Raw genomic sequence first — 57,671 nt, 5'->3', positions numbered from 1 at the left:
CCTGTGGTCGCTCTTCACGCTGCTGCAAAGCTCGATCGGCCTGCTCGGCAGCGCGGGCGCCGCGATTGCGGGCCTCTTCGCGCTGCGCTTTGCGATGGGCGCGGCCGAAGCGCCCGCCTTCCCCGCCAACGCGAAAGTGGTGGCGAGCTGGTTCCCGGCGAAGGAACGCGGCACGGCCTCGGCCATCTTCAATTCGGCGCAGTATTTCGCGGCCGTGGTGTTCACGCCGCTCATGGCGTGGCTCACGCACGCGTATGGCTGGCATCACGTGTATATCGTGATGGGTGTGGGCGGCCTCGTGCTCGCCTTCGCATGGATCCGGTTCATGAAGAATCCGGCCGACCATCCGGGCGTGAATCAGCAGGAACTCGAATACATCGAGGCGGGCGGCGGTATCGTGAACGGGCCTCAACGCTCGGCGCGCGCCGAACGCAAAGCGCGCAAGGGCGCGAACTGGGCCGTGATCCGCCAGCTGCTCAGCAATCGCATGCTGCTGGGCGTCTACCTCGCGCAGTACTGCATCAACGTGCTCACGTACTTCTTCCTCACGTGGTTCCCGATCTACCTCGTGCAGGCGCGCCACATGACCATCCTGAAGGCCGGGCTCATCGCTTCGCTGCCCGCCATCTGCGGTTTTCTGGGCGGCGTGCTGGGCGGCGTGGCTTCGGACGCCTTGATCCGATCGGGCCGCTCGCTCACCATGGCGCGCAAGGTGCCGATCGTCGGCGGCATGGTGCTGTCGTCGTGCATCGTCGGCTGCAACTACGTGAACAGCGACTGGCTCGTGGTCGCGCTCATGTCGCTCGCGTTCTTCGGCAAGGGTCTGGGCGCGCTCGGCTGGGCCGTGATCGCCGATACCGCACCGCGCGAAGCCATCGGCCTCTCGGGCTCGATCTTCAACATGTTCGGCAATGTCGCTGGCATCGTCACGCCGATCGTGATCGGCTATGTCGTGGCGGAAACCGGCTCGTTCAACGGCGCGCTTGCCTTCGTCGGCGTCAACGCGCTCGTTACGGTGATCAGCTATCTCGTGATCGTGAAGGACATCAAGCGCGTGGAGCTGAAGGCCGCCTGACTATGCGCGACAGCGGCGGCGCGTCATGACTTTTCGTGGGCGCGCCGCGCAAGCGTGCGGGCCGCGACAATGGCTGCCGCGAAGCCGGAAGCCGCACCCACCAGCAAGGCCCAGCGCGGTCCCCAGTGGTCGGCGATCCACCCCACGATCGGCGCGCCAATGGGCGTGCCGCCCAGCGCCACGGCGAGACGAATCGCCAGTACACGGCCACGCATGCCAGGCTCGGTGGAAAGCTGCATGAGGCTGTTGGTTTCGGTGGTGAACGTGAGCGCCGCAATGCCGATCATCACGAGCGCGCCGCCGAACCACCAGTAGCCGGGCGCAACCGACGCCAGCACACACCCCACCCCGAACGCCGCCGCCGCGAACAACAGCGAGATGAAACGCGGATGGCTGCGCCCCGCGCCGAAGAAGGCGCCGCTCATGGTCCCCACCGCCATCAGGGAAGAAAGGAGTCCGTAGCGTCCCGCATCGGCGTGAAAAACGTTCACGGCCATCGTCGAGATGAAGATCGGAAAGTTCAGCCCGAAGGTGCCGATCAGAAACAGCATGACGAGGATGGCCCGCAGGTCCGGGCGCGCCCACACGTACTGGAACCCTGCTGCGATGCCGCCCTTCGCGGGCTGCGTGCGCCTCGCGGAACGCAGCTCGTCCACGCGCAGACGCGTGAGCGAGATCAGCACCGCGACGAACGAAAGCCCGTTGAGCAGGAAGGCCCAGCCCACGCCCACCGATGCAATGACGAGCCCCGCCACTGCCGGCCCAATCATGCGCGCGGCGTTGAACGAGGTGGAATTGAGCGCGACGGCGTTGGAGAGATCGGCGTCGCCCACCAGCTCCGAGACGAAGGTTTGCCGCACCGGCGAGTCGAATGCCGTCGTGCAGCCGAACAGGAACGCGAACACATACACGTGCCAGAGCTGCACGAGCCCTGTTGCCGTGAGCACGCCCAGTGCGATGGCCAGCGCGCCGAGCAGCGCCTGCGTGACCATCAGCAGCTTGCGCTGGTCGAAGTGGTCGGCAGCGAAGCCCGACCAGGGCATGAAGAGCATTTGCGGACCGAACTGCAAGCCCATGACGATGCCCACCGCCGCCGCGCTGTGGTGTGTGAGGCCGGTGAGCACGAGCCAGTCTTGCGCCGTGCGCTGCATCCACGTGCCGACGTTCGAGACGAGCGCGCCCGCCGACCACACGCGATAGTTATAACTCCTGAGCGAACGAAAGAAGCCCGAAGCTGGAGCGCCCATGTGAGAGTCTCGCCTTGGTTGTATTAGTCGGCCACGAGCCGTTTGAGCAGTTCGACCGCGGCGGCGAGTTGCTCCTGCTCCACGCCGGAAAGGCGCGTCTCTATCCTGCGCGAGAGCCAGTCCTGGCGCGCCGCGCGCCCTTCCTTGAGCCACTCGCGAAAGGCGTGGGTGAGCGACCAGAGGGTCTGGCGCCCGTCATTGGGGTCTGGTTCTCCGCTGATATGGCCCGCCGCCTCGAGTGGCGCGATGAGCGTGCCCATGGACTGCGGGCGCATGCCCTCGGCACGCGCGAGGCTCGACACCGTGGACGGCCCCTCGCGTTCGAGCCGCTGCAGCACTGCCATTTGGGACGGCGTGAAGTCGCCGAGGATGGCCTGCTCGCGAAAACGGCGGCGCAGTTGCCCGACCAGGGCGCGCAGGTCGCCGGCTAGCGCGGCGGCGAGATCGGGAGGGGGAGTTTTGTCGCGATCGGTCATCCCCGCATTCTAGGAGATATGAAGGTAAACTGCAAAGATAACCTTCACATCTCCCGGCGGTGTGACAGCTACAGCTTTGCGCTCTATGGAAGCTACCGGCCGCGCCGTGGTGACGCCGCGAGGGACGCACGTTGGGCGCCGCCTGCGCGGCGCCCAACTGGATCAAGGCGCTGCAGCGATACCGAACACGTGCAACTTGCCTTCACTGGACTGCCTCGGCAATGTCACGCTCGCCACCAGCTTGCCGGGTGTCAGCGGCACCGACTCCGCGAACAGATAGGTCTTCACGCCGTCGGTCGAGCCGTTGCCGGCGTTGCGGTACGAGGTGGTCAACGCGATCGGGTCCACCGGCGCCGCGCTGCCGCCATTGAGGGTCCAGTCGTCGAAGGCAAGCGTGAATGGCGTGGTCGTGCCATCGGTATAGGTCACGAGCGCGGCGCCCGAGCCGGGGCCGTTGTTGGCCGAACCCAGCAGAACCAGCGAATGACCGCTGGTGCCTGGCGGCATCGCAATCGTCTGCCCTACCGCCACGGCGTTATCGAGTGGTCCATTGGCCAGAACGAAGCTTGCGCCGCCCGCTACGAACGGCTTGCCCGGCGCCGCGCCTGCCGCCGCCAATGCAGCCGACGAATAGCTGAACAAGGAGCCGTCGAAATCCGAACCGAGGCCGTCGGTGTCGGTACTGCCGTCGGCGCTGATACCGTGGTTGTTGAAGGCATCCGCCACGTTACGCGCGACCGGCACCCCATAGGACGGCGGCGCGTCGGCCGGTTTCGAGCCCCACTGCGAAGGTGACGAACCCATCGCGAAGTTCAGGGTCGCGCCATTGGCGAGTGCGTCGACGTCCAGCCAGGAACGATTGTGATCCCGGCCATTGACGGTGAGCCCCTGCACATAATTCGCGCTGGGCGCGCCGGGTGCATTGATGCGCAACGTTTTGCCGTTCCCCAGATGAACGACGATCGAAGAGAATTGCGGGCTGCCGATCGCAAAGCCCCCGACACCCGGGATCTCCGGATAGAGGCCCAGCGCACCCCACACATACCAGCCCGACACGGCGCCCAGGTCGTCGTTGCCAGGCAAACCGTTCGGCCCCGTGCCAAAGGCGCTCGCCATGATCTGCTGCACGACATTCTGCGTGCCCGACGGCGAGCCCGCCCAGTTATACAACCAGGGCACCTCGAAGGTCGGCTCGTTGCCCATATAGAAGTTGGGCAGCGTCATCCCCGCGTTGAGCACGGTAAAGAACGTGTTCAGCCGCGACACCGCCGCCGTATTTCCGCCAAGTTGTGCGAACAGTCCGGTCGGGTTGAACGGCACCATCCACGTGTACTGCTCCGCGTTGCCTTCCACGTAGTTGTCGGTGCTGCTCTGGTTCTCCGGAATCCACGTGCCGTCGGCGTTGCGTCCGGCGATCAGCGGCGGTGTGAGCGAAGTGTTGAGCAGGTTCTGCCAGTAGGCCGAGCGGCTACGCAGCATTTTCTGGATCGCCGTGTTGCCCAGTGCGCCGGCAAACTGGGAAATTGCGAAATCGCTGCTGCCGTACTCGAGCGTGGACGAAGCCTGCCCCCATTCACCGTTCGTGATATAGCCGAACTGTAGATAGCTGGCGCGGCCGCCATTGGTCGTCACGCCATTGCAGGCCGTACCGGGAACGTTCGCCATCTGGATCATATGGCTCAATGCGCCCGCAGTATCGAACTTGCGCGCACCGAAGGCGTACGCACCCGCCACGATAATCGAACCGGCGTCGCCCGGCATCACGCCGTCTTCGACGTTGTCATTGACCCAATGCGGAATGGCCCCGCACTGATCCGCATCGTTGACGAGCGACTGCGCCATGTCGCTGGTTTCCTCAGGAAATAGCGTGGCCTTGAGCGGTATCAGCGAACGATAGATGTCCCAACCCGAAAAGCTCGTGTACTGCGCAGCATGGCCAGCACTGACCTGATGGACCTTCTGGTCGAAGCCGATATATTGGCCGTTTACATCGCTGAATACACTCGGCGCCCATGATGCGTGATAGAAGGCCGTGTAGAACTTCGTCAACGCGGTGGTATCGCTACTGCTTACCTGAATGGTGTTGAGGCGCTGATTCCATATCGCATCGGCAACTTTCTTCACGCCGTCGAAATCCCACGATGGATTTTCTTTCTGGAGATTATTTTTGGCGTTCGCGACGCTCACATACGAAATACCGACTTTCATCATGACAGTGGCGCCTTTGCCGAAATTCATCACGGCGACGCCATTGTTAAAGGAAGACGTCGTTGCAATGGGTTGACTGAATTCGGCATAAAAGTACACCGGGACATTGGTTGAATTCCCGCAAAAATGGCCACCCGTGGTACTGCCCGAAATCGTTCTCGCGTCGACCTGGGTGACCGAGCCCGCCACGCCCGACTGTGTGTTTGTATACGTCGTATTGAGCACGAGCGTCGAAGGCTGATTGTCAGGATACGTAAAGCGTCCGAAGCCGGTACGCAGGGTTGCAGTCAGTTCGACCTTGACCTGGTTGTCTAGCACTACGGAATAAGCGCCCGCTACGGACTTTTCGTTGGAATGGCTAAACGTTTGCGCGAGCGGCTTGCTAGCATCGAGCGTCGGCATGACGGGGAATTCGCCGTCATTTCCGGAACAACCGGCGCCACTCATATGCGTGAGACTGAAGCTCTGGATTGAGCCGATATCGTAGTAGTAGCCGGCCGGCGAGCCGGGCTCCGCACTGTTCGAGGGAGCCGAGGTGGTATTCGTATCGGGTGCCCACTGCACCATGCCGTTCGGCAGGCCCGCTGCGGGCACCGCACTGCCAGCCTGGCCTGCCGGCACCGGGTTGGGAGAGTTGCTGGCCAACGTGCCGATCAGTGGATTGACATAACGGGTCAATTGCATGGCGCCCTGATCTGAGGCGGGAATTTGCGCCGCGTCGGCGACTGCCGCGTTTGCATTGCCGGAACTGGCACTGGAACTACTCTGTGTCGCTCCTTGAAGCTGGTTAGCCGCGACGGCGGCAGATCCAGACTGGCCTGGACTATCTCCTCCACAACCCGCCAAAGAACCAATGATGATCATGGCGGCCGCAAGACGGCGTAAATCTATCATGGCTGTCTCCTGAGTCTCACTACGTTTATCTGGGTTTTGTTTAGTTATCCTGTTTATTCAAGTAGCATGAGGTGTCCGGCTGAAAGTCATGCTATACGAGACGTTTGAATGGCGTCAATTGATTATCTATTGCCACTTTCTGTTTATCAGGAATTACTAAACAAACCGAATCTTGACGCAACTCCGCGTGTTAAGCGCTTTGCATAATCGGTTCAGCATGCATGCGCATTTTCACGGCGAAAACGACTCAGTTCAGGCAGTCAAACAGGGAATCAGCGTAATGACTGTGAGCCAGGCGATGTATCTGCGCAGGCGTTTGACCAGCGTGTCCAAGAGGGGATTGCTACGAATCCCACGCAGGGTCGTGGGGTTCATGCGATTGTTTGCGTCCGTTGAAGGTGTCCGGCATGCCCTGTCACGCCACGGCCGTGCTCACTCAGCAAAGTCCTCGATCGGGAACGATCCCGCCGAATCCATCCAGTCATACGATTCGCCGTGCTGAGCCCAGGCCCAGTTGCGCGACGGTGTGGCCTGCCGCGTTTGCTGGCCCGCTGCCGCACCGACCGCGCTGCCATCACTTTCAATCATACGAAAATCCCGTGCATCATCTTTCACGATATGGCTCCAACGAAAAGGGTTTTGAAGCGGATCAGGTTCGCTTCGCGGCGTCGGCTTTTCTCGCCGCCTCGATCAGCGCTGCGAACCGCTCCAGCGCCGCCACGCTGCTGTGAACGGACTGGTATTCCTGTTGGCCAATACGTGCGTCGAGCACCACCGTCATGCCAGATTGCCGGGCGAGATTGAGGATATCCATCTCACACTCCTTGCCTCAAAACTGGGTGAATCGCGCCGCGTTGAATGCAGCGCTTCCTGATACTCAGGATACGCGCGACACCGCAAAGATCAACGCGCTGCGGACGAAATCACCGTTATGAAACGCCGAACAATCTCCGTGCACATGCATGCTCAGAACCCCTGCGCGGTACCCGTCGAGTGCGCGACCAGCAGCACGACGCCGAGAATGCAGGCACCAATCATCGCGGCCAGCACAACCGCCACGAAAGGCAGCCATTTGAAGTTCACGCTGGCGAGATCGGCTTCGTGCGAAGCGCTTTTGCGCACGCCGAAGAAGCTCCACAGGACCATGCGCATCATATGAATAAGTTCCATGATTGACTCCAGTTACGTCGATAAGGTTGAACGGATACTTCCATGTTCAAACTTCCGCGCTGACAAAAAAAGCAGCAGTTACGCGCGATTCGAGGGATGCAGCCGATGGACGCGCTAGCAAACCGTCTTGCGCGCCTGCAATCAATCCTGGGGGCCCAACAAAGAAACGCCCCGGTACTCGCGCACCGGGGCGAAAGGCTTGCCACGCTACAGGCAAAAAGAGCCGCAAGCTCTGCGGGTTTAGGTGATGATCCAGGCACTCGCGCAGTAATCCCGGCGCATCCCGGGAGAACAGACCCGGACTGCGATACGCACTGGCCGTTATGATCCGCCCCGCAAAGCAGGTCGTATAGAAGCAGTCGACGCATAATTGACCGTAGCAGATCGGATTCCCTGTCCGGCGCGCCATGAGAAAATCGATCGAAGCACGAGTCCACCCATGACATCTTTCGAAGAACCAGGACGCATGACACGCTATGAACGCCTCGCGCAGAGCATGGCCGCGGAGATTCGCTCCGGCAACCTGAAGCCGGGCTCGCGCATGCCGTCGCTGCGGCAGATCATCGCGCAGCACGGCGTGAGCCAGTCCACGGCCGCGCGTGCTTACTACGTGCTGGAACAGTGGGGCCTCGTGCGCGCCGAAGAACGTTCGGGCTACTACGTCGCGCCGGTCTCGAAGCCCAGGACGGCCGATTCGCGTGCAACGACAGGCGAGACTGCTACAGTCGATATCAGCGAACTCGTTTTTTCCGTGCTCGATGCGGCCAAGCGCCCCGGTATCGTGCCGCTCGGCTCCGCCTTCCCTTCGCCCCTGCTCTTTCCGCTGTCGCGGCTGGCGAAATCGCTCGGCCAGGCGGCGCGCAGCGTGAGCCCGTGGAGCACGGTAGTCGATCTGCCGCCGGGCAACGAGAGCCTGCGGCGGCAAATTGCACTGCGCTATATGCGCGTTGGTATCTCGCAGCCGGCCGAGGACATCATCATCACCAACGGCGCGCTGGAAGCGCTCAATCTTTGCCTGATGGCCGTCACGCAGCCCGGCGATATCGTCGCGGTGGAGTCACCGGGCTTTTATGCCGCGCTTCAGGCGATCGAGCGTCTTGGCCTGCGCGCGGTCGAAATTCCCGTCGATACCGACACGGGACTCGACCTCGGCGCGCTGGCGCATGCGCTGGAGAAGCACCCCATCCGCGCCTGCTGGTTCATGACGAATTTTCAGAACCCCACCGGCGTCACGTTGTCGCCGGAGAAGAAAGAAGCGCTGGTCGCGTTGCTTGCAAAACACGAGGTCCCGCTCATCGAGGACGATGTGTACGGCGAGCTGCACTACGCGCCGAACTATCCGCCGCCGGCCATCGCATTCGATAAACGCGGCCTTGTCATGCACTGCGGCTCGTTTTCGAAGAACCTCGCGCCGGGTTACCGCGTGGGCTGGGCGAGCGCCGGGCGCTTCGCCGAGCGCGTGCAGCGCCTCAAGCTCATGACGACGATCTCGGCGAGTATTCCCGCGCAGGCCGGCATTGCCGACTATCTGGAGCACGGCGGCTACGAGCGACATTTGAAAAAGATCCGGCAAGCGATGCAAACGCAGCGCGATGCGATGATCGAGGCAATCCGCCGATGGCTGCCCGAAGGCACGGAGTACACGCGGCCCGAGGGCGGTTATTTTCTGTGGCTCACTTTCCGCGAGCGCATCGACGCCATGGCGCTCCATCGTCTGGCCATCGAACGCGGGATCAGCGTCGCGCCCGGCCCGCTCTTTTCCGCGTCACATGCATTCGAAAATTGCATCCGGCTCAATTATGGCCATCCGTGGTCGCCGCGCATCGATGAGGCAATCCGCACACTGGGCGAACTGCTCGTTCATCCCGATGTGTGTGCGCAATCGTGATGCATCGATGCGCGCGGCGCCAACCCATCACAACCTTAACTGCCGAAGAACAGGTTGCAGAAACTCGCCGGGCCCACACACGCATTGGCGTTCGTGATCGGCGTCCTGGCGGGACGCTGCGGCGCCCGGTACGTATTGGCTTGCGACGTATTCGCCTGGGCCGTTTGTTGAACGTCCGCATGCGCGGGCGCGAGGGGTTCTGCGTAAACAGCGAAGCTAGCCGACAGCGAACAGGCAAAAAGAACAGCAGTAAGCAATTTCATTTCAATCTCTCTTTCTAGCAAGGGGATGGAGGCGACGCCTCCGGGAAACAGCCTGGCCAGATTAATCACTTGCAGCAGATAAGAGAATCCAGCAGTCTCGGGAATGAACCTTCCATTTAACGGGAGTATCGGTCTGCGCGGAGCGCTTCGGACTCTCACAGCAGACAAACACGACTGAGCTCTACCGTGCGGCGGTAGACGTTCCTGTTGAGCCACGGAACGAAGGTGTATTCGTCATAGGCAGTACTGCCAACGAATATCCAGTTGTGCAATACGTGAGACATAACGACCTCTCAGGCGCTGGATGGCTGCGCATGCATCTCGCAGGAAGTCATCACGACATCATCGCGAGACCTTCGTTTCGCTTCATCGGTTGCGGTACGCGTATCACGTCGGCGGCGGCCGCCTTAGCAGGCGCCCGGAAGAACTCCGTGCAGAAGTCGACGAACATTCTGAGCCGTGCCGGGATCAGTTCCCGGTGGGAATAGAAGAGGCATATTTCAACGCCGCTGTCCGAAGCCGTGCATTCCGGCAGGATGTGGACGAGATGCCCCATGTCGATATCTTCGCGAACCGTGATCTCAGGCAGCGTCGCGATCCCCGTTCCGGTGAGCGCCGCCGCGCGCAGCACGACCTCGGTGCCTTCCATCGACGATACGGGCGAAACGCTCACCTTGCGTCCGCCCTCATGCAGATCGATGAAGTCCGCATGCTTCTTTCTCGTTTCAGGATCGATCAGCAAAAAATGACTCGCGAGCTTCGCCGCCGATTCCGGTGCGCCGTATTGTTCGAGATAGGCGGGCGAAGCCACGAGAATGCGAGGCGACCGGGCTAGCGTGCGGCGAATCACGGTGGATTGCTCGACGAGTTGCGGCGGCACAATGGCGATATCGAAACGGCCGTCGAACAGATTCGTCGCATGGTCCTCGACGGACACCACCAGACTCACATGCGGCGCGATGGCGCGATAGCGGCGCACCAGGCGCGAAAACGTTCCGCTCATCAGCATGGGGTGCACGACCAGGCGCAGCTTTCCGCCATTGGCATCATGCTCGAGCGCAATCCGCCGGTTCGCTTCGTCGAGTTCTTCGAGCAAGCGGCAACAGATCAGGTAGTACGACTGCGCGGCTTCGGTCAACGAGACGGATCGCGTTGTCCTGAGCAACACGCGCGTCTGGACGCATTCCTCGAGCCTGGCGATCGCTTTCGATACCGACCCCGTCGTCACATTCAACGATTCCGCGGCCTTGCTGAAGCTCTGATACCGCGCAGCGGCGACGAATGCACGCAACATGTAAAGCTGATCCATCTCGCACCTCACAAGTGTTTTGCTGGCCGACGATTCAAGCGTAAGCGCGTGCGCCGCGCGATGGTATCGTCCGATAAGGTGTGTGTCTTATGCAGGCGCGTGCGCGTCTAATACATTCGGATGGATTGAGCGAGGGGCCCGTATAGCGGCGCTGTTCGACCGGGTCAATTCTTCAGCAATTCGCTAACCAGTGCGAGTAGTCGCGCGTCATCCACAGGCTTCGAAAGGAAACCCGCCGCGCCATGCGTTTTCGCGCGTTCGAGCATCGCATCAGTCGCGTACGCGGTAATGAAAATGACGGGGATTGGGCGCTTCCACAGCTTGATCGATTCAAGCAGCGCAAAGCCGTCCATGCCCGGCATCTGGATATCGGCAACGACGAGCTTCAGTTTGGACCGGCGCGTATCGTCCAGAAGATGATTGGCGGATGCGTAGGCAATGACATTCCAGCTCGCCGAACGCAGCGAACTGGACAGCGCCATCCGGACGGATTCATCGTCGTCCACCATTGCGATCGTTGCCGTCGAGCGCGCTGGTTTTATCTGGGGTCCGGTGGCCATCGAAATGATGCAGAAAGGTAGAATCTTTCTGCAAAATACAGGCCCGCCGAAGGGGCATCAATCACACCTTCGGATGATTCTTGTGACAGTTCGTATTAACGGGGATGCGCCTGGCCGGCGTTCTGCGGGCTCGCCTGCACCTGCTGCAACTTCTTGATGAGTTCGGCCACGGACCGGGCATTGAGCTTGTGCATCGCCTGCGCCCGATGGATCTTGACCGTGACTTCGCTAAGGCACAAAAGTCCGGCAATCTGTTTGTTCAGCAGCCCTTCCGCCACGAGGCCGATCACTTCGCGCTCGCGCGCCGTCAACGCATCGTACGCTTCGCGAACGCCCGCAACGAGCCTCGCCTGGCGCCTCAGTTCGCCATCCCGTTTCAGCGCTGCTGCGATCGTATCGAGCAGGTCCTGATCCTTGAAGGGCTTTGTCATGAAATCGAAAGCGCCTGCTTTCATCGCTTTCACAGTCATGCCGATATCGCCGTGTCCCGTGAGAAAGACGATGGGAAATCGAATGCTCTCCTTAAAGGCTTCCTGCTGAAGCGTAAGACCGCTTTCGCCTCGTAATCGAATGTCGAGAATGAGGCAGCTCGGCACGTCCGGCATTTTCTCGGCGAGAAATTCGTCAGCCGATTCGAACGCCCGCACCTCGATGCCGACCGACATGAGCAGGCTGGTGAGCGCGCCCCGAACCGACTCGTCGTCGTCGATCACGTACACGAGCGAGTCCGGTATTGGTTCACTTCGCGTTCCAACGCTATCGTGTTTCATCGCTCGATCTTCGAAAAGTTCGTGATGGCGAAAAAGTGCTGATGCTCGCCATATGGTAAGCAATAGCAAGACTTATCGCCACCGAATGCGCACGGTGAGCGCGGCTTTCGTTTGAAGCAGGCGCCCACATAATTCGTCCGCTTTCGCGCGACTCCTTCGGCGCACACGCCTGAGAACTACACGAGTCATACCGACGTATGAGGGACCACATGCCGCCAAGCTGCAGCTTCAGCCATTCGGAGAATGGTCAGCCTGTTGCTGCACGCATAACCTGTTTGCAGCTGGGATCATTGCTCAGGTTGGGTGCGCAAAATGAAAGTCGCTATCGTCGTGCTTGATGGTGTGCGGGCCCTGGATATTGCAGGCCTCCTCGACGTCTTCTCCGAAGCCAACCATTTGCTCGGCGAGACGCGCCGGTATCAGGTGCCCCTCATCGGCGAGCACGCAGGCGGGGTTTCCTGTGCAAACGCAATGCAACTTTGCGTGCCGTGGGTCTATGCGAACTTCCGCGCAAACGTCGATGTTCTGCTCGTGACGAGCGGCTCTCTCGCCGCGAACGTTCGCCCGAAACAAGACTATCTGGACTGGTTGCGGCGGCGCGCACTCGAGTCGAAACACTACGGCTGCGTTTGCAACGGCGCGTGGCCGCTCGGGCGCGCAGGACTGCTCGATGGGAAAGAGGTCGCCGCGCGCCGGACCGATGCGAGCCAGATGGCAAACGAATTTCCGCGTGCCCGCATACGCCCCGACAAACCCCTGGTACGCGATGGACGTCTGATTTCATCTGCCGGCGCGACCGCCGGGCTCGACCTGGGCCTCGCTCTCGTCGCCGAAGACTGGGGCCAGAAGCTCGCCGAACACGTGGCAAGACGTCTTGGCGTCAACTTGCCGAGCGAGACATGCCAACGTGCGCCTTACGTCGCTACGCTTGCCGGTGAGAGTTCGATCGTCGGCAAAGTCCAGCGTTATATCGACGACCACCTTTCCGATGTGCTTTCAATCGAGCAGCTCGCCGACGCTGTCTACGTGAGCCGGCGCACCTTATCGAGGATCTTCGCGAAGTATCTCCACACGACACCTTCCGCCTTCGTGGACCAGGTCCGTGTCGGCGCCGCAAAAAGGCTGCTGGAGGAACGCAACATGCCGATGAAAACCGTTGCGTTCAACTGCGGCTTTCACAATGCTGCGCACATGCGCATGGTGTTTCAAAGACGTCTGAACGTGACTCCTCGGCAATACCGCCAGCAGTCAGAAGACACGGCGCATATGAAGGCCACCGCCTGAGAAGTCGCCGCGCACGCCGCCTCGCCGTCCCACCGCGATTTGTTCTTGCGGCGCAAGACTCTTTGTCCATGGTGGGTGTTCGAAATCGCAATGGATGCGCCTAGAGTGCACCTTCATCGGATCCGTCGATTCGAACGGCCGACTGGCCGGCTTACCCAAACTGCGAGACACACAATGAGCACTTCCAAGGTCGTCATCGTCACCGGAGCATCGCAAGGCATTGGCGCTGAAACCGTTAAGGCCTTCCGCGCGCAAGGTCATCGCGTGGTCGCTACGGCCCGCTCCATCACGCCGGCCGCCGAGGCCGATTATGTTGCCGTGGCCGGCGATATCGGCGATGCCGCTACGGCTCGCCGTGTGGTGAACGCCGCCATCGAGCACTTCGGCCGTGTCGACACGCTCGTCAACAACGCCGGCATTTTCATTGCGAAGCCTTTCACGCAGTACACCGCCGAGGACTACGCAGCGATCCTGAACGTCAACCTGAACGGCTTCTTCCACATCACGCAATATGCCATCGAAGCGATGCAGAAGCACGGCAGCGGCCACGTGGTCAGCGTCACCACCACGCTTGCCGACAAGGCGAACAGCAAGGTGCCGTCCGTTCTCGCTTCGCTGACCAAAGGCGGCCTGAACGCCGCGACGCGATCGCTCGCCATCGAGTATGCGCGCGCGGGAATCCGTGCCAACGCCGTTTCGCCTGGCGTAATCAAGTCGCCGATGCACGCTCCCGAAACACACGCCACGCTCGGCGCGATGCATCCGGTCGGTCGCATGGGCGAAATGAGCGACATCGTCAATGCGATTCTCTATCTCGACTCGGCGCCGTTCGTGACGGGCGAGATCCTGCACGTGGATGGCGGCCAGAGCGCGGGCCAGTAAGCGATTGAACGTCGCGCCCCCCCGGTCTCGATGACTCGTCGGGGGCGCAGAGCGCGGCGGATGGTCATTGCACGTTCGTCAGCGTCTTCGTGATGACGAGCCATTTGTCGTGCTGGCGCATGATCGAAAAATAATTGTAGTAATTGAAACCGAGCATGCGCACGTGCAGTTTCGCCGTGGCGATGTTTTCCAGTACATCGAGCATCAACAGCTCCGTGTCGACCGGCTCGCCCAGTTCGGCCGGCGACTTCCTCTTGGCCACCCCTGCCAGATACTCGTCGATCGTCTTGTAGTAGGGCTGGCCATCCACCTCCCCCGCTACCACGGCGCGCGGGTCGAACACCGTTCTCAACTGCTCCGCGTCGCCTCGCCAGGTGGCGTCGAAATAGCGCTGGACGAGTTCAATGATTTCGTTGCTATCACTCATTGATTCAGATTCCTTATTAATTTAACCTTGTGTCGTGCAATCGCGGCGGGCTGCGCACTGATTCGCGCAGCCCGCTCTCGACCAACCACGACCAACCACGCTCAAGCGAGCGGTCCCTCGATCTCGTTGAGTCTTTCTTCGAGGTCGTTGACGCTCGCATAGCCCGAATGCAAAGCGTACGTCCGGCCTTGCTCTTCAAGCAGCAAGGTGGGGAACGAAGCCACACCGAGCGCGCGAGCGCGTGCGAAATCGCGCTGCGTCTCTTCTTTCGTTTCTGCCGCTGCCCATGCCTGATAGAACGCGTCCACGCTCACCTCAACGCCCGTCGCATGCAGCGCCGTTGCCGCGATATCGCTCAACACGTGACCATCGGTCGTATCGCGCCCTTGCGCATAGAACCCGTTCTGAAGCGCGCGGAACACCGAGAGCAAGGCCTCTCCACTCGCGAACCGGCGAGCCGCCACAACGGCGCGGCATACCGGCTCGGTATCGTAGACGAACCCCTCGCGCGCCACGAACGCCTCGCGGTTGAACGGCAACCCGCTCAGTGCTTCAACGCGCTGCCAATGCTGCAGCCGGAAACGCTTTCCGGTCGCATCGAGGACATCGGTTGCCCCAGCGCGAATACCGCCGACCACGATTTCCAGTTTCAGATCGGGCACACGCGCAACGAGCGCCGAAAGCTCCTTGCCAAAGCCATAACACCACGAACACATCGGATCGCCAACATAGATCAATTTCATTCTTGCTCGCTCAAATGATGAGACGACGCGGGACCCGCAGGACCCCATGTCCCGCATCGCTCCCAGCCATCAAGGCGACTATATGATTGCGCGTGAAGCCGATAAACGCAGCAGCCAGAACTTCTTTTGTTACATGGCGGAAAGAAGAAGCCTGGCGCTGCGCTAGCGGCCTAGAACATGTCCGAAGCGCTTTGGTGCGCCGCACGCGTGCCGCCCGACTCCTCTCCATCCCTAGACGGAATGAATGGCCCGGTGATCATGTCCGAATAGCTCATGCCCGGCCCGACCATCGGAAACACATCGGCATCCTGATCGATCATGACTTCGAGGAAGGCCGGACCGTCGAACGCAATGAATGCCCTGAGTTTTTCCTCGAGTTCGCCCAAGGCCTCGACGCGCTGCGCGAACTCGAACCCGTCGGCGCGCGCGGCCATGACAAAGTCCTTTCGATGCAGCGACTTGTCGCTCACGCACAGGCGCCCGTCGTAGAAGAGGCGCTGCCACTGCCGGATCATTCCGTCACCGACATTGTTGAGCAGCAGCACTTTGACGGGCACGCCATACGTGGTCGCGGTCTCCAGGTCGCCGATGTTCATACGCATGCTGCCATCGCCGTCGATGTCGATCACGAGGGCATCCGGTCGCCCCATCTGCGCGCCAATCGCAGCGGGCAAACCGAAGCCCATCGTTCCCATGCTGCCCGACGTGAGAAAGCTGCGCGGCGCGACGAAGTCGAAGAACTGCGCGGCCCACATCTGATGCTGGCCCACACCTGTCGTCACGATGGCCCGCCCGCCGGTAATCTCGCTCAACTTTTCCACCACGAACTGCGGCTGAATGAGCGGGCTATTGCGGTCGTAGTTCATGCCGTAGCGCTGTTTCAGTGCCTTGATGTGGTCGAACCACGCCGAAGGCGCTTGCACGGGCGATTCGTGTTTCATCAACGACAGCAAGGCGTCCTTCGCGTCGCCCACGTGGGTCCAGTGCGCGCGCTTCACCTTGTTGATTTCGGCCTCGTCGATATCGATGTGCGCGACATGGCGCGCTCGCGGCGCAAAGGTGTGCGGGCGGCCGCCAGCGACACGATCGTCGAATCGCGCACCCACGGCGATGAGGAAATCGCAATCTTCCACCGCGTAGTTCGCGCAAGCCGTGCCGTGCATGCCCAGCATGCCGAGCCCCAGCTCGTGCTTCACGGATATCGTGCCGAGACCCATCAACGTGTTTACCACGGGAATCCGGTAGCGCTCGGCGAATTCACGCAATTGCGCGGCCGCGCCCGCGGTGATGACGCCCCCGCCCACATACAGCAGCGGGCGCTTGCTTTGCGCGAGCAGCTCGAAGAATTCGTCGCGTTTGCTTGCTTCGAGACGCGCGCCCTTTGCCACTTTGCGAAGTCGATCGGAATAGCCGCGAAACGCGAGCGTGCCATGCCCCTGCCAGGTGCCGGTCCAGTTCTGGATGTCTTTCGGCACGTCCACGACCACCGGGCCGGGACGACCCGTGCGCGCCACTTCGAACGCCGTGCGCAGCGTTTGTTCGAGCTTGACCGGATCGGTCACCAGAAACACCTGCTTGGCGCACGCCGACATGATGTTGAACACCGGCGCTTCCTGGAAAGCATCGCTGCCGATGGCGGCACGCGGCACCTGTCCGCAGATAAGGACCACGGGGACCGAATCGCCATTGCAGTCCGCAATCGGCGTCACCGCATTGGTCGCGCCGGGACCCGACGTCACCATGAACACGCCCACTTTTCCGCTGGCGCGCGCATAGCCTGCGGCCATGAAACCGGCGGTCTGCTCGTTGGCGGGCACGACGAGGTTGATCTGGCGCTCGGGCTCGTCGGCGTGCAGTTCGTTGAAGCGGAACACCGCGTCGTAGGTCGGCAAGATCGCGCCGCCGCTATAGCCGAACACGGTATCGACACCCTGTTCGCTGAGGACGCGCAGGATGATATCGGCGCCTGACATCGGTTCGCCGGGAAGCGGCGCCTTCTGGGCGCTTTTGGGAGCAATATTTGGGTTCTGGGTCATACCTGACTCGCACGGAAACGGGCGCTGATGCGATCAGCGGCCAACTACAACGGATCATTTCCCTTCCGACTCAAGAACAGCGTATGTCCCCTACCAGCTCGTGGACCGTGGCCTCAGCGGGTTCTCCGCAGGAAGCACAGTCCACCCGGCACTCTTTTGACGTGCGCCTGGAAATACCGTGAGAAAGGGTTCTAAGGATTCTGACAACGTTTGAAGCGAGGCGCGTCAGCAAGAGGGTCGTCTATGGGCCAGGATGCGTCACATCCGGGCCACGTGCCCCCTCCTACCATTCGGCAATGCCCACGTCCAGGTCCTCGTCGTAGAAGGCGACGAGAAACTCTTCCGGCATCAGCCACGAATCGACGCTCACGGTTTGCGCGCCAACATCGACATCGACCTTCGCGTCGGCGTCCACGGATTTCATCGCGTGCACGATCGCTGAGAGATCTTCCGTGTGAATTTCAGTTTTCATCGCGAACTTCATTTTCCACCTCTCTGATTCGATTACCACTGGGATCACTATAGGATCAACGCCCGATGCCACCAACCAGGCTGGCCTCAATTCACTCTTTACATCGCGTAACTCAAACCCTGTCGAAAAAATCCAGCTCTTCGCTGAACGCCAGAACCGCTTTGCGCACGCCCGCCACACCCAGGCCATGCAAGCGCAGCAGTTCGGTCATGACGCTTCAATCCTCGATGCATGGATTTCAACCGGCTTTCAGATCATCCGTGCTCCAGCCGCCGCCGAGCGCGTGAATGAGATCGACGTTCGCATCCAGTTGCCGCGTACGCAGCGCGATGACGCTGCGCTGCGCTTCGAGCTGCGCGGACTGCGCCTCGACCACATCCAGATAGCTCACCGCGCCGCGCTGATAGCGCGCGAGGGCGAGATTGAGCGCGGTTTGCGCTGCACTGGCGGCGTCCTGCTGCTGATCCGTCGCGGTGCCCAGATCGTCGAGCAGCGTGAGGTTGTCCTCCACCTGCCGGAACGACCCGAGCACCACGCTGCGGTAACGCGCGCCCGCCTCGGCCGTAGCCTCCTTCGCGGAATCCAGCTGAGCCCGGCGCTTGCCGCCGTCCAGCAGATACACCGCCAGAGACGGCCCGATCGCCCAGTACGAACTGGAAAGACTGAGCAGATTTCCGAGCACCGAGCTTTGCACGCCACCTTGTGCGCTGAGCGTGAGCGTGGGGAAGTACGCCGCGCGTGCCACGCCGATCTTCGAGTTTGCGGCGGCGATGCGCCGCTCGGCGGCGGCGACGTCCGGCCGCCGTTGCAGCAGCGTCGACGGCACGCCGACCGGAATGACAGGCAGCGCGATGGATTCGGTACTCGGCGCGAGCTGGAACGCCGAAGGCGAAGCGCCGACCAGCACCGCCACCGCGTGTTCCAGCAACGCGCGCTGCGCCCGCATCTGAGTGAGTTCGGACTGGACCGACGACAACTGGTTGCTCGCGCGCGCGACGTCGAGACCCGAAACGATGCCCGCCCCATGCCGGTTGCGGGTCAAGTCGAGCGCCTTCTGGTACGCCTGCTGCGTCCCTTCGACAAGCTGGATTTGCTGATCGAGGCCCCGCAGGTCGATATAGCTTCGGGCCAGCTCGATTTCCAGGCTCAATTGCGTCGACGCGAGATCCGCTTTCGACGCCTGGCCTTCGTCCTTGCTCGCGGCAACGGAATCGCGCACGCGTCCCCACAGATCGACTTCGTAGTCGACTTCGACACCTAGCGTAGCCGAGTTGTAATCGGTCGGCCCGGTTGGGCTGCGCAATGGCCGCGTGTCCGATTCCCGGTCGCGCTGCACATTGCCCACGGCGGAAACCTGTGGATACATCTGCGACTTGACCTGCCGGATATACGCCTGCGACTGCTCATAGTGAAACAGCGCCGCGCTCAGGTCGGGATTGTTCGCGATCAGCCGTTGTTCGAGATCGTCGAGTTCGGGTTCCTTGTACAGCTTCCACCATCCCGCGCGGTCGAGTTGATCGGCGGGGTTCGCCACGGCCCACGGCCCCTGCGTCCGGTACTGCGCCGCGACCGGCGTGTCGGGCACCTCGTATTGCGGCGCGAGCGAGCACGCAGCAAGCGCAACGGCACTCACCAGCGTCGCCAGTTTCAGATACCTGGTCATGCTAATCACCTTTAGCCTTCGGCGCGATCACCTGAACGTGGTCGCCTTCAACGAGTCCATCGGGCGGCGCATCGACCACGCGGTCGCTTTGCGCCAATCCGGAGCCGATGTCCACCGCATTACCCAGATCCTGCACGATCGATACGGGTTTGAAGTGGACGGTGTCGTTGCGATCGACGGTTGCGAGCCGCAGCCCCCGGTTGTCGAACATCAGCGCACTGGCCGGCACCCGGAGCGCGTCTGCGCGAGCGGGCAGCGAAAAGTGCAGATTGACGAAATCGCCCGGCAACAGCAGATGACCCGGGTTATCGACCATCAGCTGGACGAGCGACGTGCCCGATGCGGCGTTGACCGAGTCGGCCAGACCCACGACCGTGGCCGTAAACGTCTTGCCGGGATACTCCGGCACGGTGAAGGTGCCGGTGCCACCCGGCTTGACCGCGGGCACGTATTCCTGCGGCACGCGCACGTACACGCGCAGCTTGTCCACGCTCGATACGGAGAAGAGCTGCGGCCCGGTTCCGCCGCCAGCGTTGATCAACGCGCCCACGTCCGTGTTGCGCGCGGTGATCACGCCGTCGAACGGGGCGACGATGCGCGCGAAGCCCCTGGTCGCGACGAGCCGGTCCAGATTCGCCTGCGCCGCCTCGACGCGGGCCTGCTTCGCCACGGAGTCCTGCGTGCGGTCATCGACCTCCTGGCGCGATACTGAATCGGAGTCCAAAAGACTTTGCCAGCGCGCAGCGGTTGTCTTCGCGAGTGCAGCGTCGGCTTGCGCGCTTGCGAGATCGGCTTTCGCCTGAATCAACTGCTGATCGAGTTCAGGCGTTTCGATCTCGGCGAGCGTTTGGCCTGCCTTCACCGGCGTGCCGATGTCGACGCTCCACGATTTCAGGTAGCCGCTCACCCGTGCGTAGATCGGCGCGCTTTCGAAGGCCTCGAGTCTGCCCGGGAGGTCCAGTGCCCCGCCCGGCGCCTCCAGGGCAGGCACGACGACATTCACGCTCGGAATAGCCTGTGCCTCAGTCCAGTCCTTGAGTTGATGCTCGTGCTTGATGCGAAGCGAGACGCCACCCGCCACGATAAGGACGGCGAGCGCACCGCCGACCAGGCCGGTAAAAGAAAGCTGACGTTGCGCGAGTGCGGCGCGCGTTGTGGGCTCAGAGGACATGGATCGAATCTCCGGTAAGCTGCGCGGCCGTCGATGTGCGACCCCGACGCGAGTGGATCATGCAAAAAATAGCGGGCACGAGAAAAAGCGTTGCGGCTGTGGCGAACAAAAGTCCACCAATCACCGCTCGGCCCAACGGCGCGTTTTGCTCTCCGCCCTCGCCAAGACTCAATGCCATCGGCGCCATGCCGATGATCATCGAAAGCGCCGTCATGAGGACCGGCCGGAAGCGCGTCGTACCGGCTTCCAATGCGGCCTTGAACGCGTCGCCGTGCTCGGCCAGACGTTCGCGGCTGAAACTCACCACCAGAATCGAATTGGCCGTCGCCACGCCCATGCACATGATTGCGCCTGTGAGTGCGGGCACCGAGAGCGTGGTATCCGTCGCAAGCAACATCCAGACGATGCCGGCCAGTGCGCCGGGCAATGCCGCCACGATCACGAGCGGATCGGACCACGACTGGAAATTCACGACGATGAGCAGATAGATCAGCACCACCGCGCCCAGAATCCCGAACGACAAGCCACCGAAAGCGTTGTTCATCGTCTGCGCCTGACCAAGCAGCACGACCTTCGCCCCCTTGGGCGCATCCTTGGCATTGGCCGAAACAATGTGGCGAATGTCGGCGGCAACCGCACCGAGATCGCGGCCCTGCGTCGTCGCGAACACCTCGACCATTGGCTGGACGTTGTAGTTGCTCACCACTTCGTTGCTCGCCGTGCGATGAATACGCGCCACGCCGCCGAGGATTTGCCCGTCGTTGGCCTCAGCCCCGCCACTCACGGGCAGATTCACGAGCGATGAGAGCGAGTCCACGCTGTATTGCGGCGTCTGGAGCACGATCGAATACTCCACGCCATTGGCCGCGTTGAGCCAGTAAGTCGGATCGATCTGGCTCGAACCCGCCATGTGCACCACAAGGCTATTGGTCACATCGCGTTCGGTCAGGCCTTGAAGCGAAGCGCGGTCGCGATCCACGTCGATATTGAATTGCGGATTGGCCTGCGATTGCTCGATGCGCGCATCCACAACGCCCGGCACGTGCCGGATCTGGCGCAGCAGCGAGTTGGCGTACGCAAAATCGGCCGGCAGATTGTTGCCGCGAATCTGCAAGTCGATCGGTGCAGGCGAGCCGAAGTTCAGAATCTGGCTCACGATGTCCGCAGGCGGAAACGAGAACGTCACGCCGGGGAACGTACGCGGCAGCGATTCACGCAACTTGCGCACGTAGGCGGCCGTGGGCCCGTGGCCTTCCTTCAGCGAGATCTGGATGTCGCCATCCTGCGGGCCAATCGTGCCCGTGTTGTTGTAGGCCGTATTGATCGAACTGGTGGAAAGCCCAATGTTGTCCACCACCGTGCCGAGTTCCGAAGGCGGAATCGTCGCGCGAACCTGCGCTTGCACCTCAGCGAAAATCTGCGCGGTTCGCTCCACACGCGTCCCCACCGGCGCGCGCACGTGCAGCAGGATCTGGCCCGCGTCGACGTCCGGGAAGAAGTTGCGCCCAAGCAGCGGCATCAGCGCGAACGACGCCACCACGAAGGCGAAGAAGCCAACCACGAACGCACGGCGACGCGTCAGCGCCCATTCGAGCATGCCAGCGTAGTGCGAGCGCACGCGCTCGAAGCGCTGCTCGAATCCGCGGTGAAAGCGCGCCCACACACTGGCAGACTCGTGATGATCCTTTTCAACCGCATGGGCCTTCAGCAGATACTTCGCCATCGTCGGCACGAGCGTGCGCGAGAGAATGAACGAGGAAATCATCGCGAAGATCACCGACTCGGCCATCGGCACGAACAGGAACCTCGCCACGCCATTCAGGAAAAACATCGGCACGAATACGATGCAAATGCAAAGCAGCGAGACGAACGCCGGTGTCACGATCTGCTCGGCGCCATCGAGAATGGCACTTTCGACATCCTTGCCTTGCTCCAGGTGCCAGTTGATGTTCTCGATGGTCACGGTCGCGTCATCGACGAGAATGCCCACCGCCAGCGCGAGACCGCCGAGCGTCATGATATTGAGCGTTTCTCCCAGTACCGAAAGCACGGAAATCGAGCCGAGAATCGCAAGCGGAATCGAGGTGGCAATAATGATCGTCGAGCGCCAGCTGCCAAGGAACAGCAGAATCATCACGCTCGTGAGCAAGGCGGCGATCAAGCCTTCGCGCGCCACGCCCTTGATTGCAGAGCGCACGAAGATCGACTGGTCGCCAATCGCATCGATCTGAAGCGCGTCAGGCAAGGAAGCCTTCGCATCGGCAACCTTCTGGCGTATACCGCCGATGATCGATAACGTGGAAGCGGAACCGTTCTTGAACACCGTGAGCAGCACCGAACGTTTGCCTTCCACGTGAACGATATTCGGCTGCGGCGGACTGCCGTCAGTCACGTCGGCGACGTCATGCATGTGCACAACGGTGCCGTTCGCAGACTTCACAGGCAGATTCGCAATGGCCGCGATCGTCGCCGGCGCATCGTTCAATTGCAGCGTGTACTCGTAGTCGCCGATCTTTTCCGTGCCGACAGGCGTCACGAGGTTCTGCGCCGTCAACGCATTGAGCACGTCCTCAGCGGACAAGGAGCGCGCTTCGAGTTCCGACGGCTTGAGGTTGATCTGAACCTGCCGGTCCTTGCCGCCAAATGGAAAAGGGATCGCAGCGCCATTCACCGTCGCGAGAATCGGGCGCAACTGATTCTTGCCGAGGTCCGCCAGATTCTGTTCCGAGAGCCCCTTGCCCGAAAGCGCGAGCTGAATGATCGGCACAGTCGAAGCGTTGTAATTGATGATGAACGGCGGCGTCGCCGAAGGCGGCAACTGCTTCAGGATTTCCTGCGAAATGGCCGTCACCTGAGCATTCGCCGTGCCGATATTGGTGCCCGGCTGAAAGAAGATCTTGACGATGCCGTAGCCGGTGAGCGAAGTGCCTTCGATGTGTTGAACGCCGTTCACGGTGGTCGTCAACACCCGCTCGTACGGGGCCATCACGCGACCTTCCATCTGGTCGGGCGAAAGCCCCGTGTACTGCCATACCACGCTAATCACGGGGATATTGATCGGAGGAAAAATATCCGTAGGGGTACGAAACGCCGACAGAACGCCAACGATCAGGATAAACACGGCCAGAACCACAAACGTATAAGGCCGTTTCAGCGCAATGCGCACGATGCCAATCATGATAATTCCAGTATTCGAAGCTGGCATCGACCTGACACGCGGCGGATTCCAGCAAGCAGATTCCGATGCCTTGAATCAATCTGCGTTTGATGGGACCTGGCCCGCGCTAGCGCGAGGCGCACCGATCCAGTGGATGGCGGAAGCGATGATCCCGAGCGCGACGCCAAAGGCCACGATGCCCGACCAGCCATAGCGGCTCATGAGCCAGCCGCTGACCGTCGCACCGAAGGCGCCGCCGAAAAAGGTGGCCGTCATATAGAGGCTGTTGATTCGGCCTTGTGCTTTCGGATCGACGGAGAAAGCGCGCGTCTGGTTGGAAACGAGGCCGGATTGCACGCCGATATCAAGCACGATCACGCCCACGATCAGGAGCGTGAGCGACGTGGCCGCGCCGGAGAGAATCACGTATGCCAGCGTTGCGATGCCGATACTCGCGCCGATCACTTTGCGGAACCCGACGCGGTCCGTGGCATTGCCACCCAGCGATGCAGCGAATGCGCCAGCCGCGCCGATGATGCCGAAGCCACCCGCCCAGGCGCTGCCGAGATGCCACGGTCCGCTCTTGAGCAGCGCGGCGAGATTGACCCAGAAGGCGTTGAAACAGGCCCACAGCAACGCCTGGATAATCATCGATTCACGAATCGGGCGATTGTCGCGAACGAGCGGCCAGAGCGAAGCGAGCAAGCGTCCATACGAAAGATGCGTGGAGGGCGTGCCCTTCGGCAGCAGCGCGGCGGCGGCGATAAAGACCGGCACCATGAACGCGGCTTCCGCACCGTACACCGCACGCCAACCCCACTGGGCGCCGATCACGCCGGCAATCGTGCGGCCAACGAGAATGCCGACCATGATGCCGCTCACCACGGTGCCGACGTTGCGTCCCCGCTCGCTTGGCAACGACATGACAGCGGCGAAGGGCACGAGTTGCTGGGGCACGCAACTCACGATGCCGAGCGCAAACGAAGCCGCAATCAGCGCCCAGATGCCGGGCGCCACCGCCGCCGTCGCCGCAAAAACGAGCGCGAGTGCGATTTGTGTGAGTACGAGCTTGCGCCGGTCGAAGCGGTCGCCCAGCGGCAACAGCAACGCAAGGCCCGTCGAAAAGCCGAGCAGCGCCGCACCGGCGACGAGGTCGACCGCCGTGATGTTGACCCGCAGGCCCGCTGCAATCAGCGGAAGAATCGGCTGCGTGCAATAGATGTTTGTGATCACCGCTCCTGCGATGATCGCCATCATGACGATCTTGCCGCGCGATGCGACAGCGGGTGTAGCTGGACTTGCGGGTGAGTTGGGTGCGCTGCTCACAATGACCTCCTTATTCGTTGAATTTCTCCGGGCTTTGCAGCGAACCTTGTAGCGAACCGCCGCGATCCAGATTGAGGTCGAACGTTACGCGCTTGCATTTCCAAAGAGAATCCCTCACGATCAAGATTCATCCTTCCACTATTTGATAGGGTCCATGAATCGCCTCGAAGCCATGAGCATCCTCGTTTCGGTTGCTGATGCGGGCAGTCTCTCGGCTGCCGCGCGGCGCCTCGACATACCGCTCGCCACGGTCAGCCGCAAGGTTGGGGAACTGGAATCGCACCTGAAGACGCGTCTTTTTCACCGCACGACGCGCAAGCTTTCATTGACGGAAGCGGGCAGCGCATACGTGGCCGCGTGCCGGCGCATTCTCGAAGACATCGGCGAAGCCGAGCGCGCCGCGACAGGCGAATACGCCGCGCCCAAAGGCGAACTCGTGGTTACCGCGCCGGTTGCGTTTGGACGCCTGCACGTGGTGCCGGTCGTGGCGGAGTTTCTCGCGCACTATCCCGAGATCGACATCAATCTCCTGCTTACGGATCGCGTCGTTCATCTGATGGATGAACACGCGGACGTCGCGGTGCGCATTGGCGAGTTGCCCGATAGCACGCTGGTCGCGACGCGCGTCGGCACGGTGCGCCGGGTCATTTGCGCAAGCCCCGCCTATCTTTCGAAGCATGGCGTGCCCGCGAAGCCCGCGGATCTCGCCGGCCACGAGTGCATTACCTTCGAGGCCCTCGCGTCGCTGCGCGCGTGGGCATTCGGTTCCGGCAAGTCGGAGCAGTCCGTACCCGTTCATTCGCGCCTTGCCGTGAATACGGCGGACGCCGCGATCGAAGCCGCGATCCTCGGCGTGGGGCTCATCCGCGTGCTGTCCTACCAGGTTGCGCGCGCCGTGCGCGCCAACGAACTTCGCGTCGTGCTAGACACGTTTGAAGCGGCGCCGCTGCCCGTCAATCTCGTGCATGCGGGGCAAGCGCCCCTGCCGCTGAAGCTGCGCGCGTTTCTCGACTTCGCGTCGCCGCGCCTGCGCGAGCGCACGGCGGGAGAACTCATCAGCGCCGCCACGGCTTGATCGCACGCTTGCTCGCACGGACCGCGCGAGTAACGGCGCGCCCCGCTCGCTCGGCAAGCGAATCCGTTAACATCGGGAATCTCTCTTCCAATAAACGGGAAGACCATGGACCGTCTCGAAGGGATGTCCATCCTGGTCGCCGTCGTCGATGCAGGCAGTTTGTCAGCCGCGGCCCGGCAGCTCGGCCAGCCGCTGGCCACCGTCAGCCGCAAGGTCGGCGATCTCGAAGCACACCTGAAGACCCGCCTGCTTCATCGCACCACGCGGCATCTTTCGCTGACCGAGGCCGGCGAGTCCTATGTCGCTTCGTGCCGGCGCATTCTCGAGGACATCGGCGAAATCGAACGCGCCGTGACGGGCGAATACGCAGCCCCGAAAGGTTCTCTCGTGGTCACGGCGCCCGTGGTCTTCGGCCGGTTGCACGTGGTGCCGGTCATGGCGGCATTTCTCGCCCACTTTCCGGAAATCGACGCCCGCCTCGTGCTGACCGATCGCAACGTGAATTTTCTCGAAGACCACGTGGACGTTGCGGTGCGCATCGGCCAATTGCCGGACAGCAGCCTCGTGGCGATACGGCTGGGCGAAACGCGCCCGGTGGTGTGCGCAAGCCCCGCGTATCTGGCCGAACACGGCACGCCCGATAGCCCGGCTGCGCTTGCCAGTCACGCATGCATTGGCTTCGAGGGAATCAATTCGTCGCGCGCATGGACGTTCTCCGGCGAAAAATCAGAGCAAAGCGTGCCGATTCACGCGCGGCTCGTGACGAACACGGCGGAATCGGCCATCGACGCCGCGACGTTCGGGACCGGTTTGACGCGGGTTTTGTCGTATCAGGTTGCGAGCGCCGTGCAGGAAGGCCGCTTGCAGCTCGTTCTGGAAACCTTCGGCCTGGCTCCCATGCCGATCCACCTCGTTCACGCCGGCCAGACGCCGCTGCCGCTGAAGCTGCGCGTGTTTCTCGACTTCATGTCGCCGCGCCTCAAGGCGCGCATGTCCGGCGTTTGAATTGCCCGCGTTATTGAGCGCGAGTATCAACTGTTGTTCATCGCAGGCGGTTTTTGTCAGCGTCGATCGTGCGTAACCTTGCGTCGTAGCAACGGCAACTCGTGGGCAAACGCAAGGGCAAACGCAAGGCGAAACGCAATGGATATGTCAGCAATCACCGCAATCAAGGCATCCGCACCCGTCGAACATGCGCTTGCGCATCAACCCGCGTGGCGCCGCGTGTTTCGCGAGAATGCGCTCTCGGTCGGACTGATCCTGCCCCTCGAAACGCATCCGGACTCGCCCATCCCGACCATGCACGATCACATCGTCATGGCGCAGCGCGCCGAAGCGATGGGCGTCGCCGCGCTGTGGATGCGCGACATACCGTTCTACGACCCCGCGTATGGCGATGCGGGCCAGATTTTCGAACCGCTGGTGTATATCGCGAGCCTCGCGGCGGTGACGAAAGAGATCGCGCTCGGCACGACAGGCATCGTTTTGCCGATGCGCGAGCCGCTTTTGCTGGCCAAGCAGGTGAATACCCTCGACCAGCTGACGAATGGCAGGCTCCTGTTGGGCATGTCCTCGGGAGATCGACCTTCCGAGTATCCCGTCTTCGGCATCGACTTCGAAACGCGTGGCGAGCGCTTCCGCGACGCATTCCAGACCTACCGGACCGTGAGCGAGCAGCCCTTCCCGGTGTTTTCCTCGCCGCGCTTCGGCAAATCGGGCGGTACGCTCGACATGCTGCCCAAGCCGCCGTATGGACGCACCCCGGCCATTGCCGTGGGCCGCGCGCAGCAAAGCCTCGAATGGATTGCGTCGAACATGGACGGCTACCTCGGCTTCGTGCCCGGCCCCGCTGCGCTCGATGCCTTCGTGGGAAGCTGGAAAGAACAAGTCGCTCAGTCGATGGGCAGCGAAGCCTTCAAGCCGATTGCGTTTGGCGGCTTCCTCTATTTGCATCCGAGGCCCGACTACCCGTTTCGCGCAATCAAGGGCGGATTTGCCATCGGCAGCCGGTCGCTCAGGCATTTCCTCGAGCAGGCACGCGAAGCGGGCGTGAGCCACGTCGCACTGAATCCGAAAGTCACACCGCGCCCGTATGCGGACGTGCTCGACGAATTGCACAGCGAAGTGCTGCCGTATTTTTGAAGTTTCCCGGAGGCTCTCATGCAAGACGCGAACATACGCGAAGCGCTGACTGCGCACTGGCAAGCGTCGGCGAATGGCGATCTCGAAGCCGAACACGACATCTACGCCGACGACGCTATCTGCGACTATCCTCAATCGGGTGAACGCATTCTCGGGCGGCGGAATTTGCAGGCGCTTCGCGGGCATCATCCCGGCAAGCCATCCGGTTTCAAGGTCGGACGAATGCAGGGCGACGGCGATCTGTGGGTGACTGAATACACCATCGATTATCAGGGGCGATCCGCTTTCACCGTCAGCATTATGGAGTTCTGTGACGGCAAGGTCGTTCACGAGACCCAGTATTTTTCGGAGTCCTTCGAAGCGCCGGCCTGGCGCAGCCAATGGGTTCAGAAGATCACCGCCAGTTAGCCCTTGGGCGCCTGCCCACGGAAAAGGGTGTGCTCATTCACGCTTCGCTGAGCCAGTCGTCTACGCAATCCACGCGCAATTCTGAATATATCGTTGGCAAGCTCGTCTCAGATGTCACGACGCCATCGAGCACATCCGATTCAATACATCTTCTCGCGCTGCTAAAACAGAACACCGATGATGGCGCCGCTGCGCAACACGCGCTCTCGGCCATTCGCGCATTGATCTCGCTGAACCCAAACGCAAGCTGAACAGCGAGTAATAGCCGGCGCCCCCTGCGCCGGCTATCTTCAGGCGCGAGGCTTATTTCGCCGCGGGCATCGCGAATTCCGCGCCCTTGTCGATGCTGTCGGGCCAACGCTGCGTCACGGCCTTGTAGCGCGTATAGAAGCGTACGGCTTCCTCGCCATAGGTGTGATGATCGCCAAACAGCGAGCGCTTCCAGCCGCCAAACGAATGCCACGCCGAAGGCACCGGACTCGGCACGTTGATGCCCACCATGCCGATTTGAATCTGCCGGGTGAACGTGCGTGCCGCAGCGCCATCGGCCGTGAACAGCGTGACGCAATTGCCGAGTTCGTGTGCGTTGACGAGTGCAATGGCACTGGCGAGATCCGGCACGCGCACCACCGAAAGCACCGGCCCAAAAATCTCTTCCCGATAGATCTTCATATCCGGCTGCACATCGTCGAAGAGCGAGCCGCCGAGGAAGAACCCGTCTTCGTGGCCGGCCACGGTATGGCCGCGCCCATCGACCACGAGCTTCGCACCGGCTTCGACGCCGGCATCGATATAGCCCAGCACCTTGGTCCGATGCGCCGCGCTGATGAGCGGCCCCATGTCCAGATCGGGCTCCATGCCCGCACCGATGCGCAGTGCGCGCACCCGCGGCGCAAGACGCTCGATCAACTCGTCGCCAACGCTTCCCACCGCCACCGCGACCGAAGTCGCCATGCAGCGCTCGCCTGCCGAGCCATAGGCCGAATTGATCAGCGCATCGACGGCCTGGTCGAGGTTCGCGTCGGGCATGACGACGAGGTGATTCTTCGCGCTGCCCAGCGCCTGCACGCGCTTGCCGCGTTTGGCGCCTTCTGCGTAGATATATTCGGCCACCGGCGTGGAGGCGACGACGGACATAGCGGCCACATCGGGATGCTGGATCAACGCATCGACCGTGCCCTTGTCGCCATTCACCACGTTGAAGATACCTTTGGGAAAGCCCGCTTCGACGAAGAGTTCCGCCAGCCGGATCGACGACGACGGCGTGCGCTCCGAGGGTTTGAGGATGAAGGTGTTGCCGGTCGCGGCCGACATGACGAACATCCAGCACGGCACCACCACCGGGAAGTTGAACGGGGTCACGCCTGCAATCACGCCAAGCGGCTGACGCAGATTCCAGCTATCGACGCCACTGCTGCTTTGATCGGTGAAATCGGTCTTGAGCAGGTTCGGAATGCCGCATGCGAATTCGACGATTTCGATGCCGCGCATCACCTCGCCCCTCGCATCCGAAAAGAGCTTGCCGTGGTCGCGCGTAATGAGTTCGGCGATTTCGTCCAGATGCGACTCGAGCAGTTCCTTGAACTTGAACATCAAGCGCGCGCGCTCGAGCGGCGGCGTTTCGCTCCACGCCGGAAATGCGGCTTTGGCGGCCGCGACGGCGGCGGCAACCTGATCGGCGTTCGCAACCGGTACGCGCGCCGTGATGCGGCCCTGCGCCGGATCGTAGACATCGTTGAATCGCCCGCTCGTGCCAGCGGTACTTTGACCGTCGATGAAATGAGTCAGTTGGCGCACCGCGCCCTGGTTTGCTTCGCTCATACGTCCTTCCTTTAAGGGATCTGCACGCTGCCAGGGACCGAAGAAAGTCCGCATTGCAGCGCGCATCAAGTCGAGTGGCCGGGCATCTCCGTGACTCCCCGCCAGGATCAGCAATCGGTGACCGCCGACGAAAACAGTCTACGTTTTACGGCGCTCGGCTGAAGGGCTAGCAGCGACGGTTTGGGGACATTCCCGGCACGTTTCCGGCCATCGCGACGAGAACTAGTGCCAGGAAGCGCTTTCCTGTGCGGGAAGCGTGAAATGAAAGCTGACGCCAGCGGGAATGTTCGGCGTCACCCATAAGCGCCCGCTGTGGCCTTCCACGATCGTGCGGCAGATGGGCAGCCCCATGCCGAGGCCATTGCGTTTGGTCGTAAAGAATGCCTCGAAAACGCCTTCCGGATTGCCAGCAAGACCCGGCCCGGAATCCTGCACCGTAATGCAAAGTTCGCTTTCATCGAACCTGCCGGTCCGGATCAGAAGCATTCGCTCGCCGCTTTGCATTTCGCTCATGGCTTCGATGGCGTTGATCATCAAATTGAGCATCACCTGCTGCAATTGCACCCGGTCTCCCTGAACGCGTGGCAATCCCTCCGCGAGTTCCACCGTGAGTTCGACCCCGAATTTGCTGGCTTCGCCGCGCATGAGCGCGATCAGTTCCCGAATCATGTCGTTGACATCGAGTCCATCGGTGCGCAGCGGTTCCTTCTTGAAGTAGGCGCGGGTTCTGTCGACGACGCCGTTGGCGCGTTCGCTGTCCGCCACGATCCGCGAGAGCGCAAGGCGCGCTTCGTTGAAATTGGGCGGCCGCGACGCGAGCCAGCGCAAGGCCGCACTTGCGTACGCGGCGATTGCCGTGATCGGCTGCTTCACTTCATGCGCGATCGAAGCCGATAGCTGCCCCATCGTCGCCACGCGGTTCGAATGCGCGAGCACGTTCTGCAGTTCGCGGTAACGCTGTTCGCTGTCGCGCACATCCTGTTGCGCGCGCTTTTGCTCCGTCAAGTCGAGTATGAAAGCGACACCCTGCCCTTCGCGGTCGCCAAACGCCGCCGCGCCAACCATGACGGACACCCGGCTGCCATCCTTGCGCAAATACTCCTTCTCGAAGGGTTTGGCGCTTCCCGTGGCCTTCAATTCGGCCCTCACGCGTTCGTCGCGCGCATGCCATTCGGGCGGAGTCAGATCGGGCCAACGAATCTGCCCTGATCGTAGATCGGCTGCGGTGTAGCCCACGATGCGCAGAAAGGCATCGTTGGCTTCCACGACATTCCCTTCGAAGTCCCAGATGTGAATGCCGATGATATTGGAGTCCACGAGGCGCCGGACCTTTGCTTCGCGTTCCTGAAGATCGGCATACAGGCGCGTATTCTCCAAAGAAATAGCGGCTTGTGAAGCGAGCAAGTCGAGCAGCGCGGAACGGCGTGCCGTGAACACATGCGAAGTCTCGGTGTTCTCCAGATACAGCAGCCCGCCGAGTTTTCCCTGCCTCACGAGCGGCAGGCAGAATACGGACCGCGTTGCGCCGCTCGCCAGATACGCATCTTCAGGAAAGAGACTGGATGCCAAAGCGTCGTCGATGATCACACGCTTGCCCGTGTGCATCACGTAACGCAGCAGCGCCGCGGGGGTGGCCGAGTCGGCGTCGGGCGAGCGCGTGACCTCGATGCCGTTGCCTTCGATACGCGCCTGCGCTTCGATGCGATAGCCGTCTGGTTGCTCCGGCATGATCAGCAGCCCACGATCCGCGCCTGCCGTTTCCAGCGCGATCGTCATCAGGCGCTCGACGAGGCTCGTCAGTTCGATCTCGCTGGAGAGCGCCTGCGACGCCTTGAGCAGCGTTGCGGCGTCGAACTGGTGCCAGTCGAAACTGAGCGTCGACGTCAGCGTGCTCCCTTCCGGGTCGGCCAGGCGCGGGAATTCACCGTCGAGTTGCTTGATCTTGGCTTTCGCGCCCCACGCGTCGAAGCACCGGCGCGCATTGCGCAAATGGGCTTCGCCGCTCGTCGCGAGGCCCATGCGCGAGCAGAAGCGGCCCGCCAGTTCGCTGGCGATGCCTTCATGATGCAAAAAGCCATTCTCGCGTGCAGAGCGTATGGCCTCCTCGTACAGGCGCATGGCATCGAGATCATTCCCCTCCAGACGCGCGACCTCCGCGCTGAGCAAGGCATAGCGGTTCTGATAATTCTCCGGACAATGTCCGGCCCACATTTCAAACTTGTTGAGCGTCCCGGCAAGCGTGCGTTCGTATCCTTCCTGCTGCTCGGGCGAAGCATCGGGATACAGCGCCGTCAAGATCAGCATATGAAAGAAGTGAAAAGTCGGCTCGATCGCCAGCGCCATCACCGAACTCAACACCGCCTGCGCCCGCTGCGCGGCTTGCAGCGCATCGGCATAGCGGCCGTCGAGAAACGCGAGAATGACCTTGATGATTCGATAGACGCCAATGGCGCAGCCAAAATTCGACTTGACGATCGCATCGAAACAAACGGTTTCATCGAACGTCGCGTCGTTCAGATCGAACGGTCTGGCCGTCTTGCCTCGCAGACTGATCACGCATTGCCGTTCAACCCGAATCAGTTCGTAGACCGCGTCGTTGTGGCTCTGCCGCATGAGCGCCGCGTACTTGTCGGCGATCGCCTGCACGTCTTCGAGCGCGGCACCGCTCTCCAGCGCCTGCCAAACGGCATTGAACGCAACGTTGCCGGCAAAAACGAAATCCCCCACTTCCATGCACTCGGCTGTTGCCCGTTCCAGAACCGGGAGATTCGCGGCGATGTGGCGGCGCCAGAAATTGACGTGGGCGCCATACAGGTGAAGCAGCTTTCCATTCAAATGCCGATTGCCGAACTTCTCGTTGAGCTTCAGCGACATCTCCGAGACCTGGACCGCCGTGGGAATATCGCCGATCAATGAAACCAGCATGAGCGCGTAGTTGCCGAACGCGAAACTCGAATTGTCGGTATTGCCGTGTTGCAAGGAAAGATTGACCGCCTTGAGGGTGATGAGCGGATAGAACGCGGGCCGCGCCGCAAACGCGCAGTTCATCGCCTGAAGGAGCAGATTGACGATTGCGTGGATCGCGGGGTCCGTCGCCACCGGAGCGTCAACGAGTTCAGCAATGGAACGTCCGGCCTGATTGACGCGAACGTCCTGCAACGCGGCATGAAGCGCCGCGGGGGTCTCCTCGTCGGTTTCAGGAAAGCGGATATCGAAGCCGCGAAGCGCAACGAGCGCGACCGTGAAGCTCTCGTCGTATCTTCCGGCGAGCTGATACAACTCGATGCGCAAGCTGTACACCTTCGCACGATCGAGACTCGTGCGCGCCGCCGCGAGCATCATGTCCGCCAGCGCATCCGCTTTCGCGAAGTCGCCCACCAGATATTCGCACTCCGACAACGCGAGATACAGTTCGAACGTGCTCTCGTAGCACTGCGTCCACGCGTTGGGCGACAGCAGCGAAGCGCCTTGCGCCAGATAGCCGCGCGCCGCCACGTATGCCGTCGAACTCATGGCGCGCTTGCCAGCAATGAGGTTCAACGCGACGGCTTGCGCTCGCTCTGTTTCGTCAGTGACCAGCGCCGCGCCGCGATTGAGATGATTGACGATGTCGAATATCGCGTCTTCGAGCGCATCTGGCGGTGTGCGCGATACCAACGCGCGCCCAATTCTCAAATGCGCGGCAGCACGCTCGCTAGCGGGGATGAGCGCATACGCGGCCTCCTGCACGCGATCGTGCGCGAATTCATAGACGTTGGCCTCGCGAAAGACGAGGCCCGTTCGCACGGCTTCCCACAGGTCCGCGTGCATCCGCTCTTCGGAGCCGCCCTGAACCCAGGTCAGCGCGGCGACTTCGGCGACGTTGCCAAGGCAGGCCAGTTGGCCTAGCGCGTCGCGCGCCGCGAGCGGCAACCGGCTCAATTTCGCCGCCATCAGATCGGCAACGTTCTCGGTATAGCCCTTCGCGCGAATACGCGGCAATTCCCAGCACCACTTCGCGGCGCGCGGGTCGAATGCAAGCAGGTCTTCGTCGGCGAGCGCGGTGAGAAACTGAATCGTGAAGAACGGATTGCCGCCGCTTTTCTCATGCGCCAATCGAGCCAGCGGTGTGGCGCTCGCGCAGTCACAGTGCAGCGATTCCGCCACCAGTTGCGTCACGCTTTCGCGCGTGAGCGGTGCAAGCTCGATTTGCTGCACTCTGGCTTCGGCGCGGGCGATCGATTCGAGCGTGCGCGCAAACGGGTGAGCAGCATCGACCTCGTTGTCCCGGTACGCGCCCACCAGCAAAACGTGCTTCACGTCCGGATGCGTGGCGAGATGCGCGAGCAGATCGAGCGTGGCCGTATCCACCCATTGCAGATCGTCGATAAACAAGGCGAGCGGATGCTCTGGCCGCGCAAATACGCCGAGAAACCGCCGAAATACGATCTGGAAGCGATTTTGCGCGTCTTGAGGCGGTAGCGCTGGCGCGGCCGCTTGCTCGCCGATGATGAGCGCAAGCTCGGGAATCAGATTGACGATGAGTTGACCGTTGGGCCCGAGCGCCTCCATCAGTGCGCGACGCCAGGGCTCGACCTCCGCTTCGCGCATGCTCAAGAGATTGAGCACGAGTGTCTGAAAGGCTTGTGCGAACGGCACGTACGGAATGCCGCGCCGGTACTGGTCGAACTTGCCGGAAGCGAAGAGACCGCGCGGCGGGACCAATACCCTGTGCAACTCGTTCACGACCGACGACTTGCCGATGCCGGGATACCCCGAGATCAATACCAGTTCAACGGAGCCGCTCGCCACCACGCGGTCGAACGCGGTGGTCAGTGCTTCGATTTGCGCCTCACGCCCGTACAACTTCTCGGGAATCAGCAACTGGTCGGATGCGTCGTGCTCTCCCAATGGGAATGGGTCAATGCGATTGCGCGCTTCCCAGGCCGCGAGGCATCTGCGTAGGTCGGCCTCCAGCCCCGCCGCAGTCTGATAGCGGTCCTCTGCGGCTTTCGCGAGCAGTTTCAGTACGATGCCCTCGAGCGGCTGCGGAATCTCGTCGCGGTGCGCCCGCGGCGGCGTGGGCTTGCGCGCGATATGGCAATGAATCCACTCCATCGCATCCGTTGCGTTGAACGGCAGCGACCCTGTAAGCATCTCGTACAGCGTGACGCCAAACGAATAGAGATCGCTGCGTGTGTCGATCGAACGGTTCATGCGGCCCGTTTGCTCCGGCGCCATATACGCAAAGCTTCCGGCAACGACCTCGGGCGGCGCGGGCGGCTGATGTTCATGCGGCAGCTGCGAAGCGATACCGAAGCCGGTGAGCCGCACGTTGCCACTGCTGTCGACGAGCACATTCGCTGGCTTGATGTCTTTGTGAACGAGGCCGCATCGATGCACGTGGCCGACCACCTTCGCCAGATTCGCCGCAATGCGCAAAAGGCGCGCGAGTTCGAACGGACCTGCAAGGCAGCGATTGAGCGGTTCGCCGCCGTCGTCGTCGAGCACGAGCATGGGCGGCTCACCGTGCCGGTAGAACGCAAGCGGCCGCGCCGCCCAGCTCGAATCGAGCAACGTGGCGAGACCGTATTCGCGTTCGAGGCGCTTCACGCTTCCTGGGGCCGCTCGCGTGACGACCAGTGCGAGCACCGAGACGGGACAGCTCTGCTTGCGGGCGCGAAACAGTAAAAAATCGCCGTCGTCGCGCAGCGGTTCCAGCTCATATCCAGCGAGATCCACGGCCCACGCTCCTGTCATGATGCGATTTTCATCAGCCCATGATTTTGCGCGCGCGCCCGCCTTCGCGCCATTGCCAGCATCGCAAGTTAATCGATTGTCCTGAGCAATGATGACGGGACACACTGAGCCCGCGCCACATCGACGTAAAACAACCTATGCGTCAACCGTCCGCCAACTACGCCCGAAAAATTTCGCGCAATTCCCGGGCGGCGTCGTGAAGTCGATTTCCATGCAGGGTGATGTTCGGATAGACGCGTCATTGTTGTCGTTTGAAAGACCTATGAGTTACCCGCCATATGTCGACTCCCATCCTCCTCCCAGCGCTTTACAAAGCGTAATGAGATTCGTAGCCGCCGTTGCCCTGCTTTGCTCGAGACTGCTTTGCGCTTCGAGCAACTGCTTTTGCACGTTCAATACGTCGAGATAATCGAGCGCGCCGGCCTTGTACCGCTCCCGCGCGACCGAGAGCGCGCGCTGATTCATCGTCACGGCCTCGGCCAGCCGGTCGCGGCGACGCTGCTCGGCGTCGTAGGTGACCAGCGCGTCGTCCACTTCCTGCCATGCGCGCAGCACCGTCTGCTTGTAGGCAATCGCGGCCTCTTGTTGTTGTGCCTCGCGCAACTGGAGCGTCCCCTTCAGGCGGCCGCCTTCGAAAATGGGAAACGTAATCGAAGGGCCAACGACGAATTGCCCGGACGCCCAACTGGCCAGACTCGAGAGTTGAAGGCTTTGAAAGCCCGCGCTGCCATTGAGCATGATGCGCGGATAAAAATCGGCCTTCGCCACGCCGATCGACGCCGTTGCCGCGTGCAATTGCGCTTCCGCCTTGCGGATATCCGGCCGGCGCTCCACGAGTTCGGAAGGAAAGCCGATCGGGACCTGTGCGGGAAGCACGGGCACTTCCTGCGTTGCGGCGAGTGTCTGACGCAGCGCGCCGGGCTCTTCGCCGAGCAGCAGGCCGATCGCGTTGATCGTCGTTTCGGAATGCGATTCGAGTGTCGGAATCAGGCTTTCGATATTCTCGACCTGCGCCGAAGCATTCGCGACATCGAGATCCGTCGTGACGCCTTCATGTGCACGCACCTGCGTGAGTTTCAGCGCATCGTTGGCGATGTCGAGGTTCTGCTTCGCGATCTGCAGGAGTTCCTGCGTGTCGCGCAGCTCGATATAGTCCCGCGCAAGCTCCGCGCGCGCGCTCAGCAAAACCGCGTTGCGGTCCTCATACGAGGCTTCGGAAAGTGCTGTCGCCTCTTCCACGCTGCGGCGCACGCGGCCCCAGATGTCGATCTCCCATGAAGCATCGAAGCCAACCTGGTAAAGGTTGTAGGCAGGCGACCCCTTGGAGCCCGGCATCGCGGCCACACCCAGCGGCGAGCTGCCGGAAGCCGACAGCGGCTGACTTTGCGAAGGCGTCACGCCAAGCAGCGAGAGAATGCCGTTTTCACTGCCGCGCTCGCGGTTGTACGACGCGGCGCCGTCGAGTGTCGGATATTCGGCGGCACCTGCCACGCGGCGCTCGGCCCGGCTTTGCAACAAGCGCGCAGAGGCTGCCGCCACATCGAGGTTCGCATCGGCCAGTTGCTTTTCCAGTCCGTTCAATACCGGGTCGTTGAAAAGCGTCCACCATTCCGGGCCGAACTGCGCTTCCACGGCTTTGCTCGGCGCTTGCGCGGTCTGCGTGCGGTTGAAGACCTCCGGGGTCGGCGACTTTGGCGGTTCGAAATTGGGACCGACCGTGCAACCCGCTATTGCAAGGCATGCGAGAACCGTGAGGAGAATCCCTCGGATAGAGTGTTGGTTCGCGTTCATTTTCTTTCTGCTCCCTCGGCCGTCGCTTCTGAGCCCCGGCCAACCGCCACTTCCGCTTCCACCGAAAGCCCGACGCTCAATGCGGCTGCCGCCGGCTGCCCGCGATCGATCGTGATCTTCACAGGCACGCGCTGCACGACCTTCGTGAAATTGCCCGTTGCGTTGTCAGGTGCGATCGGCGCGAAGCTCACGCCAGTCGCAGGAGCCAGGCTGTCGATATGGCCATGAATCACCACGCCAGGCAAGCTATCGACCGTGACGCGCACGCTCTCACCGGGCCGCATATGCGTGATCTGGCTCTCCTGGAAGTTGGCGACCACATACGCATCCGTAAGCGGCACAATGGCCAGCACCGGCGCGCCAGGTGTAACGAACGCGCCGACCCGCGCCGAGCGGCGCCCCACCTTGCCGTCGACAGGTGCGCGGATCTCGGTATAAGAGAGGTTGAGCTTCGCCTGTTCGAGCGCCGCCTCGGCGTGCTCCAGTGCGCCCGCGGCCTTGTCGCGCTCGGTACGCAGGACATCCAGATTCTGTTCGGTGGCCGTGAGCACCGCCTGATCGTGCGATTGCTGCGCAAGCTGCTCGGCGAGCGTGCTCGAAGCCTGTTGTTGCTCCTGTGCGGTCCCCGCTCCGGCTACGGAAAGATTCTGGTAGCGCGCGGCGTTGGCCCGCGCAAAGCCGATCGACGCGTCGTCGGAACGCAGCGTGGCGCGCGCCTGATCGACCAGCGAGGGCTGGCGCGCGATCTGCGCGTCGAAGTTCGCCACCGACGCCTTTGCGCCCGCCACTTCCGCCTCGGCACTCATCAGCGCGGCACGATAGTCGCGGTCGTCGATACGAACGAGCAACTGGCCCGCCTTCACGTCCTCGTTATCGTTCGCCAATACGTCCGTGATCTGCCCCGGCACTCGCGGCGCGACGAGCGTGAAATCCGCGGTGACGTACGCGTCGTTCGTCGATTCCGAACTGGAGTGGGACAACAGCTTCGTGCCAGCCCAGGCAGCGACGCCGACAACGACGATCACTGCGCCAATACGAAGCCACTTCAGTCTGGACGGTGCGGGGGTGGGTTTGGTCGATGACATGGAAAACGTACCTCAAGGTGAAGCGGGCGGCGTGGTGCTCCACGGCGGATAAATACGCACCGGCAGCACGGGGACAAGAAGAAGCAGAACGAGCGCGACACACGCCATCACGCGATAGAGATCGGCGGAAGTGAGAACGACGGCCTGCTCATGAATACGGTGCGCGATTTGCCCCAGCGCGTAGGGAGTGTCGAGACCAGGGCTTGCGACCAGCGCGCGGTTGCCCAACTGGTCGACGAGCATGCTCGAATGGAAATGTTCGCGCGTGGTGCCCACGCCTTCTATCAGGCCCGTCGCAATCGCGGCGGAAAAGGTCTTGACCGTATTGAACATGGCCGAAGCGAACGGACCTTCGGTGGGAGGCAAACCCGTCGTGACGCCCATGAGAATCGACATGATCACCAAGGGCTGCGCGACGATCTGCAGCGCCTGCAGCAGGTAGAAGTTGTTGCGAATCCACTCGGACGTCACGAAGCTTCCCATTGCGCACGTCGCGAACATCAGCGACAGACCAATGGCGATGACCCAGCGATGGTCCGCGCGCCGTGTATTCAACAAAGCGGCCGCCAAGGGAAGCGTAATCAGCAGCGGAATGGCCAGAAGCAACGAGAGCGGCGCTGTCTGCAGCGGTCTGTACGTGTGAATCTGGGCGAGGAATTGTCCAGGGATTGCCGCGACGCCCACCAGCAGGATCACCGTGCCGAGCAACGTGGAAAGTCCATGCGTGAAATTCCTGCGCTCGAGTAACTGGAGCTTGAAAAACGGCACAGGCTGAAACCACTCGTTGATGAGAAACACCACGAGAAGCAGCCCACCTCCGCAAAACATCACGCGGATGAAATCCGACTCGAACCAGTCGAGGCGATCGCCTTGCAAGAGTCCGGTCACGAGCATGGCAAACGCGGGGAAGCCTGTAATGAACCCAACCCAGTTGAACGTGCGAAAGCGTTCGAGCTTGACCGGATCGGCGGGCAGCCCCTGCTGAATCGCAATGCAGCACAGCACGCCGAGCGGAATGATTTGCCAGAACGCCATGCGCCAACTCACGAACTCCGTCCACAACGCGGCGAGCGGCGTACCGAGCGCCGGGCCGAAGGTTGCTGTGAGCGCGTAGCCAGCGAGGCCATACAGCTTGAATTTTGGTGGCAGATAACGCAGCGCCACGATGATCAGCATGGGAGGCAGACATCCGCCCGCGATTCCCTGGAAGATACGCAACACATAGAGCGTCGCGAGATTCGGTGCAAACGGGCAAAGCAAGCCGAAGAACATCGTGGCGAGCACGGCGCCGATCGTGAAGCGCTTGAGCGTAAAGGTCATGCCGAACCACGGCGCAAACACCATCGTGGCGACGTTCGCCGCTTCGAAGAGCGAAGTCAGCCAGGTCCCGTCGTCATGACCGATGAGGAACGCGCCCTGGATATCGGCCATCGCAGCCGCCGTGACCTGTTCATTGAGGATGGCCAGCAACGAGGCGAACAACATGCCGAGCAGGCCTACAATAATGCGACCCGTGAACGGCACTTGCGCGGGCGCTGGCTGTGCTGGCGCCGCTGCCTCGCGCACGGGGCTCTGATCGAGCGGCTGCCGGGCCGTTGCCGCTTCCGTTCCAGTCGTCAAAGGGTTCGCAGTTGTCATGGGGATCAGAAACTTCTCGGGTTTCGTTAGCTGTACTGTCTGATGTGGCTAGTTCACTGAGGTGCAATCCGGTGACCTGCTGCGTCATGCGAGGCGATGGTCCCGCGATGGGTTCGCTGCGCATTGTTGCTGTTCACCGAGTGCTTTATTGTCAGAGATGAACCCAATTTCTTAAAGTCTCGCCTGGTCTGATTTTGGGCCATCTAGTACGAGAATTTTGCCAGGCCGTCTGGTCATGATCCGGCGGCAAATCCCACTGATTGCGGACGGGTCATTTCTGCGCGCTTTTGAGCCAATTCGCTTCGCGAGGCGTAACCACACGGCACACCGTGCCTAGAATCGCGGCGTAGGGCTTAATCACCGTAGATACGATTAATGAAGGTTTGAAAACGACTCGACAGCGGTAAGCGTCGAACGGCTTTTACTTTTGTTTTTCGTTTTCAAAAGACTGAGATTGGGAAGTGAAGATGGACAGATTGCGCGAGATGGAGGTTTTGGTCGCCATCATCGAACGCGGCAGCTTTAGCGCCGCATCGGAAAAATTCGGCTTATCGCGCGCGGCGGTTTCGCGCGCGGTCAACTCGCTGGAAACGCGCCTCGGCGCCCAGTTGCTGGCACGCACGACGCGCTCGGTACGGCCCACGGACGCAGGCGTCGCTTACGTCGACGCCTGCCGCAAGCTGCTCGATGGCATCACCGACGCGGAGTCGCATATTGCAGCGGACCCCGCGAATCCGGTGGGCACGCTTACGATTACGGCGCCGGTGCAGCTCGGCCAGCGCTTCATCGCTCCGCTCGTGAACGCCTACACGCTGCGCTACCCCGACGTCAGCGTGAACGCTGTTTATCTCGACCGCCCCACGCGCCTGCTCGAAGAAGGCGTGGATATCGCCATACGTATTGGCCATCTCGAAGATTCGTCGACATTCGCGGTGCGCCTGGGGTCTGTGCGCCGCCAAACCTTCGCATCCCCCGCTTATCTCGCGGAGCATGGCGAGCCCATGCATCCGAGGGACCTGGCTGGCCACCATTGCGTTTCCTTTACCGGCGTTTCCCAACCGCACGAGTGGACCTATTACGACAACACTTTGAAGATTCCTGTGCGGCTTCAGCCTCGTTTGATCGTCAATCTGGCGCCCGCCGCCATTTCGGCGGCGCAAGATGGCGTGGGAATCACACAACTGCTGTCTTATCAGGCCGCAGCCGAAGTTGCCTCCGGTGAACTCGTGCCAATCTTGAGGGCGTACGAGCCCGAGTCAACGCCAGTGAATCTGCTTCATGTCGAACGGCGCGGCACAAGCGGAAAGATTCGATCGTTCGTGGAATTTGTGACCGATACGCTGCGAAATAATGCTCACCTTCAATCTGCGAACGGCGTGCAATATCTACAGTCGCTTACTCATTCATCTGGCGACCCAGCCGCGATGCGAAGCTCGCGATAAGCACTTACGAGCGCGTCGAGAGTAAAGGCGCGGTTCAGACCGCTCGGGTTTGGCAAGACCCATGTGCGCGCGCCGCCGAATCTGCCCGATTGCAAACCCCACTCGATCTCGCGCTTGCCGGACATTTCCGCAAGCGCCATCTTGCCGAGAAAGGCCACGAATCTCGGCGCGTAGTGTTGAACCTTCTGCTCGAATTGCGCCGCAGCGGCCTGGACCTCCGCTCTCGACAATTGATCCGCGCGCGCCGTCGCGCGCGAGACCGCCGTGGTCAGACCATAGCCATATTGCAGCAACTCACGGTCGCTCTCGGGGCGAAACTCTTCCTTCGTAAAACCGGCACGATGGAGCACTCGCCAGAACCGGTTGCCTCTGCCATCGAAGTGGTGCCCCGCGGCCACGGCGCGCATACCCGGATTGATCCCGCAAAACAGTATCGACAAACCGGGTTCGATGATATCGGGAAGGCACGGCGCGCAATCGCCGTTCGCATAGTCCGCGCGGGAGTCGTCGCTACGCACTCGCCTCCCCGCGAAATCGCAGGCGATATTGTTTTGGGGTGACATTCAGACGCCGCGAGAATGTCGTGCGCATATGCGTGGCGCTATGAAAGCCGCATTTGAATGCGACCGTCTTGAGCGGCGCATCCGTGTCTTCGAGAAGTTTCCTCGCCGTATCGACGCGAACCTGCTCGACGAATACGGACGGCGTGACATTTGCGTTCTTCGCGAAGATGCGCGACAAGGTGCGCCGGCTCACGGCCGCCGCCTTCGCAAGCGCCTCGATCGAAAGCGTGTCGGTGATGTGCTCGCTCACGTAGCGATACACCTTGCTGAGTATTGGGTCTTCGTCCTTGCCGGCGCCGATATACGGGCTGTACTGCGACTGGCCGCCTTCGCGCTGGATATACACCACCAGCCGCTTCGCAACGCGCACGGCCAGTTCGTGGCCCCAGTCTTCCGCAACCAGAGCCAGACACAGATCGATGCCCGCGGTCACACCGGCCGACGTGAACAGCCGCCCGTCACGAACGAAGATGCGGTCGGGTTGCACATTGGCGTGCGGGAATTCATGGGAAAGGCGGCCGGCATCCGACCAGTGGGTCGTGACTTCCTTGCCATCGAGAAGCCCGGCATGCGCCAGCACGAATGCGCCGTTGCACACGGAACCAAAACGGCTTGCGCTGCGCGCCTGATTCTGCAACCACGCGACAAACTCATTCGACGGATGCACGTCGGGCAACTGCGGGCCGCCAGCTACGAGGAGCAGGTCCCATTGAACGTCGCGATCGGCATAGCCAAGCGAAACCGCCAGTTGCATGCCGTTCGAGCAGGTGACGGCGCCCGCCTCGCGTCCGACGAGCGTCACCTCGTAGCGCTGAGGCTCTGAAAGAAACGTGTTCGCCTCGGCGAATACGTCGAGTGGGCCTGCAACGTCTAGCGCCTGCACACCATCGAATACAACAATGGCGACTTTCATGCCGTGACCTTCAGTGGTTTAACCATATTTGCGTCGTACAGCGGGTGTCCTGACGAGGACCGTGGCGCAGCTTAACGCATCGTCGCTATTGGGTGCCGTCTGTCCCTGGAAAAAGTATTTTGCGTCGGTGTAACAAATCTTCTGCCCCGCTGCACGCGTGGCCCAAAACGTCCACTACTTGGCAGGTTGCGGCACCACGCGCGCATTTCCCCCGCTGCCCCCCGTAACTAGACTTGTCTTCACGATTGCGGCTGGGCAGACAACCCGGGCGTACCGGGTAGGCGTTATCGCCGTTACTCCACGTGTTGCGGTCGACGTTGGACCGCGCACCGACCAAGGGCAGATTGATCATGTTGAAAGAACGTCAGACCTCTTTCCTCTTCGGGGGCAACGCCCCTTACGTTGAAGAGCAATATGAATCTTACCTGGCTGACCCGGATACGGTCACCAGCGAATGGCGCGCGTGGTTCGACGCGCTGCGCGAAACACCGGCTATCGATGGCAGCGATCGCGACGACCAGCCGCACGCGCCTGTCATTTCCAGCTTTGTCGAGCTTGCGAAGCGGCCGCCGCGCGCGATCGGCCGAGCCGATCATGCGCCCGCCAACGACTCCGGTCTTGCCCTCGCACGCAAGCAGGTCGCGGTGCAGTCGCTCATCGCAGCGTACCGGATGATCGGCACGCGCACGGCCGATCTCGATCCGCTGTCGTGGACAACGCCACGCGCCTACGCCGAGTTGACCCCGGCTTACTATGGCCTGACGGCCGCGGACATGTCGACGACGTTCAGCACTGCGGACACGTTCCTGTTCGACGACGACGCCACGCTGCAAGACCTCGTCACAGCGCTCGAGCAGACGTACACCGGCACGCTCGGCGCGGAGTTCATGCACCTCACCGATGCAGAGCAGCGGCGCTGGTGGCAGATGCAGCTCGAATCCACGCGAGCGAAACCCTCGCTGAAGCCAGCAGAAAAACGCAGATTGCTGGAACGCTTGACCGCGGCCGAAGGCCTCGAAAAGTACCTTCACGCACGCTATATCGGACAAACGCGCTTTTCGCTCGAAGGCGGGGAATCGTTGATCGCGCTGCTCGACGAAGTCGTCCAGTACAGCGCCTCGAAAAAGGTGCGTACGGTGGTCATGGGCATGGCTCACCGCGGTCGCCTCAATGTTCTGGTGAATACCGTGGGCAAGCCGTTGCGCGCACTGTTCGATGAGTTCGATGGCAAGGATTCCGAAAGACTTCTCGCCGGCGACGTGAAATACCACAAGGGTTTTGCGAGTTCGGTGGAAACGCGAGAGGGGCCGGTTGAAGTGATGCTCGCGTTCAACCCGTCGCATCTGGAAATCGTGAACCCGGTCGTGCAAGGCATGGCTCGCGCCAAGGGCGAGGCCCTGGGCAGCACCGATGGCGTCGAGGTTCTGCCGGTCGAGATTCACGGCGACGCGGCCATGTCCGGCCAGGGTGTCGTGATGGAAACCTTGAGCCTCTCCTATACGCGAGGGCACGGCACGGGCGGCACCGTTCATATCGTCGTCAACAATCAGATCGGCTTCACGACTTCCGATCCGCGCGACACGCGTTCGTCGTTCTACACCACGGACGTCGCGAAGACGATCGAGGCGCCCATCCTGCATGTGAATGGCGACGACCCCGAAGCCATCGCGACGGCCGTGCGCCTCGCGCTCGACTATCGCACCACGTTCAAGCGGAGCGTCGTGATCGATCTCGTGTGCTTCCGCCGATACGGCCACCAGGAACAGGACACGCCGGGCATCACGCAGCCGCTGATGTATCGCGCGATCGCAAGCCATCCCGGCGTGAGAACGCTGTATGCCCAGAAGCTGATTCAACAAGGTGTGGTGACTGCCGAAGAAGCCGACGGCTACGTCAGCGGGCGCCGTGAGCTTCTCAAGCTTGCCAATGAAACCGTTGGCTCCGAAGCCTCCGCTGCGCGCGAAGAGGCTCGTCCCGCTGAAGCCGCGAAGCATGCCCCTTCGGCCGAAACCCTGCGCAATCTCGCACAACGGATTTCGACCATTCCTGAAGGCCTCGCGCTGCATCCGCTCGTCAAGAAGATGATGACCGGCCGCCAGGAAATGGCCGCTGGAAAGCGGTCGCTCGATTGGGGCATGGGCGAGCATCTGGCGTTCGCATCGCTGCTTGGCGACGGCGTCAGCGTTCGACTGAGCGGACAGGATAGTGCGCGCGGAACCTTCAATCACCGTCACGCCGTGTTGCACGATCAAACGCGGATGAACCGCCCGGATGGCGTTTATATTCCGCTCGATCATATCGGTGAAATGCGCGGTGAGGCGAATAACAAAGCGCAGGGCCGCTTTAACGTGACGAATTCCATCCTCTCCGAGGCAGCCGTGCTCGCGTTCGAGTACGGCTATACGACGGTGAACCGCGATGCGCTGGTGATCTGGGAGGCGCAATTCGGTGACTTCGCAAATGGCGCGCAAGTGGTGATCGACCAGTTCATCGCAGCGGGCGCCGCCAAGTGGGGGCAGCGCAGCGGACTCACGCTCTTCCTCCCGCACGGGCAGGAAGGCGCGGGACCCGAGCACGCATCGGCGAGGCTCGAACGCTATCTGCAACTGAGCGCGCAGGACAACATGCGCGTCGCCCAGCCGACCACGCCCGCGCAGCTATACCATTTGCTGCGCAAGCAGGCACTCGCGACCGATCGTCGTCCGCTAATCGTGATGACGCCCAAGTCGCTGTTGCGGCACCCGGAAGCCGTTAGCACGTTCGAGGAATTGAGCGAGGGCGGATTCCGCGAAGTGCTGCCGGACACGCAGAGCGAAACGTGGCAGACATCGAGCGTCGAGCGCGTGATCGTGGCGACCGGCAAGGTGTACTTCGAGTTGCTCGAGCATCGCCGTAAAGACGAGGCCGACACGCCGATTGTCCGCATCGAACAGCTTTATCCGTTTCCCGCAAGACAGTTGGCCGCCGAACTCGCGCGTTATCCCAACCTGAAGACCGTGGTCTGGTGCCAGGAGGAATCGCGCAACCAGGGTGCATGGAGTTTCGTCGAACCGCAATTGCGCGAGCTTCTGCCTTCGGGCGCCACGCTGCGCTACGCCGGTCCTGACGCCGGTGCATCGACAGCGCCGGGCTACCACTCGGCGCATTTGGCAAGGCAAGCCGCGCTGGTCGAGCAGGCGTTCACGGGGTAACGGCGCATGCGTGTCGCGATGATGCTCTACACGGGTTTTCAACTGCTCGAGGTGAGCGGCCCGATGGATGTGTTTCATGAAGCGAATCGCCTGTACGGCAGGCCGTTTTATGAGCCGCATCTCGTCGGGACGTCACCCGGGCCCGTGGTCTGTTCCAACGGCACGGCAGTGGGCACGACGGACTCTCTGTTCGAAGCGCGCACGCCGTTCGACGTCGTCGTGGTGCCCGGTTCTCCTGCCATCAGTTCGGCACGCGAGCATCGCGAACTTGTAGCGTGGCTCAGCGACACCGGGCCCGCCACGCAAAGGCTCGCCTGCATTTCCAACGGCGCATTTCTGCTGGCGCGCGCCGGCCTTGCCGACCGCCGCTGGCTAACCACGCATTGGCGCGAAGCGCGCCGCCTTGCAGCGGAATATCCGCTGGTGCACGTCATGTCCAATCCTGGCTGCCTGAAGGACGGCAATCTCTATTCATCGGGCGGCGCGAGCGCAGGCATTCATCTGGCGCTCTCCATCGTTCGGGAAGACCTTGGAGAAAGCGCTGTGGTGACGATCGCCAGAACGCTGCTGAGGCACCCGCATTGACGCACTGGAAACGCGCGCAAGGAACGCCATGATAGACGCGAATCTGATTCACAAGGCACTCGCCAATCCGCTGCGGCGCGAGATCCTGGCGTGGCTGAAGGTGCCGGCCGATGCCTTTCCAGAGGGCTATGCCGATTTCGGTCGAGGCGTGCCCGCACACGCCATCCAGGCGCGCAGCGGGCTCTCCCAGTCCACCGTATCGGCGCACCTTGCCGTACTGGTCGAAGCGCGATTGCTCGTTTCGACACGCGTCGGTCAATGGATGTTTCTCTCACGCAATGAAGCCGTGATACGGACATTTGCCGAACAGATTTCCCTGCATTTATAGGGCGAGCTATCCGTGGAAAACACGCAATGGACAAGCTGGACATGATGCGGATATTCGTCCGCATAGCGGAAGAAGGAAGCTTTACGGGCGCGGCCTCGCGCCTGAACATTCAGACCGCCAACGCGTCGCGGGCGCTCTCGCAACTGGAAACGCAATTGCGCACGCGTCTGATGCACCGCAGTACCCGGCGGCTCGCGCTGACCGAAGCCGGCCAGCGCTATCTGGAGCGATGCGAGCGGATCCTCGCCTGCGTCGACGAAGCCGAGGCCGAAGCGGCCAATGCGCAGGTCGACCCTTCTGGGCGACTGCGCGTTCATGCCTCGCCGAGTTTCGGCCAGGCTTATGTGGTCCCGGCGCTCGTGCGCTATCGCGAGCGTTATCCCGCGGTGTCGGTCGAATTGACGTTAGCGCAGGACACGCCCGATATCATCGAGGCCGGCTACGACGTGATGCTTCAATTGAGTACAACGGAGTTGCCGGACTCGCGACTCGTCTCGCACAGGCTTGGCGATGTGCATAACGTGTTGTGTGCGGCGCCCGCGTATCTGAACGCTCGCGGCGTGCCGCGCACGGTGCAGGACCTTGAGGCGCATACGTGCCTGCAGTTCGTCACGACTTTTTTTCCGCGCGATCGCTGGCATCTGAACGGCCCCAATGGCCGGGAAACGGTGGCGTTCCCAAGAGCGCCAGTGGAGATCAATCTGCCCGATGCGCTCAGCGTCGCCCTTCGCGAAGGCGTCGGCATCGGCGCGCTGCCCATGTCGACGGCGCTAACGATGCTCGATAGCGGCGCGCTGGTTCGTGTTTTGCCGGCGTATCGTCTGCAAAGGCTCACCGCTTATGCGGTGCACGCCTCGCGCAAGTACCTCGACGCCAAGATCAGGACGTTCATGGATGACCTGCGCGAGGCGGTGCCCAAGGCGCTCGCCGCGGATGCGCAAGCGCTGTGCCGGGCCGCCAGCCAACCTTAGCCCGCCGTTGCCTTGTGATCGCGCGCTACCACATGTTGCGGCGATGGTTGTGACGCAGTCGCAGCCGCGGCCATTTCGTTCTGCTTGATGATCTTTTCGATCTCGCCGTCGGCCTGCGCGTCGTACTGCGCGAACACATCGGTGCGATAGCGCGTGTTCTGCACGGCACCGAGCTGCGAGCCGGAGTCGTCGCGCGTATCGGCATCCACCGTCATCGAAAGGCCGATGCGCAGCGGGCGCGCCGCAAGTTCACGCGGATCGAGTTCGATGCGCACCGGCAGGCGCTGGACGATCTTGATCCAGTTGCCCGTGGCGTTCTGCGCCGGCAGCGTCGCAAACGCACTGCCCGTCCCCGCCGAAAAGCCTTCGATACGGCCGTGATACTTCACGCCCGAGCCATAGACATCGGCGGTGAGCGTGACCGGCTGGCCAATGCGCATGTGCTTGAGCTGCACTTCCTTGAAGTTCGCGTCCACCCACACGCCGTCGAGCGGCACGATCGCCATGAGCGGCGCGCCGGGCGACACGCGCTGGCCGACCTGCACCTGACGCTGCGCTACATAGCCCGTCACCGGCGCCGGCAAGGTATCGCGCGCATACGCGAGCCACGCCGCGCGCACTTTCTGGGCCGCCGCCTGCACGTCCGGATGCTGTTCGACTGACGTGCGATCGGTCAGCGCATGATTCGCCGCGCCTTGCTGGCGCGCCGCGTCGAGCGCGGCCTGGGCGGCCTGCACGGCGTCGCGCGCGTGCGCGATGTCTTCGGCGGATACGGCGCCCGAGTCCGCTACGGCCACGCGGCGGCGCAGATCGTCATTGGCACGCGCCAGGTCCGATTCGCGTTGCGCCACGTTCGCCGCATAGAAGTCGTTGTTGACGTAGAGGCCGCTCACGCGGCGCACGGTCTGGCCGAGCGACGCTTCGGCATCGGCCAGCGCGATTCTTGCGTCCGCCGGGTCCAGCGTCACAACCGGGTCGCCGACCTTCACGATCTGCGTATCGTCGGCGTTGACGGCGACCACCGTGCCCGTGACCTGTGGCGTGAGCTGCACGAGATTGCCGTTCACATAGGCGTCGTCGGTCGATTCGTGAAAGCGGCCTTCCGTGAAGTAGTACGCGCCATAGGCCGCGCCCGCGATCAACGTAACAGCGCCGAGCAGCGCGATGAGGCGCTTGCGGCGGCCGGGGGGCGTGGGCGCTTTGTCGTCGTGCGCCGGGGCCGCTTGCGCGCCGCCTTTCTTCTCGCTGAGTTGATCCACCGGCTCGCGGTCGGTCGTGATCGTTTCGCTCATTTCAGTTCTCCTGACGGGTTTGCAAACATGCCGTTCAACGTGCGGCAGCAATGACGGAATTGGCTTGAGGGGTGGATTGCGCGGCAGCGTCCGCGTGGTGGCCGGTATCCGCCGAGGTGTCGACGTAGCCGCCACCCAGATCCGAGGCCAGCGCGATCTGCTGGTCGCGGCGGTCCATCTTCAGGTTGGCGATGGCAACGTCCGCATTCAGCGCGGTGACGTCGGCGTTGAGCACGGTGAGCTGATTGGTCAGACCGCCCTTGTATTGCGTGATCGCGAGCTGGTCGGCGTCGCGCGCGGCCTGCTGCGCGGTTTGTGCATCGACGAGCTGCGCGTCGCTCGAGTGGATCTGCGCAAGCTGCGTGGCCACGCCGCTCAACGCGCCAATGAGCGTCTGGTCGTAGGCGGCCACCGCGTAGTCGAACTCGGCGTAGCGGCCCTTCAACTGCGCACGCAACTCGCCGCCGTCGAAGATCGGCAGGTGGACGGCGGGGCCCACCGAGGCCGTGCGGCTCGCGGCGGTCAGGAAGCGGCCGAAACCGAACGCGTCGAGGCCGAGCGCGGCGCTCAGGTTAATGTCCGGATAGAACTCGGCCTTCGCCTCCTTCACCTCGTGCGTGATCGCGTCCACGCGCCAGCGCGCCGCGACGATGTCCGGGCGACGGCTCACGAGGTCGGCGGGCAGGTTGTCCGGCAAACGCACTTCGTCGCCCACGCCGAGCGTCGGCCGCGTGATCGCGAGCCCGCGATCGGGACCCTTGCCCAGCAGCGCGGCCAACTGGTAGCGCGTGGTCAGAATGCTGCCGTCGAGCGCGCTCACCCGCGAGCGGCTCGTCGCCAGGTTCGCCTGCGCGGTCTTGCGTTCCACTTGCGTGTCGAGGCCGGTGGCGATGCGGCCCGCCGTGATGCTGTCGATCTGCTCGCGGCGCGTGACTTCCGCCTGCGCGATGTCGCGCAGCGCGTAGAGGCGCGCCAGCTCGTTGTAGGTGCGTGCGATCGAAGTATCGAGCGTGAGCTTGACCACTTCCTCGTCGGCTTCGGCCGCTGATGTCTCCGAAACGGCGGCCCGCAGCGCCTCGCGATTCTTGCCCCACAGATCGAGATCGTAGGAAGCCGTGAGCAGGCCCTTGTTTTCGGTCTGCCACGAGCCCGCATACGGCGGCGGAATCAGCGCCGTGCTGCTGAACTGCTGGCGCGTGAGCGTGTAGCTCGCGTCGACGCGCGGCAGCGTGCCCGCCTTCGCGGTTTCGCTATAGGCCTGCGCCTGCGCCACGCGCGCCTTGGCCTGCTCGACCGTCGGGCTGCCCTGCAGCGCTTCGGCAATCAGCGCCTTCAGTTGCGCGTCGCCAAACTGATCGACCCAATCGGCGGACGGCCAGTGCCCCTGCTCTTGCGGCAGGCTCTGCGCCGTCTCGAACTGTTGCGGCTGGGCCATCTGCTTATCGCTGTGGATGCCTGCGTAGTTGGCGCATGCCGCGAGCGCGGCCATTGCGATCGCCGATACGCCCAGCTTCAGCGTACGGGCACCGATGCTTGATTCAGAAGTCTGCGATTTCATTTTCTGACAAATCAGATTAATGGTCGAAAAAAACGCGGCACTGCGGCCGCACCGTTCAGTCGCCGGTGAACTTGCGAAGCAGGCGGTTCAACTCGGCAAACTCCGCCTTCGTGAATTTGCGCAGTCGCGCGTTCAATACATCCGGTGCGACTTCCGGAATCTTTTCCGCGGTTTCCAGACCCTTCGCAGTCAGATTCAGGTTGACCACACGGCGGTCGTCTGCGTCGCGGGAACGCTCGAGCAGCCCCTTGGTTTCCAGTTTGTCCAGCATCCGCGTCATGAGGCCCGTATCGATGCCGAGCAGCTTGGACAGTTCGAACGGCGTGGTGGCCACACCCTGCTTCAGCGAAAGCAGAATGCCCATTTGCTGGCCCGTGATGTCGAGGTCCTTGAGCGCCGCGTCCATCTCCGCGACGACCAGATTGCGCGCCTTGACGATCCTGAAGCCGACGCTTTCCGTGAGCATGAAATTTCTCGTGGTGTAGTGGTCCATCGCGACATCCTCCGTGTTGAAACCAACAATATCTGCATTATCAGATACTGTCAAGAAAAACGCGCGAGCAGATTGGCCTTCCGGGCTTGTCCTCTGAACCGGGTTCAACTGCAGTGGTCAGTGCCCGCCAGCGCCTGCCGCGCCCGCGCCACCGCCCTTGACCGGCCTCGTCACCCAGATCAGCGGAATGATGACGATGAAGATCACCGCCGATATCCAGAAGATGTCGTTCAGCCCCAGCATGGTGGCCTGGGCGTTGAGCGAGCTTTCATAAAACGCCGTGGCCTTGGGAATGCCGCCACCGAGCGTTGCCTGCAGGTGCGCGATCGCGCTGGTGAACATGGGATTCTCCACGCTCGTTTGCTCCGCGAGCCGCGCGTGGTGAAGAATCGTGCGGTCGTTCCAGGCGTTGCTCATGAGCGACGTGCCCACGGCGCCCGCGAAAATACGCGCGAAGTTCGACAGGCCCGCGGCGGCCGGAATCTCATCGGGCCGCAGACCCGAGAGGATGATGCCGGTGAGCGGCGTGAAGAACAGCGCCGTGGGAATGCCTTGCAGCAGCGTCGGCAGAATGAGCGTCCACGCGTCGACGCCGGTCGTGTAGTTCGAGCGCATGAAGAACACGGCGGCGAAACCGACGAACGCCAGCGTGGCGAGCACCCGCAGGTCGGAGCGCGGCATGACCTTGCCCATCACGGGGGCGAGGATCACGGCGAAGATCCCCAAGGGCGCGGTCACGAGCCCCGCGTCCACCGCGCGGTAGCCGAGAAAGCCCTGAATCCACTGCGGCAGGATCACGAGGTTTGCAAAGAAGATCGCATACGCGACCGAAATCGCGATCGTGCCGCCCAGGAAGTTGCGTTTGGCGAAGAGCCGCAGGTTGACGATCGGCTTTTCCTCAGTCAATTCCCAGATGAGGAAGAACACGAAGCTGACCGCGGCGAAGATGGTAAGCCCCCAGATGACCGGCGAGTTGAACCAGTCGAGGTCACGGCCCTTGTCGAGCATGATTTGCAGCGGCGCCACCCACGCAATCAGCGAGATCAGCCCGACCTTGTCGATGGGCAGCTTGCGTGACGGCGACTCGCGCTCGCGATAGACCGCCCAGATCACCCCGGCGGCAAAGAGGCCGACCGGCACGTTGATATAAAAGATCCATGACCAGCTGTAGCTGTCGGTGATCCAGCCGCCGAGCGCCGGACCCGCGATCGGTCCGACGGTTGCGGTCATCGCCCACAGCGCCAGCGCGTTCGAACTCTTTTCCTTGGGAAACGACGACAGCAGCAAGGCTTGCGACAACGGCACCAGCGGCCCCGCCACGGCGCCCTGAACGATACGGGCAATCAGCAGCGTGAGCAGGTTCGGCGCGAGGCCGCACGCTGCCGACGAGAGCACGAACAGCAGGATCGCCCAGACGAACAGCTTGACCTGACCTACGCGCTGCGTGAGCCACCCGGTCAACGGAATGGACACCGCATTGGCCGCGGCAAAGAGCGTGATGACCCACGTGCCTTCGTCGATCGACACGCCCAGGTTGCCGGATAGCGTGGGAATCGCAACGTTTGCGATCGACGAATCCAGCACGTTCATAAAGGTGGCGAGCGCCACGGCGAAAGTGCCGAGCGCGAACTTCACGCCGGTTAGCTGGGGCAGCCCGCCTGGGTTGGTCGATGGATTCATATTGCGCTCTCCCGTCTGGATGCGAAGGTCCCGTCACGCACGGGCTGTTATCTGACTTGTCTGATATTTGGGCAAAAAAATGTGGCCTCAGCCATGAAGCAGCCGGGTCAGCAGCGTGCTCAAGGCGTCGAAGTCGGACTTCGAGAAGTGCGAGAGCCGATCGCTCCACGCGCCTGGCGCTACGTCTGCGTTGCGGGCCGCGACCGCGCTCCCCTCCCGCGTCAACGAAATGTCCACAAGGCGCCGGTCCGCGTCGTTGCGCGTGCGCGCCACGAACCCGCTCGCTTCGAGCTTGTCCAGCACGCGTGTCATCCGGGCGGGATGCACGCCAAGCAGCCTCGACAGTGCCGCCGGCGTTTTCGCGCTCCCGCTCGCCAGCGTCAGCAGAATGCCGCGCTCCTGCAGGTTCAGTCCGGCGTCCTTGAGCCCTTCCCTGAGCTCAGTGGCCATCAGGTGATGCGCTTGACCCAGTACGAACACCAGCCTCTGAGTCCGCTCGAAATCTGCATTGACGGGATCGTTCATCGATTGCCCTCCTAGATATCTGATGCGGACTATATCTGACATTGCAGATGTGTGCAAGAAAGCTTCTGAGGTCGTTTCGAGGGCTCCCGGCGTTTCGAACCAGCGTGGAACCGCCCTCTCCGGGCGACGCGATACACCGTGTAAAAAGTGATGTGAGCGGCAAGTGATTATCTGTGCCGCGCCACACAGCTATATTGTTTCGGCAGAGATCTGGCGGCTGTATCGGCTAACGGCGCACTCTTTTCTCAGGAGAATCCAAACATGACTGACAAACCGCTTACGCTGGGCATCGATCATGTCGGGCTGACCGTACGCGATCTGAATCTCACCCGCGACTTCTTCGTGAATTGTCTGGGCTGGAAACAGGTTGGCGAACGTCCGGGCTATCCGGCTGCGTTCGTCTCGGACGGGCACGTCATGCTGACCCTCTGGCAGGTGACCGACCCGAGCCGTCTGGTCGAATTCGACCGCAAAGTCCACGTGGGTCTGCATCATCTTGCTTTGCGCGTGGGCAGCGAAGAAGCGCTCAACGATATCTTCTCGCGCGTGTCCGCCTGGCCTGGCGTGAAAGTTGAATTCGCGCCGGAAAACCTCGGGCCGGGGCCGAAACGCCATACGATGGTGTACGAACCCGGCGGGATCAGGCTCGAGTTCGACCACGATCCGCGCACGCAGGCCTCCTGAGCTTTTATCAGCAAACCGCGTGCGGGCACGCACGCGGCATTTTTTTTTGCTCACATTAATCAGTTATCCGAAGTTAATGCAGCACGATTCAGATGACTTTTGCGCCGATCGACGGTGCGCCCGCGGTTGTTCCCGTTTGTTCCCATTTGTTCCTGCGACTCACAACTGTTTGTCCGCATCCTGTATTCAAAACGGGGGCGCTGCTGCGTAAATTGATCGACATCGGCGCAGCAAGCCCGATCAGAAACGTAGTCCAACCTACTTCGAGGTTCATATGAGTCAATCCCCCAAAGTCGTCGTCATCACGGGCGCATCGCAAGGCATCGGCGCCGAAACGGCCAAGGCATTCCGCGCGCTCGGCCACAACGTAGTCGCGACGTCGCGCAACATCAAACAGACTGACGATAGCAATCTCGTCGCCGTGTCCGGCGATATCGCCGACCCGGCCACGGCACGCCGCGTCATCGAAACGGCCATTTCGCGCTTCGGCCGCGTCGATACGCTCATCAACAACGCGGGCATTTTCGTGGCGAAGCCGTTCACGCAATACACCGCTGAAGACTACGCAACGGTCACGGGCATCAACCTCAGCGGCTTCTTCCATATCACGCAGCTCGCGATTGCGCAGATGGAAAAGCAGGAAAGCGGCCACGTCCTCAGTATCACGACGACGCTCGTCGATCACGCGATCGACGGCGTACCTTCGGTGCTGGCCTCGCTGACCAAGGGCGGTCTCGCCGCGGCAACGCGCTCGCTCGCTATCGAGTACGCAAAGCGCGGCATTCGCGCAAATGCGGTGTCGCCCGGCATCATCAAGTCGCCGATGCACGCGCCTGAAACGCACGCGGCGCTCGGCGCACTGCATCCGATGGGTCATATGGGCGAGATGAGCGACATCGTGAACGCTATCCTCTATCTCGACTCGGCGCCGTTCGTGACGGGCGAAATCCTCCACGTCGACGGCGGCCAGGTCGCGGGCCACTGAGCTGCAGTGAGCCGATATGGAACGCTAGTCACTGGCGCTCCTTCCAAACGATCACCAACGAGGAAAGCGAAATGCCGATCGTCACCATTCAGGTAACACGCGAGGGCACAAAGCCCGGTGCAGATTCCGTCACATCGGAAGAAAAGGCCCAGCTCATCAAAGGCGTGAGCCAGCTATTGCTCGACGTGCTGAACAAACCGCTGGAGGCGACTTTCGTCGTCATCGAAGAAGTGCCCACGGAAAACTGGGGATGGGGCGGCCTGCCTACCGATGTTTATCGAAGACAGAAGGGACTCATCAAGTAAGCGCGCGCGGCCTGCTCGATAGCAGGCCTCGCGCGCAACTGCACCGGTTGCATCGTGGCGCTGTCAATCTTCATTTGAGGCCTCGCATGAACACGGACGATGGACTTCGAACACGCTCGGGCAGCGGCGGCGCAAACGCGGGCGACACACTCGCCTTGCGCCCAGACCCTTGGGAGCAGACGCTCCTCCTGCTCGACAGGCTCTGCGCAAGCAAGCCATACGCCGAGACCGAGCACCACGCCGCGCCACGCGGCAACGACGGAAGATGCCGCAAAGGCCGCAAAAAGTGCGATGCGACAGGCGACGCACCCTGCGCAGCCGTCGTCACGCTCCTCGAACACCTTTCCCCCAGAACCGTTGCGTTGCGCTGGTGCTCCGCCTCATGTCACTACGGCTATCAAATCTGGGTCTGCGCAAAGGCACGCCGGGCCGGCGTGTGCGCAGTGAGCGGCAAGGCGATCCGCCGCGGCGATATCATCTACCGGCCTTATACCCGCACGCCTGTCCTCCCCGTCAATGTGAACGCCATGATTCACCTTGCTGCTTTGGCCTGATGCAAGCAGGTCGGTAGTCTGATTCGGCACGCCATGCGCGTTGGCCGGAGTTTTCTTCAACCGGAAGTTGTGAAAACGTATTCAAGGAGAGCGTCATGAAGATTCTGATGGTTTTGACTTCGCACGATCAACTAGGCAATACCGGGCGCAAGACCGGGTTCTGGCTCGAAGAACTCGCCGCGCCGTATTACGTATTCAAGGACGCCGGCGTGCAGGTCGTGCTCGCGTCGCCCAAGGGCGGGAAACCGCCGCTCGACCCCAAGAGCAACGAGCCGGACTTTCAGACTGACCTCACACGCCGCTTCGAAGCCGACCCCGCTGCGATGGCTGATCTTGCCGACACCGCGAAACTCAAGGACGCCGCCCAAGGCGAATACGATGCCGTCTTCTACCCGGGCGGCCACGGTCCGATGTGGGACCTCGCCGAAGACCCGGATTCCATTGGCCTGATCGAGCGCACGATCGCAGCGGGGAAACCCGTCGATCTCGTATGCCACGCGCCCGGCGTGCTGCGGCACGTAAAGGGTCCCGATGGCAAGCCGCTCGTCAGCGGCAAGCGCGTCACGGGCTTTACGAATAGCGAAGAGGAAGCGGTTGGGCTGACCAAGGTGGTGCCGTTCCTCGTTGAAGACGAACTCAAGGCGAAGGGCGGAAACTATTCGAAGGGCCCCGACTGGCAGCCGTATGTGCTGGAAGACGGCCTGCTGCTCACCGGGCAGAATCCCGCCTCGTCCGGTCCCGCCGCCAAAGCGCTATTGGCGAAATTGGGCAAGACCCACTGACCTCATCCCTCACGCCGGCATCTCGCCGAATGCAATCCGCCCCGCGGGCAAAAAAGTCAGCGAGATGACGGCGTGAGGGATGAGGTCAGTGGGTCTTGCC

General features: G+C 62.0%; 48 protein-coding genes and 1 pseudogene (1 of these 49 running past the window's edge). 19 read left to right on the top strand and 30 right to left on the bottom strand.

Annotated features, from left to right (window positions below; all coding sequences use genetic code 11):
• Positions 1 to 1,075, top strand: the 3' portion of a protein-coding gene (locus VSR72_RS17165) for an MFS transporter (protein WP_342953541.1). The gene continues 281 nt to the left of window position 1, outside the view; the window shows 1,075 of its 1,356 coding nt (coding positions 282–1,356); the start codon falls outside the window, past its left edge; its stop codon occupies positions 1,073 to 1,075.
• Between the two features lie 23 nt (positions 1,076 to 1,098).
• Here VSR72_RS17165 and VSR72_RS17160 read toward each other — a convergent pair whose 3' ends face one another.
• The 6 genes from VSR72_RS17160 to VSR72_RS17135 form a co-directional block, all read right to left on the bottom strand.
• Complete coding sequence (locus VSR72_RS17160) at positions 1,099 to 2,322, bottom strand: MFS transporter (protein ID WP_342953540.1); 1,224 nt, start codon at positions 2,320 to 2,322, stop codon at positions 1,099 to 1,101.
• Between the two features lie 23 nt (positions 2,323 to 2,345).
• The gene (locus VSR72_RS17155; protein ID WP_342953539.1) at positions 2,346 to 2,798 is read right to left on the bottom strand and encodes a MarR family transcriptional regulator; all 453 of its coding nucleotides are present in this window, start codon (positions 2,796 to 2,798) and stop codon (positions 2,346 to 2,348) included.
• A 162-nt stretch (positions 2,799 to 2,960) separates the two neighbouring features.
• A complete protein-coding gene (locus VSR72_RS17150) occupies positions 2,961 to 5,900 on the bottom strand; it encodes a GH92 family glycosyl hydrolase (RefSeq protein WP_342953538.1) in 2,940 nt (979 codons plus the stop codon).
• Between the two features lie 432 nt (positions 5,901 to 6,332).
• A complete protein-coding gene (locus VSR72_RS17145) occupies positions 6,333 to 6,515 on the bottom strand; it encodes a hypothetical protein (RefSeq protein WP_342953537.1) in 183 nt (60 codons plus the stop codon).
• Between the two features lie 34 nt (positions 6,516 to 6,549).
• Positions 6,550 to 6,714 (bottom strand): hypothetical protein, encoded by a 165-nt coding sequence (locus tag VSR72_RS17140; RefSeq protein WP_342953536.1) that lies wholly within the window; start codon positions 6,712 to 6,714, stop codon positions 6,550 to 6,552.
• Positions 6,715 to 6,866: 152 nt separating this feature from the next.
• Positions 6,867 to 7,070, bottom strand: a complete 204-nt coding sequence (locus tag VSR72_RS17135; protein WP_342953535.1) for a DUF2970 domain-containing protein — start codon at positions 7,068 to 7,070, stop codon at positions 6,867 to 6,869.
• Positions 7,071 to 7,536: 466 nt separating this feature from the next.
• On the opposite strand from VSR72_RS17135, the gene VSR72_RS17130 reads away from it, so the two are divergent.
• Positions 7,537 to 8,958, top strand: a complete 1,422-nt coding sequence (locus tag VSR72_RS17130; RefSeq protein WP_342953724.1) for a PLP-dependent aminotransferase family protein — start codon at positions 7,537 to 7,539, stop codon at positions 8,956 to 8,958.
• 597 nt (positions 8,959 to 9,555) lie between these two features.
• Here VSR72_RS17130 and VSR72_RS17125 read toward each other — a convergent pair.
• From VSR72_RS17125 to VSR72_RS17115, 3 genes are all read right to left on the bottom strand, one after another.
• Positions 9,556 to 10,530, bottom strand: a complete 975-nt coding sequence (locus VSR72_RS17125; RefSeq protein ID WP_342953534.1) for a LysR family transcriptional regulator — start codon at positions 10,528 to 10,530, stop codon at positions 9,556 to 9,558.
• Between the two features lie 164 nt (positions 10,531 to 10,694).
• Complete coding sequence (locus VSR72_RS17120; RefSeq protein ID WP_342953533.1) at positions 10,695 to 11,039, bottom strand: response regulator; 345 nt, start codon at positions 11,037 to 11,039, stop codon at positions 10,695 to 10,697.
• A 146-nt stretch (positions 11,040 to 11,185) separates the two neighbouring features.
• On the bottom strand, positions 11,186 to 11,860 hold the full coding sequence (locus tag VSR72_RS17115) for a response regulator (protein WP_342953532.1): 675 nt from the start codon (positions 11,858 to 11,860) through the stop codon (positions 11,186 to 11,188).
• Positions 11,861 to 12,172: 312 nt separating this feature from the next.
• Here VSR72_RS17115 and VSR72_RS17110 point away from each other — a divergent pair, with 312 nt between their 5' ends.
• Positions 12,173 to 13,144: a helix-turn-helix domain-containing protein gene (locus tag VSR72_RS17110; protein WP_342953531.1), complete on the top strand. Its 972-nt coding sequence runs from the start codon at positions 12,173 to 12,175 to the stop codon at positions 13,142 to 13,144.
• Between the two features lie 174 nt (positions 13,145 to 13,318).
• Positions 13,319 to 14,026: an SDR family oxidoreductase gene (locus VSR72_RS17105; RefSeq protein ID WP_342953530.1), complete on the top strand. Its 708-nt coding sequence runs from the start codon at positions 13,319 to 13,321 to the stop codon at positions 14,024 to 14,026.
• Positions 14,027 to 14,090: 64 nt separating this feature from the next.
• On the opposite strand, the gene VSR72_RS17100 is transcribed toward VSR72_RS17105, so the two are convergent.
• From VSR72_RS17100 to VSR72_RS17065, 8 genes are all read right to left on the bottom strand, one after another.
• Positions 14,091 to 14,453 carry a nuclear transport factor 2 family protein gene (locus tag VSR72_RS17100; RefSeq protein WP_342953529.1) on the bottom strand — a complete coding sequence of 121 codons (363 nt, stop codon included), beginning with the start codon at positions 14,451 to 14,453 and terminating at the stop codon, positions 14,091 to 14,093.
• 101 nt (positions 14,454 to 14,554) lie between these two features.
• Entirely contained in the window at positions 14,555 to 15,196 is a 642-nt protein-coding gene (locus VSR72_RS17095) for a DsbA family protein (protein WP_342953528.1), read from the bottom strand.
• A gap of 170 nt (positions 15,197 to 15,366) precedes the next feature.
• Positions 15,367 to 17,232, bottom strand: a complete 1,866-nt coding sequence (gene ilvB / locus VSR72_RS17090; protein ID WP_342953527.1) for a biosynthetic-type acetolactate synthase large subunit — start codon at positions 17,230 to 17,232, stop codon at positions 15,367 to 15,369.
• Positions 17,233 to 17,515: 283 nt separating this feature from the next.
• A complete protein-coding gene (locus VSR72_RS17085; protein WP_342953526.1) occupies positions 17,516 to 17,716 on the bottom strand; it encodes a copper chaperone in 201 nt (66 codons plus the stop codon).
• Between the two features lie 226 nt (positions 17,717 to 17,942).
• Positions 17,943 to 19,367: an efflux transporter outer membrane subunit gene (locus VSR72_RS17080; protein ID WP_342953525.1), complete on the bottom strand. Its 1,425-nt coding sequence runs from the start codon at positions 19,365 to 19,367 to the stop codon at positions 17,943 to 17,945.
• A gap of 1 nt (position 19,368) precedes the next feature.
• The gene (locus tag VSR72_RS17075; protein WP_342953524.1) at positions 19,369 to 20,538 is read right to left on the bottom strand and encodes an efflux RND transporter periplasmic adaptor subunit; all 1,170 of its coding nucleotides are present in this window, start codon (positions 20,536 to 20,538) and stop codon (positions 19,369 to 19,371) included.
• Positions 20,528 to 23,716, bottom strand: coding sequence for an efflux RND transporter permease subunit (locus VSR72_RS17070; RefSeq protein ID WP_342953523.1), 3,189 nt, complete (start codon positions 23,714 to 23,716; stop codon positions 20,528 to 20,530). Before VSR72_RS17070 ends, VSR72_RS17075 begins: the two co-directional genes overlap by 11 nt.
• A gap of 75 nt (positions 23,717 to 23,791) precedes the next feature.
• Positions 23,792 to 25,021 carry an MFS transporter gene (locus VSR72_RS17065; protein ID WP_342953522.1) on the bottom strand — a complete coding sequence of 410 codons (1,230 nt, stop codon included), beginning with the start codon at positions 25,019 to 25,021 and terminating at the stop codon, positions 23,792 to 23,794.
• A gap of 154 nt (positions 25,022 to 25,175) precedes the next feature.
• On the opposite strand from VSR72_RS17065, the gene VSR72_RS17060 reads away from it, so the two are divergent.
• The 4 genes from VSR72_RS17060 to VSR72_RS17045 all read left to right on the top strand — a co-directional run bounded on the left by VSR72_RS17060 (position 25,176) and on the right by VSR72_RS17045 (position 28,646).
• On the top strand, positions 25,176 to 26,096 hold the full coding sequence (locus VSR72_RS17060) for a LysR family transcriptional regulator (RefSeq protein ID WP_342953521.1): 921 nt from the start codon (positions 25,176 to 25,178) through the stop codon (positions 26,094 to 26,096).
• 105 nt (positions 26,097 to 26,201) lie between these two features.
• Positions 26,202 to 27,101: a LysR family transcriptional regulator gene (locus VSR72_RS17055; RefSeq protein WP_342953520.1), complete on the top strand. Its 900-nt coding sequence runs from the start codon at positions 26,202 to 26,204 to the stop codon at positions 27,099 to 27,101.
• Positions 27,102 to 27,245: 144 nt separating this feature from the next.
• Entirely contained in the window at positions 27,246 to 28,238 is a 993-nt protein-coding gene (locus tag VSR72_RS17050) for an LLM class oxidoreductase (protein WP_342953723.1), read from the top strand.
• An 18-nt stretch (positions 28,239 to 28,256) separates the two neighbouring features.
• A complete protein-coding gene (locus tag VSR72_RS17045; protein ID WP_342953519.1) occupies positions 28,257 to 28,646 on the top strand; it encodes a nuclear transport factor 2 family protein in 390 nt (129 codons plus the stop codon).
• Positions 28,647 to 28,949: 303 nt separating this feature from the next.
• Here the strand turns inward: VSR72_RS17045 and VSR72_RS17040 are convergent, their stop codons facing one another.
• From VSR72_RS17040 to VSR72_RS17020, 5 genes are all read right to left on the bottom strand, one after another.
• A complete protein-coding gene (locus tag VSR72_RS17040) occupies positions 28,950 to 30,467 on the bottom strand; it encodes a CoA-acylating methylmalonate-semialdehyde dehydrogenase (RefSeq protein WP_342953518.1) in 1,518 nt (505 codons plus the stop codon).
• Positions 30,468 to 30,689: 222 nt separating this feature from the next.
• The gene (locus VSR72_RS17035) at positions 30,690 to 36,188 is read right to left on the bottom strand and encodes an AAA family ATPase (RefSeq protein WP_342953517.1); all 5,499 of its coding nucleotides are present in this window, start codon (positions 36,186 to 36,188) and stop codon (positions 30,690 to 30,692) included.
• A gap of 285 nt (positions 36,189 to 36,473) precedes the next feature.
• Entirely contained in the window at positions 36,474 to 37,997 is a 1,524-nt protein-coding gene (locus VSR72_RS17030) for an efflux transporter outer membrane subunit (RefSeq protein WP_342953516.1), read from the bottom strand.
• A complete protein-coding gene (locus tag VSR72_RS17025; protein ID WP_342953515.1) occupies positions 37,994 to 39,082 on the bottom strand; it encodes an HlyD family secretion protein in 1,089 nt (362 codons plus the stop codon). The genes VSR72_RS17030 and VSR72_RS17025 overlap by 4 nt, the downstream gene beginning before the upstream one ends.
• A gap of 12 nt (positions 39,083 to 39,094) precedes the next feature.
• Complete coding sequence (locus VSR72_RS17020; protein ID WP_342953514.1) at positions 39,095 to 40,720, bottom strand: MFS transporter; 1,626 nt, start codon at positions 40,718 to 40,720, stop codon at positions 39,095 to 39,097.
• A 467-nt stretch (positions 40,721 to 41,187) separates the two neighbouring features.
• Between VSR72_RS17020 and VSR72_RS17015 the strand changes: the two are divergent.
• Both VSR72_RS17015 and VSR72_RS17010 read left to right on the top strand, forming a co-directional pair.
• Positions 41,188 to 41,313, top strand: a pseudogene (locus VSR72_RS17015) (LysR family transcriptional regulator); the annotation flags it as partial.
• 144 nt (positions 41,314 to 41,457) lie between these two features.
• The gene (locus tag VSR72_RS17010) at positions 41,458 to 42,162 is read left to right on the top strand and encodes a LysR substrate-binding domain-containing protein (RefSeq protein ID WP_342953722.1); all 705 of its coding nucleotides are present in this window, start codon (positions 41,458 to 41,460) and stop codon (positions 42,160 to 42,162) included.
• On the opposite strand, the gene mug is transcribed toward VSR72_RS17010, so the two are convergent.
• Both mug and VSR72_RS17000 read right to left on the bottom strand, forming a co-directional pair.
• Entirely contained in the window at positions 42,120 to 42,680 is a 561-nt protein-coding gene (gene mug / locus VSR72_RS17005) for a G/U mismatch-specific DNA glycosylase (RefSeq protein WP_342953513.1), read from the bottom strand. The two genes, VSR72_RS17010 and mug, sit on opposite strands and share 43 nt — an antisense overlap.
• Positions 42,673 to 43,638, bottom strand: coding sequence for a GlxA family transcriptional regulator (locus VSR72_RS17000; protein WP_342953512.1), 966 nt, complete (start codon positions 43,636 to 43,638; stop codon positions 42,673 to 42,675). The genes mug and VSR72_RS17000 overlap by 8 nt, the downstream gene beginning before the upstream one ends.
• Positions 43,639 to 43,988: 350 nt before the next feature.
• On the opposite strand from VSR72_RS17000, the gene VSR72_RS16995 reads away from it, so the two are divergent.
• Genes VSR72_RS16995 through VSR72_RS16980 form a run of 4 tightly spaced genes read left to right on the top strand, consistent with a single transcriptional unit; the run spans position 43,989 to position 48,713 of the window.
• Complete coding sequence (locus VSR72_RS16995; RefSeq protein ID WP_342953511.1) at positions 43,989 to 46,829, top strand: 2-oxoglutarate dehydrogenase E1 component; 2,841 nt, start codon at positions 43,989 to 43,991, stop codon at positions 46,827 to 46,829.
• A gap of 6 nt (positions 46,830 to 46,835) precedes the next feature.
• Positions 46,836 to 47,414, top strand: a complete 579-nt coding sequence (locus tag VSR72_RS16990) for an AraC family transcriptional regulator (RefSeq protein WP_342953510.1) — start codon at positions 46,836 to 46,838, stop codon at positions 47,412 to 47,414.
• 28 nt (positions 47,415 to 47,442) lie between these two features.
• The gene (locus VSR72_RS16985; protein ID WP_342953509.1) at positions 47,443 to 47,742 is read left to right on the top strand and encodes a helix-turn-helix domain-containing protein; all 300 of its coding nucleotides are present in this window, start codon (positions 47,443 to 47,445) and stop codon (positions 47,740 to 47,742) included.
• A 26-nt stretch (positions 47,743 to 47,768) separates the two neighbouring features.
• Complete coding sequence (locus tag VSR72_RS16980; RefSeq protein ID WP_342953508.1) at positions 47,769 to 48,713, top strand: LysR family transcriptional regulator; 945 nt, start codon at positions 47,769 to 47,771, stop codon at positions 48,711 to 48,713.
• Here the strand turns inward: VSR72_RS16980 and VSR72_RS16975 are convergent.
• From VSR72_RS16975 to VSR72_RS16955, 5 genes are all read right to left on the bottom strand, one after another.
• A complete protein-coding gene (locus VSR72_RS16975; protein WP_342953507.1) occupies positions 48,710 to 50,005 on the bottom strand; it encodes an HlyD family efflux transporter periplasmic adaptor subunit in 1,296 nt (431 codons plus the stop codon). The two genes, VSR72_RS16980 and VSR72_RS16975, sit on opposite strands and share 4 nt — an antisense overlap.
• 34 nt (positions 50,006 to 50,039) lie before the next feature.
• Positions 50,040 to 51,563, bottom strand: a complete 1,524-nt coding sequence (locus tag VSR72_RS16970) for an efflux transporter outer membrane subunit (RefSeq protein WP_342953506.1) — start codon at positions 51,561 to 51,563, stop codon at positions 50,040 to 50,042.
• 55 nt (positions 51,564 to 51,618) lie between these two features.
• Positions 51,619 to 52,056: a MarR family transcriptional regulator gene (locus VSR72_RS16965; protein WP_342953505.1), complete on the bottom strand. Its 438-nt coding sequence runs from the start codon at positions 52,054 to 52,056 to the stop codon at positions 51,619 to 51,621.
• Positions 52,057 to 52,173: 117 nt separating this feature from the next.
• Positions 52,174 to 53,736 (bottom strand): DHA2 family efflux MFS transporter permease subunit, encoded by a 1,563-nt coding sequence (locus tag VSR72_RS16960; RefSeq protein WP_342953504.1) that lies wholly within the window; start codon positions 53,734 to 53,736, stop codon positions 52,174 to 52,176.
• Positions 53,737 to 53,823: 87 nt separating this feature from the next.
• Positions 53,824 to 54,261, bottom strand: coding sequence for a MarR family transcriptional regulator (locus VSR72_RS16955; protein ID WP_342953503.1), 438 nt, complete (start codon positions 54,259 to 54,261; stop codon positions 53,824 to 53,826).
• Between the two features lie 261 nt (positions 54,262 to 54,522).
• On the opposite strand from VSR72_RS16955, the gene VSR72_RS16950 reads away from it, so the two are divergent.
• Positions 54,523 to 54,945 carry a VOC family protein gene (locus tag VSR72_RS16950; protein ID WP_342953502.1) on the top strand — a complete coding sequence of 141 codons (423 nt, stop codon included), beginning with the start codon at positions 54,523 to 54,525 and terminating at the stop codon, positions 54,943 to 54,945.
• 88 nt (positions 54,946 to 55,033) lie between these two features.
• Here the strand turns inward: VSR72_RS16950 and VSR72_RS16945 are convergent, their stop codons facing one another.
• On the bottom strand, positions 55,034 to 55,219 hold the full coding sequence (locus VSR72_RS16945; protein ID WP_342953501.1) for a hypothetical protein: 186 nt from the start codon (positions 55,217 to 55,219) through the stop codon (positions 55,034 to 55,036).
• Between VSR72_RS16945 and VSR72_RS16940 the strand changes: the two genes are divergently transcribed.
• The 4 genes from VSR72_RS16940 (at position 55,220) to VSR72_RS16925 (ending at position 57,571) form a co-directional block, all read left to right on the top strand.
• Complete coding sequence (locus VSR72_RS16940; protein ID WP_342953500.1) at positions 55,220 to 55,930, top strand: SDR family oxidoreductase; 711 nt, start codon at positions 55,220 to 55,222, stop codon at positions 55,928 to 55,930.
• Positions 55,931 to 56,001: 71 nt separating this feature from the next.
• On the top strand, positions 56,002 to 56,235 hold the full coding sequence (locus tag VSR72_RS16935) for a 4-oxalocrotonate tautomerase family protein (RefSeq protein WP_342953499.1): 234 nt from the start codon (positions 56,002 to 56,004) through the stop codon (positions 56,233 to 56,235).
• Positions 56,236 to 56,321: 86 nt separating this feature from the next.
• Positions 56,322 to 56,789: a DUF3331 domain-containing protein gene (locus tag VSR72_RS16930; protein WP_342953498.1), complete on the top strand. Its 468-nt coding sequence runs from the start codon at positions 56,322 to 56,324 to the stop codon at positions 56,787 to 56,789.
• A gap of 95 nt (positions 56,790 to 56,884) precedes the next feature.
• Positions 56,885 to 57,571 (top strand): type 1 glutamine amidotransferase domain-containing protein, encoded by a 687-nt coding sequence (locus VSR72_RS16925; protein ID WP_342953497.1) that lies wholly within the window; start codon positions 56,885 to 56,887, stop codon positions 57,569 to 57,571.
• Positions 57,572 to 57,671: the final 100 nt, after the last annotated feature.

It is taken from the genome of Paraburkholderia sp. JHI869, from assembly GCF_038900775.1.
Taxonomy (GTDB): domain Bacteria; phylum Pseudomonadota; class Gammaproteobacteria; order Burkholderiales; family Burkholderiaceae; genus Paraburkholderia.
The sequence above is the reverse complement of the archived record's forward strand: the minus strand, read 5'-3'. Positions and strand labels throughout refer to the sequence as shown.

Bases quoted from the DNA above. Each gene is read 5' to 3' on its own strand.
- VSR72_RS17160 (WP_342953540.1), bottom strand. From the start codon at position 2,322: ATGGGCGCTCCAGCTTCGGGCTTCTTTCGTTCGCTCAGGAGTTATAAC.
- VSR72_RS17155 (WP_342953539.1), bottom strand. From the start codon at position 2,798: ATGACCGATCGCGACAAAACTCCCCCTCCCGATCTCGCCGCCGCGCTA.
- VSR72_RS17150 (WP_342953538.1), bottom strand. From the start codon at position 5,900: ATGATAGATTTACGCCGTCTTGCGGCCGCCATGATCATCATTGGTTCT.
- VSR72_RS17140 (WP_342953536.1), bottom strand. From the start codon at position 6,714: ATGGATATCCTCAATCTCGCCCGGCAATCTGGCATGACGGTGGTGCTC.
- VSR72_RS17135 (WP_342953535.1), bottom strand. From the start codon at position 7,070: ATGGAACTTATTCATATGATGCGCATGGTCCTGTGGAGCTTCTTCGGC.
- VSR72_RS17130 (WP_342953724.1), top strand. From the start codon at position 7,537: ATGACACGCTATGAACGCCTCGCGCAGAGCATGGCCGCGGAGATTCGC.
- VSR72_RS17125 (WP_342953534.1), bottom strand. From the start codon at position 10,530: ATGGATCAGCTTTACATGTTGCGTGCATTCGTCGCCGCTGCGCGGTAT.
- VSR72_RS17120 (WP_342953533.1), bottom strand. From the start codon at position 11,039: ATGGTGGACGACGATGAATCCGTCCGGATGGCGCTGTCCAGTTCGCTG.
- VSR72_RS17115 (WP_342953532.1), bottom strand. From the start codon at position 11,860: ATGAAACACGATAGCGTTGGAACGCGAAGTGAACCAATACCGGACTCG.
- VSR72_RS17110 (WP_342953531.1), top strand. From the start codon at position 12,173: ATGAAAGTCGCTATCGTCGTGCTTGATGGTGTGCGGGCCCTGGATATT.
- VSR72_RS17105 (WP_342953530.1), top strand. From the start codon at position 13,319: ATGAGCACTTCCAAGGTCGTCATCGTCACCGGAGCATCGCAAGGCATT.
- VSR72_RS17100 (WP_342953529.1), bottom strand. From the start codon at position 14,453: ATGAGTGATAGCAACGAAATCATTGAACTCGTCCAGCGCTATTTCGAC.
- VSR72_RS17095 (WP_342953528.1), bottom strand. From the start codon at position 15,196: ATGAAATTGATCTATGTTGGCGATCCGATGTGTTCGTGGTGTTATGGC.
- ilvB (WP_342953527.1), bottom strand. From the start codon at position 17,232: ATGACCCAGAACCCAAATATTGCTCCCAAAAGCGCCCAGAAGGCGCCG.
- VSR72_RS17085 (WP_342953526.1), bottom strand. From the start codon at position 17,716: ATGAAGTTCGCGATGAAAACTGAAATTCACACGGAAGATCTCTCAGCG.
- VSR72_RS17080 (WP_342953525.1), bottom strand. From the start codon at position 19,367: ATGACCAGGTATCTGAAACTGGCGACGCTGGTGAGTGCCGTTGCGCTT.
- VSR72_RS17075 (WP_342953524.1), bottom strand. From the start codon at position 20,538: ATGTCCTCTGAGCCCACAACGCGCGCCGCACTCGCGCAACGTCAGCTT.
- VSR72_RS17070 (WP_342953523.1), bottom strand. From the start codon at position 23,716: ATGATTGGCATCGTGCGCATTGCGCTGAAACGGCCTTATACGTTTGTG.
- VSR72_RS17060 (WP_342953521.1), top strand. From the start codon at position 25,176: ATGAATCGCCTCGAAGCCATGAGCATCCTCGTTTCGGTTGCTGATGCG.
- VSR72_RS17055 (WP_342953520.1), top strand. From the start codon at position 26,202: ATGGACCGTCTCGAAGGGATGTCCATCCTGGTCGCCGTCGTCGATGCA.
- VSR72_RS17050 (WP_342953723.1), top strand. From the start codon at position 27,246: ATGTCAGCAATCACCGCAATCAAGGCATCCGCACCCGTCGAACATGCG.
- VSR72_RS17045 (WP_342953519.1), top strand. From the start codon at position 28,257: ATGCAAGACGCGAACATACGCGAAGCGCTGACTGCGCACTGGCAAGCG.
- VSR72_RS17040 (WP_342953518.1), bottom strand. From the start codon at position 30,467: ATGAGCGAAGCAAACCAGGGCGCGGTGCGCCAACTGACTCATTTCATC.
- VSR72_RS17030 (WP_342953516.1), bottom strand. From the start codon at position 37,997: ATGAACGCGAACCAACACTCTATCCGAGGGATTCTCCTCACGGTTCTC.
- VSR72_RS17025 (WP_342953515.1), bottom strand. From the start codon at position 39,082: ATGTCATCGACCAAACCCACCCCCGCACCGTCCAGACTGAAGTGGCTT.
- VSR72_RS17020 (WP_342953514.1), bottom strand. From the start codon at position 40,720: ATGACAACTGCGAACCCTTTGACGACTGGAACGGAAGCGGCAACGGCC.
- VSR72_RS17000 (WP_342953512.1), bottom strand. From the start codon at position 43,638: ATGAAAGTCGCCATTGTTGTATTCGATGGTGTGCAGGCGCTAGACGTT.
- VSR72_RS16995 (WP_342953511.1), top strand. From the start codon at position 43,989: ATGTTGAAAGAACGTCAGACCTCTTTCCTCTTCGGGGGCAACGCCCCT.
- VSR72_RS16990 (WP_342953510.1), top strand. From the start codon at position 46,836: ATGCGTGTCGCGATGATGCTCTACACGGGTTTTCAACTGCTCGAGGTG.
- VSR72_RS16985 (WP_342953509.1), top strand. From the start codon at position 47,443: ATGATAGACGCGAATCTGATTCACAAGGCACTCGCCAATCCGCTGCGG.
- VSR72_RS16980 (WP_342953508.1), top strand. From the start codon at position 47,769: ATGGACAAGCTGGACATGATGCGGATATTCGTCCGCATAGCGGAAGAA.
- VSR72_RS16975 (WP_342953507.1), bottom strand. From the start codon at position 50,005: ATGAGCGAAACGATCACGACCGACCGCGAGCCGGTGGATCAACTCAGC.
- VSR72_RS16970 (WP_342953506.1), bottom strand. From the start codon at position 51,563: ATGAAATCGCAGACTTCTGAATCAAGCATCGGTGCCCGTACGCTGAAG.
- VSR72_RS16965 (WP_342953505.1), bottom strand. From the start codon at position 52,056: ATGGACCACTACACCACGAGAAATTTCATGCTCACGGAAAGCGTCGGC.
- VSR72_RS16960 (WP_342953504.1), bottom strand. From the start codon at position 53,736: ATGAATCCATCGACCAACCCAGGCGGGCTGCCCCAGCTAACCGGCGTG.
- VSR72_RS16955 (WP_342953503.1), bottom strand. From the start codon at position 54,261: ATGAACGATCCCGTCAATGCAGATTTCGAGCGGACTCAGAGGCTGGTG.
- VSR72_RS16950 (WP_342953502.1), top strand. From the start codon at position 54,523: ATGACTGACAAACCGCTTACGCTGGGCATCGATCATGTCGGGCTGACC.
- VSR72_RS16945 (WP_342953501.1), bottom strand. From the start codon at position 55,219: ATGAACCTCGAAGTAGGTTGGACTACGTTTCTGATCGGGCTTGCTGCG.
- VSR72_RS16940 (WP_342953500.1), top strand. From the start codon at position 55,220: ATGAGTCAATCCCCCAAAGTCGTCGTCATCACGGGCGCATCGCAAGGC.
- VSR72_RS16935 (WP_342953499.1), top strand. From the start codon at position 56,002: ATGCCGATCGTCACCATTCAGGTAACACGCGAGGGCACAAAGCCCGGT.
- VSR72_RS16930 (WP_342953498.1), top strand. From the start codon at position 56,322: ATGAACACGGACGATGGACTTCGAACACGCTCGGGCAGCGGCGGCGCA.
- VSR72_RS16925 (WP_342953497.1), top strand. From the start codon at position 56,885: ATGAAGATTCTGATGGTTTTGACTTCGCACGATCAACTAGGCAATACC.